This window comes from Pontibacter sp. 13R65, assembly GCF_047525655.1.
GTDB lineage: Bacteria > Bacteroidota > Bacteroidia > Cytophagales > Hymenobacteraceae > Pontibacter.
This window is the reverse complement of the sequence record NZ_JBLIQL010000027.1, coordinates 1-54882: the sequence shown is the minus strand read 5'-3', so window position 1 is coordinate 54882 and position 54882 is coordinate 1. Positions and strand designations below refer to the sequence as shown.

The window sequence follows — 54882 nt, the reverse complement described above, 5'->3', positions numbered from 1 at the left end:
AAGAGAAAATAAGGCTACGCGTACAGAATGCCCGTGACAGAATTATGATGGTCGCTTGTGGTTTACACAACCTGCGAACCTCCTTTAGGAAAATCAATAACAATTAATCAGAATACACTTTAATGAAAACAAAAAAGAGTCTGCTCCTATTGGCAGCGTTTCTGTTCTGCCATTTTGGTTACGGGCAGTTTATCAAAGAAGTAAGGGCAGGCTTAAGTTATGCCACGGTCAGGTTTCAGGATGCCACACTTCAGGATGCTACCTCGGAAAGACTTGGATACTTTGCTGGCATTGTGGCACAGCAGGAACTGAACAATAAGTGGTTTGTAAGGCAAGAACTTGCTTATGCCGTTAAAGGCCACAAACAATACTTCTCATCGTCGAGTCCGGCCCTTGTTAGTTACCATTACCTTACACTGCCACTACTCGTGGGATACAAAGCGGCAAACAAACTGAACTTTTACCTGGGACCTGAATTGGCATTGGTTGGCCCCGTTATGTACAGAAGCGGTGGACATGGCAGCAACCTGCATCAAATTGAAAGGGTAAATGTATTTGATGTAGGTGCAATGGCAGGCCTAAGCTACCAGCTTCTTCCGCGGACTGCAATTGATATACGCTATAGCTACGGCTTGATAAATAGTAGAAATGTGCAGTTTTACAACAGCACTGGTTTGTACGAACAGACAAAAGCGGACGGGAAGCATCGGGTACTGCAACTGGGTCTGAACTACTCGATCAGGAAGAACGGATAGTTTATACCACTTGCTGCTTAAGCACTTATAGGGTGGTCACTTACGCATTCAATAAGTTGGTATAATCGTACATCAGACGGCAGGATAAATCGGTAAGATTGTATACTAAACGATTCTCCTGCCGCTCATATGTTTGTTTATTGAGTTTGGGTAGTTATGGCTTCTGCTTTTTCTGCTTATCCATTTCAAGTAGTTGCGCGAACGGCACTACATTGGCATGCTTGGCCCAGGCATCGTACAGCTGCGAAAGCTCTTTTACCTTCTCGGGGTGTTTGCTGCTTAGGTCGTTTAGTTCGGAGCGGTCGTTGGCGAGGTTGTAGAGCGCCCAGGTATCCTCCGGAAATACCGACACAATTTTCCAATCGCCTTGCCTTACCGCCCTGTTGCCCTCGTGCTCAAAGAAAATCTCTTTGTGGCCCGCCCATTTCTGCCCCTTCAGCAAAGGCACTAAGCTCGTACCTTCCATAGGTTTAATTTTATTGCCTTTGTACGTATCTGGGTAACTAACACCTGCCAGGTCAAGGCTGGTCGTCATAAGGTCGATGACGTGGGCGGGCTGGTGATTTACTTTGCCGCCTTTTATCATAGCCGGATAATAAGCAATAAACGGAGTGGCAATGCCACCTTCATGTTCCCAACGCTTAAACTTACGGAAAGGTGTATTGCTCACATTTGCACCTTCGAACTCATAGGCTGTAAAAGAGGTAGGGTCGCTGGCCAGTTTTTTGTTTGCCTCCCGAATCTCCTGCGTAAAGCCAGCCTCGTTTATATTTTCGTAACTGCCTCCGTTATCAGACAAAAACATGATGATCGTGTTCTTATCGGCTCCCATCTCCTTCAGCTTCGCACGCAGCTTGCCTATGTTCTGGTCCATGCGGTCTACCATGGCGGCGTACACGGCCATCTTATCATCCCATCTTACCTTCTCTTCCTCCGTTAGTGATTCCCAGTCAGGAATTTCTTCGTCGCGCGGCGAGAGCTGTTCTTTTTTGCTGATAACGCCAAGTGCCTGCATGCGTTTAAATCGTTCTTCCCGCAATTTATCCCACCCTTTCATGTACTTGCCTTTGTACCTGGCTATGTCTTCCTGCATGGCGTGCAGAGGCCAGTGCGGAGCTGTGTACGCCAGGTACAGGAAAAAAGGCTTGTCTTTGGTTTTGTTCTCCTCTATAAACCGAATGGCGTAATCGGTGTAGGCATCGGTGGCATAGAAACCTTCCTGCGGTGTGTACTCGGCATTATCGAGGGCATAGGTCAGCTTCTGGTTGGGGCGGTAAGGCCGATTACCAAAATAACTGTTGGCTCCATCGAGCAGACCAAAATAGCGGTCGAAGCCACGCTTCACCGGCCATTGCTCCGGCCGCGCATTCAGATGCCACTTGCCTGTCATAAAGGTGCTGTAGCCATTTTCCTGCAGTACTTCGGCAATGGTTACACACTCTTCGCTCAGCATGCCACGGTACGAAGGGTGCTCCCGCTCGTTTACCATGTGCCCCACCCCTGCCTGCTGCGGATATAACCCGGTGAGTAACGAGGCCCTGGTTGGGCAGCACCGGGAGGTGTTGTAAAAGTTAGTCATTTTAAGGCCACCCTTTGCCATAGCATCGAGGTTAGGCGTGTTTATTTCGGAGCCAAAGCTGCCCAGGTCGGAAAAACCCATGTCATCGGCCAGAATAATGATGATATTCGGTTTTTTGCTGACAGGAGTCTGGCTTAGCAGGAGCCCTGTCACAAAAATCAGCGACAAATTGAGGAGGCGTTTCCGTATCATAGAGGTCAGGTTTGTTTCTGGTTGGGAATATAAGCTTCTGTTTCCAGTATTTTATCCTGTGCTGTCCTGCCGCTTTTGTAGTTCGGGCTACATCTCTCTATTCTGTATTCAATCACCCTAGGGCAGTAATCAGCTTATCAGCCTCCGGAAGGGCATTTTCATTAGAATAATTCCCGCTTCTTTGCATTCATTGGCATACCCGACACTACAGGATAATAGGGTCAGGAGGCTGCTTTAACTTAGGTACACATTGCTGGCATTGTACCTCAGGTGCCACCAAGCACTATAACATTTTCGACCATTAATCATGTTAAGCATGCTCCAGCTACGCGCCCTGTACCCTTTCGGTTTTAAAGTGATGCGGCATCAGACTACCCTCTCCGGCTGCCTTTTAAACCTGCTCCTGCTGCTCATATCACCTACTGTTATTGCCCAGGCACAAACTAGTACAACCCCTGCTCCCGGCATTGATTTTTCGTATGCAGGTTACGGCGGCGGTGGCACGGCTTTACCCACTGTGCCAACCATACTAACGGTAAAGCCCACTGGTAGCGACGATACTCGCCTGCTTCAGGCAGCTTTAAACCATTTAGCCACCCTGCCAGCAGGCAAGAATGGAATGCGCGGTGCTCTGCTGTTAGCGCCGGGCCGTTTTTTAGTGCAGGGGCAATTGCACGTACAAGGTAGTGGCATTGTGCTGAGAGGCAGCAAAGACAATAGCACCACTCTGGTTGCTACAGGCCAATCCAGACGCACCCTTTTAGAGGTTGGCTCCCCCCAAGTGGCAACAGGCGAAGCTTCTATACAAGTAACCGACAAGTTCGTACCGGCCGGTAGCAGGCACCTGACGCTTGCGCATACCAACGATCTTAAAGTAGGAGACAAAATTACCGTTACCCGCCCCAGCACCCGGGAATGGATATCGGCATTGGGCATGGATACCCTTAAAGGAACCTTTGCAGACCTCCGCTTCCACTGGACTCCAGGCTCCCGTAACCTGATCTGGGACCGCACCATTACAGCCATCAATCAAAACCAGGTCACGCTCGATGCTCCCATTACCACAGCATTGGAGCAGCGCTATGGCGGCGGCACCATCACTAAACTTACACAGCACCTGCCCCTGCAACAAATTGGTATAGAGCATCTGGTTATTGAAAGCGAATTCAACAAGGCAAACCCTAAAGACGAGGAGCACGCCTGGTACGGCATCCTGTTAGATAATGTAGAAGACGCCTGGGTACAGCAGGTAACAACACGCCACCTGGTAAGTTCTGCCGTACGCGTGGGGCCACGAGCCAGGCGGGTAACCGTAGAGAACTGCCGTAACGAACGCCCCGTGTCGGAAGAAGGAGGTTACCGCCGCCAGAGCTTTCTGGTAGAAGGGCAACAGGTACTGGTGCAAAACTGCACCGCCGACTCTGGTTTAAACGATTTTGCCATCGGATTTACCGCTGCAGGACCCAACGTGTTCCGCAACTGCACCGCCACCAATGCCCTCGGGGCCAGCGGCTCTTACGAAAGCTGGGCATCGGGGGTACTTTACGATAATGTTAAAATAGAAGGAGCCGCCCTCCGCCTGACCTACGATGCTAACAGAGCACAGGCAGGAGGATGGACAGCAGCCAATGCCATAATCTGGAACTGCACCGCCACAGACATAGCAGCAAAAGGCCCCGCTGATGCTCCGAACCAGGTGGTGCAGGCAAAAGGATCGCTTTTTCAGCAACAGCTCCAACAAAGACTGGGGCCTGAAACTAACCTGCCCGGCACATCACCTGCCGCTCCTGCGCCTGTCCGGGAGTTTACCCTGAAAGATTTACCCGCCTCCCCGCCTGTTGCTACTCCTGCAACAGCACCACTCCAACTGATAAACGGGCGCTTTGTGATCGGGAATAAAACGTTATGGGGTGGCGCCGTGAACGACGCGTGGTGGTTAGGGCAGACCTCTCCGGCCAGTGCCTTAGATGCCGGCATCAGCATTACACGGTTTGTTCCTGGCAAAACAGGTGCTGGTTTAACAGAAAACTTACCCGAACTGGCAGCAAAAGTAACAGCACAGGGCACACCTTTTTACCAAAGCGGCCCCGCTATCTGGTACGACCGTCGCCGCGATGACCACTCCATTACAGAGCGGCCCGATGCCAACGTGTGGGCAGCCTTTTATGAGCTGCCATGGGCCCGAAGCGGCACTGGCCGCGCCTGGGATGGTCTTAGCCGCTACGACCTCACCCAATACAACCCTTGGTACTTCGAGCGTACCCGTGCCTTTGCTGCCTTGGCCGATCAGGAAGGTTTTGTGCTGTACCACCACCTCTACAACAACCACAACCTACTCGAAACAGCCTCGCACTGGATCGATTTTCCGTGGCGCCCCGAAAACAACATAAACGAAACCGGCATGCAGGTGCCGCCGCTGGAACCTAAAGACCGCATTCATGTGGCCAACCAGTTTTACGACGCTGATAATCCACAGCTGCGTGCGCTGCACCGCCAGTATATTTTTCATGTGCTGGACCAGCTAGGCGAATTCAACAACATTATTTTCGGGTTGAGCTTTCAGTACTCCGGCCCGGCCTCCTTTCAGAAGTTTTTTCAGCAAACGGTGGCGGAATGGGAAAAACAGCACAACCGGCAGGTGCGCCTGGTGCTGGACACGAGCAAAGATGTAACCGATGCCATACTTTCTGCACCGGAACTGGCCAGGCAAGTGGCCGTTATTGACATGCGTTACTGGCATTACCTCCCCGATGGCTCGTTATGGGCACCGGCAGGTGGTCGAAACCTGGCTTTCCGGGAGATGCACCCGAAAGAATTCGGTGACCCTACCACACCTGAAATGGTTTACAAGCAGGTGCGGGAGTACCGGGCACAGTACCCTAACAAAGCCATTGTGGCCTGGCATGCCGGTGCAGGTGCTGTTCCCACCCTAATGGCTGGAGGTGCGCAGGTACTCATGCGCAACCCCACCGCCGGCCACGGCCAAGGCCGTTCCATAGACCGCACTCCACTGGATGTGTTTGTGCAGGAACAGCTGGCAACCCGCCTGATGCACCTGCACCCAACAAATGGTTTGCTTCAAAATGAAACGCAGAACTGGGCTTTAGCTGATAACCAGCAGGAAACGGTGCTGCTATATTCGTTAAGCGGTGAGGTTATAGAGCTGGCTCAAAAGCTGAAAAACAAGCACTATACCGGCACCTGGTTTGATCCCGAGACAGGCAATACCATAACTGCGCAACTACCCAAATTACTAAAAAAAGGAACGGCTGTCGTAAAGCCAGATGTAAAGCCCTGGCTGCTGCTGCTCCGGAAATGATCCGTTCTTTACCGAACTGCTTTGTAGCCGCCTAACACACCTTTTTTTGAGAGCACGAGCTGCCAGAGCTGGTTATTGCGCGCCCTGAAGGAGCCGGCGCTGGAGAGCAGGTAATACTTCCACATGCGGTAGAAACGGTCGCCGTACTCCGCCTGCAGCTCAGGCCAGTGCTGGTCGAAGTTCCTGAACCAGGCCATTAAGGTGTGGTCGTAATCGGGGCCGAAATTATGCAGGTCCTCCACCACAAACACGTGCTCCATGGCGGCTCCGAGCTGTTTCAGAGAAGGCAGCAGGCTATTCGGAAAAATATAAGTGTTGGTAAAAGGATCGGCTGATGTACGGGAAAAGGCATGGCCGATAGTGTGCAGCAGAAACAGGCCATCGTCTTTGAGGCAACGCGCCGCCGTTTGCATATAGGTGCGGTAGTTGCGGTAGCCCACATGCTCTGCCATGCCGATAGATACCACATGGTCGAACTGCTCCTGCACGTCGCGGTAGTCCTGCAGCCGAAGCTCCACGGGGAGCCCCTTGCACAGTTCACGTCCCAGCTCCAATTGCCGTTTAGACACTGTTACGCCTACCACCTCTGCTCCGTAACGTTCTGCCGCAAACCTGGCAAAGCTTCCCCAGCCACAGCCAATATCGAGCACCCGCTGCCCCGGCTTCAGTCCTATTTTGCGGCACACCAGGTCGAGTTTGTGTTCCTGCGCCTCGTCCAGGGAGGTGGCTTCTTTCCAATAACCGCAGCTGTAGACCATGCGCTTGTCGAGCATGTGCTGGTAAAGGTTGTTGCCGATGTCATAATGCCGCTGCGCGTTTCGCGAAGCCTTGCCTTTGGCCTGCATGTTGAGCAGCAGGGCCAGCAGCATGCTAATTTTGGTTTTCCAGCCAAACTGCACGCGTTTGTAAAGGTCGGCCCGCAGCACCCGGAATGCAAACTCGTCTATACGTGCGCAATCCCACCAGCCATCCATGTACGATTCGCCCAGTCCCAGCGTACCCTGTCGCAGTACCCGCCCGTAAAACCGGTCGTCGTGCACCTGCAGGTCCCAGGGGTCGGGGCCGTTCATTTTTACATCGGCGCTTGCTAAAATAGAACTGACGTTTTGCCGGAGTTGCTGGGTTTTCATGAGCTTCTAAACATAAAGCGGGTGAAAAAAACAGTTTCGCCTTATCGGACTTAATTCAAAACCAAAACAGTCTGCTGCAGATACAGGCATTAGAAATAGTCAAACTTAAAACTGGAAATGATGCGCAGCGGCTTATAGTTTGGTTTTTTCGCTGTGCCTAAAATTCAGAAATCAAATTATTTGTGCACTTAGTTTTCTCCAATTTGATTTATAAAATAACTTTTTGCCTGACAACCTGCAAGGAAAGCAAAGCACAGACCTCACTCTAACTCAAAACTTTGTAGCAAAGGCACTTGCCTTATTTTGAGTACGCAAATTTTTTATAGAAGATAACCTATCATTATATATTGGCATGAAAGTACAGGCAAGCGTGGAGCAGGTGATTGCTAAACCAGTGGCGGCCATTTGAGGCAGTGGTAAAGTCGGGCTTCTTTATTACGTCTGGCAGCGGCAGCTTACAGGCTGGCAAGAGCATTACCTGAACGTTTGCCGATGTTGGTGCCATACTTCTCATACAGGTAGAAAGCCTGCAACACAACAAGGAGATTGTTTTTACCTGGTCTGCCACCGGAAAAGAAACAACTGTGACCATGCAGTTCGAATCGCTATCAGGTTCGTCGGGTGTAATGCGGATTACAGAAAATGAGTGGGAACCAGACGAAGCTGGTATAGCGGCGGCACTACAACAAACCCAGGGCTGGACCGACATGCTGCTCTGCCTGAAGGCTTACCTTATGTTCGGCATCAACCTCAGAACTGCCTGAGCTAATGCTTCAGCGGCTTTGTTGCCAACGTATGGTTATCGGCAATTCTGCTAATAAAAATGCCCTTCCGGAGGCTTTTAATAGATTTTAGATACTAGACTTTAGGTGTTAGATTTTTTCTAAAAATGGTTCTTGCTCTTTCTTCTGCTTTGCCCAGACACTCATAAGAGCTCCCCACGCTGCGAGGTCTTCCTGCTCCTTCTTCTGTTAACCATTCAGCAATTTAACAATTTAACAATTCTACTTATTATTCGAATGAAAATGGCCTTCTGGAGGTATTCTTCACCTTAATGAGTCAAGGGTTCCGGAGTTATTTTTAGATTGATACAGGACCTTGTTTCCTTGAAAATGCAGGAATTGGCATTATCTGAAAATTATTTCTAGTTTAGCGGCTCTACCATACCATAACCTCCCACTCCTCCCCTATGACTGAGATTCAACTGGAGCAACTGAAATACCCTGTAGGAAAATGGCAGAAACCGGAGACCATTACTCTGGAACAACTGAAGCAATACATTGCCACCATCGCCCTCTTCCCCGATAAACTGCGCAAGCAGGTGGCACTGCTCAACCAGGGGCAACTCGACACACCTTACCGCCCCGGTGGCTGGTCTGTACGGCAAGTGGTGCACCATTGCGCCGACAGTCACCTCAATAGCTTTATTCGGTTTAAGCTGGCCCTCACCGAAGATAAACCTACCGTAAAGCCTTATGATGAAGAAAGATGGGCGGAGCTGCCAGATGCCAAAACAATGCCGGTAGAGCCTTCGCTCCTGCTGCTCGATGGCTTACACGCCCGGTGGACTCACCTGCTCACTAACCTCCAGCCCGAACAATTTGCCTACAGCTTTGTGCATCCGCAGCAGCAACGCAACATGCGCCTCGACGAAATCCTTTGCCTCTACGACTGGCATTGCCGCCATCACCTGGCTCATATCACTACCTTAAAACTGAGTCAGGACTGGGCGTAAGTAGGTGCAGCAAAAAGTTATGAGGCTCTTCCACCTTGACCAGAATGGAATCGTGGATTGTACGTAGCGGCACCTGCACAACCAAATTCTGCTAATAAAAAGGCCCTTCCGGAGCTATTTTTAGGGTAGTAGCACTCAGGGGCAAATTGTATTAGAGAACAAATACTACAGCCACAAGTAAAGGCACAATCCTTCCCTCTGGTTACCAGTGCAATTGCTTTATTACTCCAGAAAAAAGTGTAGTTGCTACATACCTAACTCAAAGCCTGTTTTCCGTATACCTTTTCTGTAATCATAGTTTACAGCTAACCAAAGAAGCTGCTTTTACTAAAAGGAATTATGAAGAGAAGGCGTTTAAACAGAACTTTTGCTTTGGTAGGAGCGCTCGTGTTGCTGCTCCTGGTGGTTAGGCTAGCGCTGCCTGGCATCGTAAAGCGATACATAAACAGAACACTCAACGAGCTGCCAGGCTACAATGGCTACGTAGAAGACATAGACCTGCACCTGTACCGGGGAGCTTATACCATAGACGGCCTGCACCTGGTCGAAGAAAAGGGTAACCCAAAGTATCCTTTCCTTCAAATAAAAAGAACCGATTTATCAGTGGAGTGGCGATCGCTGTTCAAAGGCAAAGTGGTGAGTGAAATCGTTATGTTTCAGCCGGAGCTCAACTTTGTAGAGGCACCAGCCGACACAGCCAACGAACCGACCCGTCAGCACTGGACGGAGGTAGTGAAAGACCTGATGCCCATTACCATTAACCGGCTGGAAGTAAACCAGGGCCGAATTGCCTACCTCGATTTTGGCGCCAGCCCCGATATAAACCTGTTTATGGAAGAACTGCAACTGGTGGCTCTGAACCTGGCTAATGTAGAGGCAGCGGGACAGGAGCTTCCTTCCGATATCCGGTTCTCAGGTCGCTCTATTGGCGGAGGCCGGTTAAATGGCCAGATGAAAGCTAATGCGTTAAAAGAAATACCAGACTTCGACCTGAAAATGGAGCTCACGAAAGTAGACCTCCCGGCTGTGAACAGCTTTATTGAGGCCTATGGTAAGTTTGATGTGGAACGCGGCACCCTCGACATGTACAGCGAACTAAAGCTTACCGACGGACAGCTGGATGGTTATATGAAGCCATTTCTTGAAAATGTAAAGGTGCTGGACTGGAAAAAAGACAAAGAAGAAGGAGGCATTTTCAGGGCTGCCTGGGAAGCCATAGCTGGCCTTTTCGCCGAAGCAGCAGAAAACCAGCCACGCGACCAGATCGCCACTAAAGTACCGATCAAAGGCGATATTTCTAAAATGGATACTGACTTATCGTCTACCATATTCAACGTTTTGCGCCATGCCTTTATCAGAGCGTTTAACAAAGGCCTGGAAGGATCTGCCCCTGCCGAAGAATAAGTAGCAGCGCAAACACGATGAGTTTTGTTTGAACAGGCAAAAGACTTTCGAGCCGCGGCCTCCACTGCTAGAATCAGGAGCTATTTTTTTGTTACTTTGCCCGACCAGAGAGCCTATAGGCCCTGCAGGCATACTCTACAACATTACCTGAAAAACAGAAAAACAAAGGCGTACCCGATGGAAGAGCAAAAAAATAACCCTTTACACGGCATCACATTAGAACAGATACTGGTGCAGCTGGTAGATTACTATGGATGGGATGAGTTGGGTTATAAAATCAACATCAACAGCTTTAAAAACAACCCCAGCATAAAATCGAGCCTTACGTTTTTGCGCAAAACGCCCTGGGCGCGCCAGAAAGTAGAAGAACTTTACATTAAAACTATCGCCAGAAAAAAATAGCCTGCACAAACGGGCCAGATTCCATCCGCATGAAAGACTACAAAAAATATTACATTCTGCCAGCCTCTCCCGAAGAGGTTTACACTGCCTTAACTAACCCAATAACCATACAACTCTGGACAGGCGATAAAGCTGAGATGTCGACAGAACCCGGCTCGGAATTTTCGTTGTTCGATGGCGACATAGTGGGCAAGAACCTGGAGTTCGAAGAAAACAAGAAGCTGGTGCAGGAGTGGTACTTCGGGGAGCAATCAGAGCCTTCTATTGTTACCATTAAGCTGCACCCGCACAAGTCTGGCACGTCTGCCGAACTCCGGCACACCAACATTCCGGACGAAGCTTTTGACGACATAACGGAAGGCTGGGACAACAGCTATTTTGCCGCTCTCATAGAATTTTACGAGGACTAGCTTCCAATTCTACAGTTCGTCTTATTGTCCTGGTTTTCCGGCTAGAATTCTAACCTTTTCTTAATTTAGAGGAATGAAACCAACGTTTTTATTCCTCTTTATTTTCTTTTTGGCTGCCTCACTCCCGCTCCACGCACAGCCCGATACTATCGCCAAGGCAGACTCAGCCAAAAGCACTGTTTTTGGTAGTTACCTGATCTTGCCACTTGAGTTTCCGGTTATCAGCAATGGCTCCATGAACGCTGAATTGGGCAGGTTGGGCTACCCTGGTTTTAAGTACCCGGTGGCTGCTGTGGGTTTTGGCCTGCAGCTCTACACCAACCGCGTTATTACCACTTTCTCTTACAACAAAACCACCCGCAAAGACGACAACGACTTTTTCCGGCACGAGGTAGAGTACAGAGCCACTTCCTTCAGTTTCGGGTACGACCTGCTGCGGCACTACCAGTTTTCGTTGTACCCCTATGTTGGCTACAAAGGCACTGGGCTCAATTACCTGTACCAGGAGAAACCGCAGGAAGTGTGGTCGTTTGAAGACTACCTGAAAGCCAACACAAACTCAAAAGAAATCACGAACTCCCAGGCAAATTTAGATCTGGGACTAGGCTGGTCGTTTCAGACGTTTTATCTGCTCAACCTGAAAGCCGGTTACCTGGTGCCCCTCGAAAAGCAAACCTGGAAAATAAACAACAATAAGGACCTGCTGCGCCACTCCCCCCAAGTAAATTACAAATTCTATTTCACGGTTTCTATAGGCCTCGGCAACATTACCCAGGAGAAGCAGAAAAAAACCCGCTCAGTTATACAAGAGCAAGAAAACGAAACCCTGCTACAACAGATATAAGTTGGCTTGACTACGCCTAATTAAAAATTAGAAATTAAAAATAATAGTTGGCTTGCAATGGAACCCTATATCAGTTTTACCCTGTGTCTTGTGTTCTTGAAACAGCTTCCGGAAGGCCTTTTTCATTAGAAGAATTTGAGCGGTGTAAAAGCTGCCTCATCATTTAAAATGGTAGTGCGGCAGTGAGCTACAGGAAAAATACCTTTGCCAGGTGCACCCGTTGACAATTTTTTGTTTGAGCGTTCAGCGAGTGGGGGTGCAGGGGCCCCCTTTGGACAAAATTGTCTTGATTTTTTTTGTTCTTTTTGTATCAAGACAAAAAGAACAAAGACACCAGCAATAAAACAGCTTCACGCCGCTGTCACAGCAGGAAAAGCCACAATGCGAANGAGTGGGGGTGCAGGGGCCCCCTTTGGACAAAATTGTCTTGATTTTTTTTGTTCTTTTTGTATCAAGACAAAAAGAACAAAGACACCAGCAATAAAACAGCTTCACGCCGCTGTCACAGCAGGAAAAGCCACAATGCGAACTTAGACCAAACCACCTTTAGCCGCTGCTGAAGAATCTCGCCCACAAGATCTTTACAAGATGACAAAGAAGAGGAGTTGCATCTCGCCTACAAGATCCTTTCAGAATGACAAAAAGGCCAGCTCCTGCACCTGTAATTTCTCTCTATCTTTGTGCAGCAGTTCCAGCTGCATAACAAAAAACTAACAACGTATGCCAGTTACCACCCCCGCTCCAGTGCTTGCCTTAAATAACATTACAGTCCGTTACCTGAACCACACGCTTTTCAGCAACCTGACTTTCCGGATAAACAAAGGAGAACATTGGGCGCTGGTAGGCGAAAGCGGCTCCGGCAAAACCAGCCTGTTGCAGACTATTGCCGGCAAATACAATGTAGTAAGCGGCAGTGTGCAACATGTGTACTATGAAGAGTACCTGCAGCAGTTTCCGCAACATGGCAAAGTGTTTACGCACCACAACCTGGTGGCAGAGGTGGCACAGAAACACAACTTCAAAAACTTATCGTCTAACATTACTGAGTTTTATTACCAGCAACGGTACCATGCCGCCGACTCAGAAGATGCTCCTACCGTAGCCACCTACCTGGCAGGCATAGAAGCACCGGCAGAGGCCGAAAGCAGCTGGACAGTCGAAACAGTTATCAGCACTTTTAAGCTGGAGATGCTCCTGGACAAGCAACTGATAAAGCTCTCGAACGGCGAAACAAAACGGCTGTTGCTGTCGGCTGCCCTGCTCCGGCACCCCCGCCTCCTGCTGCTGGATAACCCGCTCACCGGGCTCGACGTGCAGACGCGGGCAGACTTTAACGAGCTTATCCGGCAGATAACTGCATCGGGCATTACAGTGATAATGGCTACCTCTCCTACCGAAGTTCCGGAGGCCCTTACGCATGTCGCCATACTTGAGAAGGGTGCCATCATAAAACAAGTGCCTCTTGTAGATTTCGAACCGGCACAAGTACATCTTGCTCCTGCCTTTGCTCCAAACCTGGAAGAACTGCAGGCGCTCCTCTCACACAAAGAAGCTACCCCTTACGACACCATTGTTAAAATGGACCACGTTTCTATTTCGTATGGGCAGAAGGCAGTGCTGAACAACATTAACTGGCATGTGCGCCAGGGAGAGCGCTGGGCGCTGCTGGGCCATAACGGAGCCGGTAAAACTACTTTGTTGAGCCTCATAAACGGAGATAACCCGCAGTCGTATGCGCAAAAACTGGTGCTCTTCGACCGCAAACGCGGAAGTGGAGAATCGATCTGGGACATCCGGAAAAAAATAGGCTTTGTGTCGCCGGAGATGTACCAGTATTTCCCGAACCACAACACCTGCCTGGAGGTAGTAGAATCCGGCTACTACGATACATTAGGGCTTTTCAGGGCTAGTGAGGCGCCTCATGCATCCATTGCTTTGCGCTGGATGCAGCTCCTCGAAATTGAGCAGGAGGCCAACCAGCTGCTAAAAGACGTATCGGCCAGTACACAGCGCCTTTGCCTGCTGGCCCGGGCACTGATCAAAAACCCACCCCTGCTGATACTGGATGAGCCCTGCCAGGGCCTGGACCAACACCAGCAGGAGCAGTTCAAGCAGCTCCTCGATGCCATTTGTCAGCAAAGTAGCACCACCCTTATTTATGTAACGCATTACCAACAGGAAATTCCGGAAAGTGTAAACCAGGTACTACACCTGCAAAACGGTGTGGTCGTTAGCTGACTTGAGTAAGGAAATAATTTTATCAGCCATATCTTTTGAAGATTGCATCTTTCGTGACTGCTGCAGCTGTGCTGATCTGCTTGTTCTTACTCCTGATTTTTTTCTAAAGTTTAACTTTGCTTATCAAAGATCAGCCTTTATATTAGGCTATAGACAGGTCCCGCTCCCGAAAAAGGCTGGACTTTAACCTCAATTTTGTTTATAATTGTACTGGCTTTAGGGGTGTTCCTTTTATGGAACTGAGAAAATACCCTTTGTACCTGATCCGGATTATACCGGCGTAGGGAAAAGCAGGCATGGCACTAATAGCCATCTTTCCTTTTCATTTCTCCCAACCCCGGAGACACTCCTTAGCCACTTGTTTTACTTAACAACTACACGCTATGAAGGACAGGCTCTGGAATACCATACAAGCTGTGCGGGAAAATGCGCCGCTGGTACACAATATCACGAACTATGTGGTAATGAACAATACGGCCAATGCTTTGCTGGCTGCAGGCGCTTCGCCGGTAATGGCTCATGCCCACTCCGAAATAGAAGCCATGACAGGCATAGCAGGTGCTCTGGTGGTGAACATCGGCACCCTGGATGAATATTGGGTAGAGAGCATGAGGCGTGCCGTAAAACAGGCAGAAAGCCTGCACAAGCCCTGGGTACTCGACCCTGTGGGAGCTGGCGCTACTCCTTACCGCAATAGGGTGCTGGAGGAGCTACTTCAATATAAACCAACCGTTATCCGTGGAAACGCCTCCGAAATTCTGGCACTGGCCAGCATGGGCACCGGTACAAAAGGCGTAGACAGTACAAACCAGAGTTCCGAAGCATTGGAGGCTGCCCTGGCTCTTAGTCAGCGTATAGGTGCGGTGGTTTGCGTTTCGGGTGCGGAGGACCTGGTAGTGCAACAGGAGCAGCACCTCTTGCTAGCTAATGGGCACCCACTCATGGCCCGGATTACCGGCATGGGTTGCACCGCCACCGCCCTTATTGCCGCCTGCTGCGCCGTAACTCCTGACCAAGCCTTACAAGCCACAGCCGCCGCCATGGCCCTCATGGGAGTGGCAGGCGAAATGGCAGCAGAAAAAGCGGCTGGCCCCGGCACACTGCAACTGCACTTTCTCGACATGCTGCACACTATATCAGAAAACGATTTTATGCAGCGACTAAAGCTGGAACAACGACATGAAGCCCTTTAACTACAGGCTGTACCTAGTAACTGATGAAGCCGCCTGCCTGGGTCGCGACCTGGTAGAGGTAGTGGAAGCAGCTGTACAGGGAGGCGTAGACCTGGTGCAGCTTCGTGAAAAGCACCTTTCTGATGCAGCGTATCTGGCCAAAGGCTTGCGGCTGAGAGAAATGCTCGACCGCTACAACGTGCCCCTGATTATTAATGATAACCTGAAAGTAGCCGTGCAATGTGGCGCAGCCGGCATTCATGTGGGCAACTCCGATATTCCCCCAACCGACATCCTGAAGCGCTGGACCGATTGCGGCACGCTTGGCTACTCCCTAGAACTTGAGGAACACCTGCAAAGCCCAAGCGCCAAACTTGCCGATTACCTGGCACTGAGCCCTGTGTTCTCCACTCCCACCAAAACCAACACCGTTACTGAATGGGGGCTGGAAGGAATCAGCAGAATCAGGAGCCTTACCAGTAAACCACTGGTTGCCATAGGGCGGGTGAGCGCTGCCAATGCCGGCGATATGGTTAAAGCTGGAGCCGATTGCCTGGCCGTGATATCGGCCATATGCTCCGCTCCCCACCCTGCTCATGCTGCCGAAGAGTTAAGAAACGAAATAGAGAAATACAGTACCTCCTATGGAAAGATATAAATATCCGGCCGTGCTTACCATTGCCGGATCCGATAGCGGTGGTGGAGCCGGCATTCAAGCCGACTTAAAAACCTTTTCGGCCCTCGGCTGCTTTGGCACCTCTGCTATTACGGCTATTACAGTGCAAAATACCCAGGGGGTAACCGGTATCCACAGTGTGCCGCCAGAGGTAGTGCAGGCGCAGATAAAAGTGGTAATGGACGACATTAAGCCTACAGCCATTAAAATTGGCATGGTGCACAGTCTGGAGCTGGTTCAGGTCATTGCGGCTACTTTACAAGCGTACCCCAACGTGCCTATAATATTAGACCCTGTGATGGTAGCTACCAGCGGCGACAAACTTATTCGTGACGAAACCATTGAGGTGTTAAAGCAGCAGCTTTTCCCCTTGGCAGAGGTTGTAACTCCTAACCTGGATGAAGCTGCTATTCTAGCACAAATGGAAATTAATCATCTGGACCAGATGAAAGAGGCAGCAGAAAAAATACTCCAAACAGGATGTCAGTCGGTGCTGCTGAAGGGGGGGCACCTAAAAGGGCCGCAGTTGTACGATGTTTTTCTGCAAAAGCACAGGCAGGCACAAATCTTTCCATCAGATCACATACACACGCACAACACACACGGCACAGGCTGCACACTTTCTTCGGCCATTGCGGCTTTCAGGGCGCAGGGCGTGCCTGTAACAGAAGCTATCGGCAAGGCTAAAGCATATGTGCACCAAGCCATTCTGCAGGGCAAAGATGTAAAAACCGGAGAAGGACACGGACCATTAAATCATTTTTTTGAACCTCTGAAACTACATAAACATGAGCTGGAGTAATACAGCCTGGCAAGCAGGCGAAAACACCTATTCTCACATTATCTCGATGCCTTTTATCAAGGAACTGATTGCCGGTACGCTCCCGCAGGAAAAGTTCGCTTTTTACCTGGGCCAGGACTCGCTGTACCTTACGCAGTTTGGAAAAGCCCTTTCCCTGATTTCCGGAAGGGCTTACCAGGCAGAACATGTGCTGGAGTTCGCCCGCTTTGCCGAGGGAGCCATTGTAGTGGAACGTGCTTTACATGCCGGATACTTTCAGAAATATGGCTTAACTGAGGCACCTGCTATGTCGCCGACCTGCCAGCACTATACCAGCTACTTGCTCAGCTGCGCCTCGTTGGCACAGGTAGAGGTAGCTATGGCCGCGGTACTCCCCTGCTTCTGGATTTATAAAGCCGTGGGCGATTACATCTATAGCCAGCCACAGGTAGACGACAACCCTTACCAGGATTGGATAAATACTTACGCTGGCGAAGAGTTCGGGGCCATTGTACAACGCGCCATCAACATCTGCAACCAAGTGGCGACCACCTGTGCCACTGCTCAACAGCAAGCTATGACGGAGGCCTATGCCACAGCCTCTAAACTAGAATGGATGTTCTGGGATAGCGCCTGGCGACTGGAAAAGTGGCCGGTGTAGCCTTCTTGCATTTTACCTGGTGCCAGTAATTGTGCTGTGCTGCTAAAAATGCATGGCAGCTGGAAAATACAAATCAATCACCTCTGACCGGCCGGTCATCCTGAGCTTGTCGAAAGACCTTTCAAGGATCAGCATGAGAATAGCCAATGCTACTCTCAAACTTGCTGTACAAGATAGTTTCCTCGGCAAGCTCGGAATAACGCAACTTTACACTCTTGACCTGACGGCTTTCGTACTAAGACAAAAAGAACTAAGACTTCAGTACTACAATAGCTTCACGCCACTGTCACAGCTTTAGCAGAAAATTCCAAACTTAAACCAAAAGCTATCATTGCTTCTGCGTCTTTCCCACAAAATCCATTAAGGATGGCAATAAACCAAAACGGGCAAACACCTCCAACAGCAAAACCACACAGACTAAATTCTGCTAATAAAATTGGCCTTCCGGAGGCTAAAATCGCCACAAGCCTTACAGGCTTAAGGTTTATTAGACTCTCTACAGAAGGATTATTTAACAATGTCCCTAAAGGTCTGACAGCTAAAAATGCATCCGGAAGGCCGTTTTCATTAGAAAAATTCAGGAAAGGCTTCGGAGCAGCAAACAAATAACCTTCCGTTTAAATTGAATCTGTAACTAAAGTTGTATTACAAAACAAATAGAGCCGCAACACAATCTTATTCCAAAAACAGCATAAGACCATTTCTGCTTCTCCTACTAAAAAAAAGCTTGCTGCCACTGCTCTTCTCCAGCTTTCTCCCTGAAAACATTATAGCTGTTTTACGTTAGATAACTCATCAAACGAGATTGATATACACTATATGAGCTATACCTACAGGCAACTTTGCCTTTTTGTACTTCTTTCAGTTACCGGATTTGGCTGTGCCAAGAAGAACTTTTTTTCTGAATCTCCGATCGTGGGCGAATCGCAGCTGCAGCGTTTAAAAACGGCAACACCAGGCACCGTTGATAGTGTTACGCTGCAAGCCGGCAGCCACTATAAGCGTGGCGGCTTCCATACCTTTTTCTGGGGAAAGCACTACCGCGATGCCTGGACTGCACCGGTGCAGGTAAAGGTATTTAATATGCATGAAACCAAAGGCGGCCTCGAAATCGAAAAACTGGGTGGCGGTATGCAAACCACCAGCCTGACCCTGGTGGACCAGGATGGCTTTTCGTATGCGCTTCGTTCCCTTGATAAAGACCCGCTGGAGGTACTGCCAAAATTCTGGCAAAAAACGTTTGTAGCCAATGTCATCCGCAATCAAACTTCTGCCCTTAACCCCTATGGGGCGCTTGTACTGCCTGGCATGGCCGAGGCTGCAGGCATACCTCACTCAAATCCTGAGCTTGTGTATGTGCTTCCAACCGACACCACCTTTGGCGAGTACAACGATCAGTTTCAGGACAGGCTTTTTATGATTGAAGAGAAATACACCGATGACAACTCCATTACCGATGACCTGGCAGATGCCGAAGATATTGTCTCTTCTAAAAAAATGCTGAAGAAACGCTTTGGCAAAGATTCTCATTTTATAGATCAGCGGGCCTTTGCCAAAGCGCGCCTCTTCGACCTGCTGATAAACGACTGGGACAGGCACGAAGGGCAGTGGAACTGGGCCCAATACAAAGAAGACGGGGAAACTGTTTATCGTCCTATTCCAAAAGACCGCGACAATGCTTTCTACCAGTTCGACGACGGAGTAATTACCTGGCTTTTCAGCAGGAAATGGGCCATAAGAAAATTTGAGTCTTTTGATGCTACTTACAAAGACGTATATGCCCTTACAATAAATTCACAATTTATAGATCAGCGGGCGCTTGCAGCGCTTACCTCCAACGATTTTGCCGAACTGGCCAAAGAGTTGCAAGCGGCTATTACCGACCAGGTAATTGAGAAGGCTGTGCGACAGTTCCCGGATTCTGTTTATAAATTATTGGGCGAAAGCACCATCAGTAAGCTAAAAAGCAGACGCGATAAACTACCGGAAGCAGCACAGGAGTTTTATCGTATTTTGGCCCGAGAACCTCTGATTGTGGGTACCGATGAAGAAGATATCTTTGAAGTAAAACGGCTCAACAACGAAGAAACATCCGTTAAAGTTTTGCGCGGCTCCGATAAAAAGCAGGTGTACCACCGCGTGTTTAACCGAAAGGAAACAGACCAAATTACCATTTATGGTCTGGCCGAAGATGATAAATTTAAAGTAAGCGGTGAAGTAAACAAAGGCATAAAAGTAGTGATAGTAGGCGGCCGTGGCGAAGATGAAATGAAAGACACGTCGCAAGTGAAAAGTTGGGGCCGCAAAACCGTAATTTACGATACCAAAAGAGGCACTGAACTAGAGGCTGGTCCTGAAACAAAAGATAAAAGAACGAAGGATGTACGGGTCCACGCTTTCGACCGCGAAGGTTTCTGAGCCAAGGCTGCCATCATATAAACAAACCTAATGGGGTAGCTGGCTATTAACTGCTTACCCTGATTCACTTTACAAGACACCCACTTGAACAGAATTTACCCTTACCGCTTCTTACTGCTGTTACTATTATTCTCTTGCAGTGAACGTTTCAGCCACTCGGTGCAGCAAGTACCATTACCCACTGATCAGTCTGATGCCACTGCGCCACCCACATACAGCGACAGCACCCTCGTATTGGCAGCAGGCAAGCATTACCAGCGTAGTCGCCTGCACACATTTTTCTATGGCAGCCACTACCGCAAAGCCTGGACGACTCCGGTTACCATACCCGTGCTCGACATAGGCACCGCCAAAGGAGGCCTTACCCCGGTAAAGCAGGGAGGCAGCCGGCAAACCCTAAACCTCCGCTTACAAGACTCGCTCGGCACCGAGTATGTGCTCAGGTCTGTGGACAAAGAGCCGGCCAGTGCTTTACCAGAAAAATGGCAGAAAAGCTATGTAGCCAATATTATTCGCGATGCAACCTCGGCCACACACCCCTATGCTGCTTTAACGTTGCCTCCCATGGCAGCGGCAGTTGGCATTTATCATGTGGTGCCTGAGCTGGTATATGTGCCCCACGACCCCATGTTGGGTGAACATCTGCCAAATATTGGCGGCATGGTGGCCATGCTCGAAAAACGCCCTGCCGGTAACCAAAAGCACGACCCGCTAATGGGTAACGCCAAGAAGGTAAAAAGCACGCGTTCCATGCTCGAAGACCGCCTGCTGGATAACGACACGCAAGTAGATGCGCGTTACTTTTTGCGCGCCCGCCTCTTCGATATGCTTATCGGAGACTGGAGCAGGCACGAAGATAACTGGCGCTGGGCACGGTTTAAAACAGAGGAGGGGAATCTTTACAAGGCAGTTCCGCGCGACCGTGACAATGTGTACTATAAGCTAAACGATGCCGTTATTCCCTGGCTGTTTATGCGGCTTGGGGTAAAGCAGCACTTCCAGACGTACCGCAAAAACCTTCGGAAAGTGGAAGACCTGAACCGAAGCGGACGCAACCTGGACGAGATTTTGCTGGCAGGCCTATCGTATAAGGATTGGCAAGAGGTAGCAGACAGCGTGCAGCAGGCCCTGACAGACGAGGTAATTGACCAGGCGTTCCGGCAAATGCCTGACACAATTTACCAGCTAACCGCATCGCGCATCATAGATAAACTTAAGTCCAGGCGAGATCAGCTACCACAAATTGCAAAAGATTACTTCGAAGAAGTTTCTGATAATGCTTTTGTTGTGGGGACCGACAAAAAAGAACTTTTTGAAGTAGAGGTTCTTTCCAGAGAGGAGGTGCGGGTGCGTATGTATAAAATCAGAAAAAAAGATAAAGGCAACCTGCTGCTCTTCGACCGAACCTTTCACTCCGATGTTACAAAAGAGATACAGCTCTTCGGTCTCGACGGTGATGATGAGTTTAAAATTACCGGTAACTTAAAGCCCCGCATCAACATAAAAGTATATGGCGGTGCAGGTGCCGATAGCTACACTGTAGCGGCAGCAGACAGTAAGTTAGGCAAAAAGGTTTACATAGAAGATTCAAAATACCGGAACACGTACCATATCGATAAGAAAACTAAAGTAGTTGTAAATGATACACCTCCGGCCACTATGTTTGATGGCAAAGGCTGGCTCCTGCGCTACTACCTCAACTAACTGCGCATGTTGCGATAAACTCTGAAGCAAGAATCAAGCATAGCAAGAGGGTGTACCAGCTATCAAGACAAGCTATCATGCACCGGCCTTTGCAATCTAAAAACAGCTCCGGAAGGCCATTTTCATTAGAGGAATTTTATTATTGGAGCATCTTGATTTTCTTGTTCTTGTTGTATTAAAATAATAGGAACAAGAAAGCAGGCAATGAAAGCTTCATGCGGCTGTCACAGCAAAAACAGCAGCTATGCAAACTTAAACGACCAAACCAGTAACCATTGCATTTACCGCTCGCCCACAGGATCCTTTCAGGAGGACAAAATGGAAAAAAGGTAGGGAGAAGGCAGCCATAAGTGACTTCAAGGTGCAAAAATGAGTTAAATGATTTCAAAAGAAAAGCTTCTTCTATCGGCCTTGTGGGAACAGAAGAAGAAGCTTACATGAAGGAGGTACAGCAGGTGTACCTTTTACAAAAATGCAGTTATTTTCTATTGGCAATAGTAGCTGTGGCCTGGGCTCCTGCTAAAATAGTAACCTCCGAAAGGTTCACGTGCGCAGGACGCGACACCATAAATGCAATTACCTCGGCAATATCGTCTGCCACCAAAGGGTCTATGCCTTTGTAAACATTGGCTGCCCGCTCTTTGTCGCCTTTAAAGCGCACTTCCGAAAACTCTGTTTGCACCAGCCCCGGGTTCACCTCCGACACCTTAACCCCTTCGTGAATCAGGTCGATGCGCATTGCCTTAGAGAGTGCATCTACTGCATGCTTGGAGGCACAATATACATTGCCGTTGGCATATACTTCTTTGCCAGCAATGGAGCCAATGTTTACGATGTGGCCCTTTTTGCGCTGCACCATCTGTGGTAGCACTTCATGCGTTACGTAGAGTAGTCCTTTCACATTAATGTCGAGCATCGCATCCCAATCCTCAAGAGAACCTTCTTGAATAGGCGATAACCCATGTGCATTGCCAGCATTATTTACCAGCACATCAATCTGCTTCCACTCTTCCGGCAAAGAGGCAATTGCCTCCTTTACCGCCTTTTTCTCACGTACATCAAAGGCCAGGGTAAATACTGGAACAGTTGTAATTTCCTCCTTCAGCTCCTCCAGCCGTTCGGTTCGGCGGCCGGTGGCAATTATTTGGTAACCTAATTTGGCCAGCTGCAGCGCTGTAGCCCTTCCTATGCCAGATGTGGCTCCTGTTACCAGTGCAATTTTACTCATAGGTTATTCAAAGAAAAGAATCAGCGAAACATTATGATTGGTTAGGCGCTGTATGCTGCGGCTATATACATTATTATCGCGTATGTGCTGGTTTAAGAGACCGTGCGAAAAGCGCAATTCGGGAGCAAACTTAAAGTACGGATAAAAAATATCCAGCCCAACTCCGTACTCCAGCGCCAGGTCAAACTTCTCTGTGCGTAAGCCATCGCCGGAGGCATTGTCTTTATCGCTGTTCAGGTCTATGCCCGGTTTAACTCCACCTACAAAGTACATACGGTAGTTGGTTCTTCTTTTAGACTTGTATTGCAGCAGCACCGGTAATTCTACCATGGTGGAGCTGATGGTAACATCGGTTGTGCCTCTGGTGCCATCGTCCTGCGACATGTTTGCGTACTCAATGGTGCGGCCGTAGAAACCAACGCCAGGCGTAAATCTGAAATCGAGGTATTCTGCCAGTCCTACGTTTAAAACCAGCCCGGTGTAGAAGCCGGGTGAGGTACGGGTATTTACCGTCATAGGAGAGCTGGCATCGAGTTGATTCACATACTCCTGTGAGTGCTCCAGGTTAAACTTAGTTAGCGGAACAGCAAGATAAAAGCCATAATGCACCCGCTTCTCATCGTAATTTGGCTTATTTTCCTGCGATATTTTTTTCTGAGCCGATGCCATACCACCACTTAGCAGCATGGCAGAAAACGCTGCAAAAACTATTTTTTTCCTGTGTAAATGGAGCTTATTCCAAAAGTAAGAGAATGCCATTGTGTTGATTTAAATCCAACTTGCTGATAAATACTGATAAATTCCTGACCATCAGGGAATGCCTGCACCGACTCTGGCAGATAGGTGTAAGCAGCCCGGTCCTTTGAAACGAACTTACCTACTACCGGTAGTATATTTTTAAAATAAAATTGATAGAGCTGTTTCATCGGGAATGCTTTCGGCTTAGAGAACTCAAGCACCACAGCCGTTCCTCCAGGCTTCAGCACGCGGTGCATTTCTGAGAGGCCCTTAGCCAGGTTCTCGAAATTCCGCACACCAAAAGCCACTGTTATGGCATCAAAGGTATTATCCTCGAAAGGAAGTGCTTCGGAATCGCCGTAGAGCAATTCTATTTTATGCTGCAGCCCCTTCCGCTTAATCTTTTCTCTACCTACAGCCATCATTCCTTCTGATATGTCAACCCCAATGATATTATCTGGTTGCAGGCTAAGCGCCTCCAGAGCAAAATCGCCGGTACCAGTGGCAATATCGAGTATCAGTTTAGGTTTGGAGGGAGCCAACAGTTTTACTGCCTTTTTCCGCCAGATGATGTCTATACCAGCACTGAGAAAATGATTTAGAAAATCGTATTTGCCGGCAATGTTGTTAAACATTTGGGCTACCTGCGACTTTTTATTTTCGTTCTGGTCTTTGTAAGGAACTACCGCCATTTAACTATATAAAAATAAAACTCAGGCAAAAATACTGTTCCTTTACCTATAATTCATGTATTATTTGGGAAAATATAAAAAAAACAGGCCGGGCGATTGCCCGGCCTGTTTTGCCTCCTGCTCCATGTGAAGCAGCACGAAAAGTTATATATCGCTTATAAATCAGGATTGGTGTTTTCCTGCTGTCTTGGTATCACTTTGAACTCAGTTCTTCTGTTCAGCTGCATGTTTTCGGCAGATGTGTTAGGCACTGAAGGACGACGCTCGCCATAGCTCACTGTTACCATACGACGAGGCGAAATGCCTTTCTTCACAAGGTAGTCGTAGGCAGCTTTGGCGCGGTTATCTCCTAAGGTCATGTTATAGGAATCGCTGGCGCGTGAATCGGTGTGGCCGTCTATGCTCAGGTTAATGGTTGGGTTTGCTTTCATTACCTCAGCTATGTTATCTAACTCACGCACAGACTCAGAACGAAGGTCGTACTTGTCGGTATCATAGTAGATATTCTTCATGGCGAAGCGGCTGGCATCTACATCTGCTGCAATCGGTACGTAGAAGTTTTTAATAAATGCGGTTGTGTCATTTAGCACAACTGGCATCTCAACTTCTTCTGTTGCAATTGACTTTCCGTCTTTCAGCACTTCTACTTGGTAAGTACGGCCAGAGAGTACAGAAACTTCGTAGTTGCCGGAGTCTGGTTTGGAAATGTCGCGGTAGCTGATTGCTCTTCTGTCTGCCTGCACACTGTTAAACACAAGCTCTACGCCTGGTATGGCAGAAGTACTGTCGGAGGCAGCAAATACCTGGCCTTGTACACGCAGGTTTCTGATGTAGTTAATGGTATAAATATCTTTTTCACCCACACCACCGATACGGTAAGATGAAAGAAAAGCATAGCTCCCGTCTGGGCTCAGGCGGTAGTATGTGTCATCGTCCGGAGTATTTACAGGGGCACCCAAGTTCACAGGCTTGCTCCATCTTCTGGCAATAGAGTCATACTTAGAAGCGAAGATATCGTAGCCGCCCATGGTGTTATGGCCTCTGGAGCTAAAGTACAAAGTCCCATCGCTGGCTAAGTACGGGCTATCGTCGTCAAACTTAGTGTTAATAGTGTTGCCAATGCTTCTTGGCTTACCCCACTGTCCGTTGCGCTGACGCTGCGCCACATAAATATCGAGGTCCCCGTCTTCAGAGTAGTTGCTGGTAGAAAAATACAGGGTGTTGCCATCTGCCGTAATAAAAGCATCAGACTCAAAACCACGAGTATTAATTGTTGGGCCAATGCTGGTAGGTGTTCCCCAGTTGCCGTCGGCTCCACGCTCAGACACCATAATATCGCCATTGTTCTGCTGGCGGTATAGCAGCATTTTAGTATCGTTGTCGAAAAGCTGGATAGAAGCATCGTGGCCTGTGCTACTAAGAGCACCAGCCAATGATTTTGGTGCGCTCCACTCGCCATTCTCGTCTCTTCTTGACTCGAAAATATCTTCGTAGTACTCACCATCGGCTGCTGACTTGCCACCTGAAGCAGCCGCACTACGCGATGTAAAGAGCAGGTAGTTGTCGTCTGAAGATATTACAGGGCTATGTTCTGAGTAAGAAGTGTTTACTACAGAACCGAGGTTCCGCACAAATACATCTTTCTGATTCGCTACCTCATGTTTGGCATTTTTGCTATGCTGAATGAGCCTTGCCACCTCTTGGCGACGAGCCTGGTCGCGCTTGGAAATTTTAGGAACATAATTCTGATAATGCTGAATAGCCTCGTCGAAGCGGTAGTTAATGTGGTTTACACGCCCCAGCCAATACTCCATTTCACGGTCCAGGTTAGGCCGCAGGCTTTGAGCTTTGTAGATATAGTCAACAGCCTTCTCCTTATCAAAAGTCATGTAACTGATACCAGCACTATAAAGAGCCCGTGCATTATCAGGATCCTTTGCTAGTACTTGCTCATAAAATGGTACGGCTGCTCTATAATTCTCCTTGTCGAAGAATTTATTTCCATTCCGTATAAGTTTTCTGTTGCTTTGGGCATCGGCTGAGTTACCAAAAAGGCAGACCAACGCGAGGAGCAACGAAAACCGTGAGAATGTAGTGGCTAACTTGTTCATGCTGTAAAAGGTTTGTTATAGTTCGGTGGTTTAAAGTGCTTACTACTACTGTGCGTGGTTTTTATTCAACACGCTTCTATACGATAAGTAAAAAGTTATGTATATGAATATCTAGATAAGTTCGTGAAAAATAAAGCTCCTAAACAAGCGACAAATTATTGCCAGATATCATATATATTCATTTATGTCCAATATATAGGTAAAGATATATAGATATTACCAAAAAAAAAATGTTAGAGTCAATCTGATAAAAGACTGGCTCCTGTTTATGACCTGCCTATTTACTTAAAAATCCCTGTATACCAATTATTTAATAAATATTTCTAAACAAAAACCATATTGTATTCAATTTTTTATTTTAAAAGTATAAGATAAATATCTTTCCTGCCATAACCTCCGGGCCTGTCGGACGAGAAGTAGGCCTTGCTGCGGTCGTTTGTTAGAGAGAAATAGATATCGTCGGAGGGTGAGTTTACGGGTACTCCCAGATTTTCTGCCTGGCTCCAAACAGAACCTTTTATTTGAGATTTGAAAATATCGAAGCCTCCCATAGAATCGTGGCCTTTAGAGCTAAAATACAAGGTATTGGTTTCTACATCTACAAAAGGAGCGTCTTCGTCGTAGGCAGTGTTGATTGCTGGGCCAAGGTTTAAGGCATCGCTCCAACCTCCTTCAGGCAGCTTGTAGCAGATGTAAAGATCAAGACCTCCATACCCACCAGGCCTGTCGCTGGAAAAAAAGGCAAATTTTCCGTCGTCGGTAACATGCATAGAGGTTTCCACAGCTCCTTCATTAAAAGGACTGCCAAGCCGCTCAGGTGCTCCCCACCCTGCTCCAGTTCTCTCCGAAACGTAAAGGCCTCTCTCTTTTCCTCCGAAATAAGTGTAGAGTTCGTTACCGTGTGGCGCGATGGAAACAACCGAATGGTCGGGCAATGCATGCCCTGGCTTCAGAAAAAGCTCCGGCTGTTGCCAGATGCCGTGCCGTAACTGTGAGGCATGAATCTGCTCAACCACACCGAACTTACCTCGTGCGGTAGTTACAGGGCGACGCGTGGTATAAAGCAACATGGTATCGCCAGGGAGCAGCACCGGCACATAATCTGAGTATGGAGAGTTAATGGCAGCGCCCAGGTTGGTGATGGAAACATCAGCAGGTGCAGCAGATAACAATACCCCCGATTCACACTCCCGTAGCCGTTTCTGCAGGTATTGCTTGTTCCAGAGCTCCGTTCTGGAGAGGGAGGAGAGCTCGGCGCGGAAAAAATCGGAGGCCTGGTCAAAATCACCTAAAAGTTGATGCGCCTCACCAAGCAGCACCAGAATCTCTTCTGATACATGCGGATCTTTCTGGTAGGCCAACTGCAGGTGCTGCAAGGCTTTTTCCGGCTTTACAAGGTCCAGGTAGCAGATGCCTACCTTCAGGTTCGCCAACAGGTGCTCCGGCTGCTGCTGCAGCACCTTTGTGTAATGTTCTATGGCAAGTTCGTATTGCAGCGTGGCATAAGCCTTTTCAGCCTTTTTTAGGTTGCTGTTAACTTCGCGGAGGCCGGTTTGCGCTCCTGCACCTACGCAGCAGATGGCCAGAAACCCGAGCAGAGCCAGAGCCATCCAAAACTTCTTTGTCATAAAGGGTTAAATGTATTCAGATACAAAGCTTCTGTATCAGCATTAAAGTTCCTGAAAATCCAAGGCACTACTTGTGTTAAAAAATATATGGTAACTTTGTACCGGCTCAGGCTTATATGACCCGTTTAAACGGGCAGCATTTTTTTCCGAAAAAATATTACTGGAAAATGCTCCGTTAAACTTGCTACAAGATTTTGAGATTTACAAATAAATGCACTCTGACTAAATAACTTAATCAGAAGCTTACCTCATAACGATTAAATTATGGTGATTAAGGATGCAAAATTCCTGATGAGCAATACCCGGATAGAACTTTGCCCGGCTCCAGACAAACCTGAATACGCCTTTATAGGGCGATCAAATGTGGGCAAGTCCTCGCTCATTAATATGCTTACAAACCAGAGCAAACTGGCTAAAACCTCTGCATCTCCTGGTAAAACGCAGCTCATCAACCATTTTCTGATCAACGATGAGTGGTATCTGGTCGATTTGCCGGGCTACGGCTATGCCAAAGTAAGCAAAACATCGAGGGAGGCCTGGCGAAAAATGATTAACTACTATTTTCAGCAGCGGGAGAATCTTACTTGTGTGTTTGTTTTGATAGACTCCCGGCACGAACCGCTTAAACCTGACCTGGAATTTATAAACCAACTTGGCACGATTGGTGTACCGTTTGTTCTGGTTTTTACGAAAACAGATAAGCAGTCTAATACCAAAACCGACGTTAACATTGCGGCCTTTATGCGGAAGCTGAAAGAGACGTGGGAAGAGCTGCCTCAGATATTCAGGACATCATCTACAGCCAAAACCGGTCGCGACGAAATCCTGAATTTCATAGAGGAGGTAAATTTGCAGCTGAAGCAAAACAAATAGCCTGTACTGTGACGTAAGATCATGTTTAAAATTTGTTTCCGGTATTGAAACGCATGTTCTAAGTCTCATTAAAAAAACAATTCTAATTATTTTTTAGCATGAATCGTAAAATTTCGTTTTTAGTTTGCTTACTTGCCTTTGCTGCCCTGGGTGCATCAGCCCAGAGTACTACACCAAAGGCAGCTGCTACACCAGAGGTGAAAGTCTGGACACCAGAGAAAACGCCTCCGGTTGCCGAGCATTACGAAGGTGGTGCAGAAGCAATGTATCAGTTTATTTACAAAGAGCTCAAATACCCGCCGCTGGCAAAGCGTAACCGAGTTCAGGGCGATTGCATTATAGGATTCACGTTAAATGAAGACGGATCTGTTTCTGGCCTAAAAATCATCAAAGAGGTTGGAGCAGGCACCGGCGAAGAAGCCCTGCGGGTAGCAAGACAGTTAAAATTTAATGCCCCGGGTTACAGCATGCTAGCCAGCATCCCAATCAAGTTCAAGTTATAAACAAAGTTTAAACCTTATTATGCCGATTGACTTAAGACAAATTGCTGCCGTTTCTGGCATGAACGGACTTTACCGTGTGGTAAAGCCAACAAGAACGGGTGTAATTATTGAGAGCCTGGCTGACAAGCCAAACAGACTGGTGGCCCAGGCACGCCACCGCATGTCGTTGCTGGAAGAAATTTCTATTTACACCACAGACGAGGAAACAACTGTACCTCTAGCCGATGTATTTGATCGTATTCATGAGAAGTATGGCGATGAACTGCCACTTAGCAGCAAGCCAAACGATGACGAGTACCGTTCTTTTATGGAAGAGATTCTGCCAGACTACGACCAGGACCGGGTATATATCTCAGACATGAAGAAACTGGCTACTTGGTATAAAATCGTAAACAAGCACCTGCAGTTTACAAAAGCCACTCCGGAAGCTGCTCCCGAAGAAACTGAAACAGCGGCTGCCGAAAAAGAAACCACCACTAAAAAAGACGATTCTTCTAAAAAAGAAGCATAGCCAGTACCTGCGGCGAGACTTTCTAAAAGCCTAGCAAGTCTCGCCGCAGCTATTCCTTGAATTAATTATTTGCTTATCAGATGGATTTTTCGCGCGCGATACTTTCTGGCATCAGAAGTCTGCTGAACAAACATTTCAGCACTACCGACTTTGAGGCCAGCACCATGGATGGTTTGCACAGGCAAACTGCCGCTGCGGTAAACCACCTGCTACGCCACAATTTTAGCCAACTGCTACAGATACTTTACCGCATAGACGTAGATGAGCAAAAGGTAAAGCAAGTAATGACTTGCCCTTCTACAGACGAAGTAGCGGACAGCATGGCCCATTTAATCATAAAGCGGGAACTGCAAAAAGTGCAGACCCGCTTTATGTATAATCGTCAGAACTAAGTACGGCGAATTTTTCTTAGAGCGTATTAGACTGTACTTCTACCTCTTTCTCCAGCATCTCCTGTACTTTTATCACCATTTCTGTAGAGCCAATTATAAGCGGGCAACGCTGGTGCAACTCAGTAGGTTCGATTTCCATAATTCGGCGGGTTCCGTCTATAGCTCTTCCTCCGGCCTGTTCAATAATAAATGCCAGCGCGTTGCACTCATACATCAGGCGCAGTTTACCCTTCGGAGTTTTAACTGTTTGCGGGTAAATGTAAATACCGCCTTTGAGTAAATTTCTATGAAAATCGGCTACAAGTGAACCAATGTAACGTGCCGAATAGCCTTCGTTTTTACAATAATCGAGGTAGCTCTTGATTCCGTCAGGGAAACTATTCAAGCCGCCCTCATTGCAGGAATAAATAGTACCTGTTTTTGGAGTAATAATGTTCGGGTTAGAAAGGAAGAACTCACCCAGCGTATTATCATATGTGAAGCCATTTACACCGTGGCCTGTGGTGTACACCAACATCGTAGAAGAGCCATACACAATATAGCCTGCAGCTACCTGGCAAGTACCTTTCTGAAGGCAATCGGCTGGTGTACCATCGTGGTTGGCATCGCTAATTCTCCTGTAAATAGAGAAAATGGTACCAATAGATACGTTTACATCAATGTTAGAGGAGCCATCCAGTGGATCGATGGCAACAATGTACTTGCCGTTGTTGTTCCCGGTTAAGATAATCTCATCCTCTTCCTCAGAAAGAATAGCACAAACTTCGCCTCCGTTGCGTAGCGCCCGGATAAAACGGATATTGGCAATTACATCCAGTTTCTGCTGCTCTTCTCCCTGCACGTTCTGATTTCCGAATGCCCCAGTCACGCCAATCAATCCGGCACGATTAATCTCGCGGTTTACAATCTTAGCGGCCAAAGCGATGTCGCGCAGCAACTGCGAAAGTTCTCCACTGGCATACGGAAATTCCTCCTGTTTCCTCATTATAAACCTGTCGAGCGTGGTGCCTACAGGCAGAGCAAGTTTGTCATTCATAAATAGTAAAGTTTTTAACTATAGTTTGATTTTTATATTTAACACTTTTTCAGCATTCTAACCTGGTGAATGACAGCAATTCGGAGTATCAGCAGCACTCTTTGGATTTGATCAAAGCACCTGCAACTAATTTAACTTCTGTTTAACGTGTACAAGGTTCGAATTCAAAAACAACCACTCCTAAACTACCTGCAAACGTTTGCATAAACATATAAAAAAATATTCCCCAGTGCTAGAAACAAGGACAAATTGTATCTCTAGCTTTAAAAATTACTTGAATGGAAAAACTTTTCGGAAAGATAGAATAATTTATTATAAAATGTTAATTTATTCTGTAAAAATTATCATCTAATATTTAAAGATTCCCCCCACCACCTTATCTATCCTGCACAAAGCTGAATATTGGTTTATATAGATGCCCTTAACGTATAAAGCGGATAGAACGTTCCACCCCTGGTCCATTTTGTTGCGCTGACTATCTTACCTTTCTCAGCATCAAGATGAAAAAATGAGTACAAACTATGTGTTTAGCTGTCTAAGCTCTCCGAGCAGGTAAAAGACATGAAAATGAATATCCTGTGTTACAACACTTAAAAAATGGAAAGTATCTATAGCAGCTCCTAAGACTTTCACTTTTATCGCAGGCATAGAAAAAATAATAAAAAAAGACAAACAGACCTGTTACAGAGCCCTCAGCAATATTCCTTCTAATACACAGGCTCTATAGCATATTAGGTAAGCATTTTGGGGACACAGGTATTTAAAAAATACGGTTTTATTTCTATTTTGGCAATTCTTAACAATAATTTATTCTATAATGGTAAAGAAGAAGGAAGAATTTCAAAAGAATTACCTTAACTTTGTGGCTCGATCCAAGACTCAAATACATTTACCTATGCAAACACCTGATAAATTAACTCGTCCGTTTATTTTCAAACTGTTGCTTTTATTCGCACTGCTACTTTCAGGAGCTATGCTCAAGGTACCTAAAACAGAGAAGTCTTTTAACAACAACTCTCAGAGCAAGATCTCTGATTCTGAACTTCTGAAAGATGACCAGCCAGCTGTGCAGGTTACCTATGGTTTATTAAACTAAAGCTCCTCTATAAAAAAACTTTACGCTCCCTCTTATTTATTTTAGTAACAACTCCTCCAGGGTTGTATTGGTACTGCTTTAAGTGTATCTTAATTCACCGTTAGCACCCATTCGCCATGGATTTTATACTTGTAAAACCACACTTCCACCCCCATGTTGCCCTAATTCAGCTGAACCGCCCCAAGGAGCTGAATGCACTAAACCTCCAACTAATGGCCCAACTACGAGATGCCTTAAGGCAACTTGATGCGGAGGAAGTGGTGCGCACAATTATAATTACAGGAAACGACCGTGCCTTTGCTGCCGGTGCAGATATAAAGGAAATGGCAGGCAAATCGGCGGTAGATATGCTTATAACAGACCAGTTTGCCACTTGGGATCAGATCAGAAAAACCAAAAAACCTGTTATAGCCGCTGTATCTGGTTTTGCACTTGGCGGTGGCTGCGAACTAGCCATGACCTGCGACATGATTGTTGCCTCCGAAACTGCTGTTTTTGGCCAGCCCGAAATTAAATTAGGTATTATGCCAGGAGCAGGCGGTACCCAACGCCTTACGCGCGCCATCGGCAAAGCTAAAGCCATGGAAATGGTACTGACTGGCAAAACCCTTTCTGCGCACGACGCAGAGCGCTTTGGCCTGGTAAACCGCGTAGTGCCCGTAGATCTTTACCTGGATGAAGCCGTGCGGCTGGCCTCTGAAATTGCCAGCATGTCGCCTGTGGCAGTGCGGCTGGCGAAGGAATCGGTGAACCGGGCACACGAAACATCCCTGGACGAAGGCCTGCACTTTGAGCGAAAAAATTTCTATTTGTGTTTCGCCTCCGAAGATCAGAAGGAAGGCATGCAAGCCTTTGTAGAGAAGCGCCCCGCCAATTTTAAAGGCAAATAAACCCTAGCTCCTAAAAACCTGCTTTTACCTCTGGAAGGCCCATTTCATTAGCAGAATTTGGCTGCTGGTTGTTGATTACTAAATTGTTAAATGGCTGAATGGTTATATTGTTGTCAGAGAAAAGGGCTGCAAGACTTTTCAGCGTACGCAACTCCTGCAAGTGGATGGCTGAAGCAGATAAAAGATTTAAACCTGCTTCAGTAGATCTTACATCTAGAACCTAAAATCTAGTCAAAGCCTCTGGAAGGGCATTTTCATTAGAATAATTCAAGTTGACCATTACCTTGATACTTATGAAAGTAGATACTCTGCCAGCCAATTGAGTCTGACGGCACCTTGCACCGTCTAACAGTTTCTTCTATCTTTGCAGCAATTCTTCTTAACTAAGAAAAATTCTTAACTAGATAAATGCAGCAACTAAACCGGCAGGAGGTGCGACAGAGGCTTGTGGCGTATAGCTTAAAAGCCACCCACCAGCGCATTGTCGTGTACGAGGCCTTGCTGGAGCTGCATGGCCAGCATCCGGCCGCAGAAGAAGTGTTCAGGCTCCTGAAGCCTGCCAACCCCAGCATCTCGCTCGGCACGGTTTATAAAACCCTCGATGTATTTGCAGAAAGTGGCCTGGTACAACGGGTATCGTCGGAGCAAGGCTGCAAGCGCTACGACGCCAATACACTGGCACACAACCACATCTACTGCAGCAACACCCGCGAAATTATCGATTTTGAGGACCCGGAGCTGGAAGAGCTGCTGCAAAGCTATTTCCAACGCCGGCACATGCACAATTTCCAGATGCAAGGCTTTGCCATTCAGCTCACTGGAAATAAAATTGATCCCGGCAATCGTATTACTATCACTAAACTATAAATCAAATTTTAACTTAAATCAACTATTCAAACATGGCAGTATTAGTAGGTAAAAAAGCCCCTTCTTTTAAAGCAACAGCCGTAGCAGAAGGTGAATTTGTAGAGGATTTCTCTTTAGATCAGTACCTGGGTAAAAAACACGTTCTGTTTTATTTCTACCCAATGGACTTCACATTTGTTTGTCCTACAGAAATTATTGCCTTCCAGGACCGCATGAAAGAGTTTGAGCGTAAAAACGTGGCCGTGGTAGGTTGCTCTACCGATACGCATTTCTCTCACTTTGCCTGGTTAAACACACCACGCGACCAAGGTGGCATTGCAGACGTTACTTACCCGCTTGTAGCCGACGCTTCTAAAACAATTGCCCAAAACTACGATGTATTGGCAGGACATTATGAGTACAACGAAGAAGGCGAAGTTACTTTTGTAGGCGAGCCAGTTGCTTACAGAGGCTTGTTCCTGATCGACAAAGAAGGTATTGTACGCCATCAGGTAGTAAACGACCTGCCACTTGGCCGTAGCATAGACGAGGCACTGCGCATGGTAGACGCGCTGCAGTACTTCGAAGAAAAAGGCGAAGTTTGCCCAGCTGACTGGGAAGAAGGAAAAGAAGCCATGCAGGCAACTAAAGAAGGTGTATCTAACTACCTGGCCAACCGCTAATTCTTTTTTTGTAACCGAATAAACAGAAAAGCCTCTGCCAGTGCAGAGGCTTTTCTTATTTTTGCAGGTAATTAATGCATTAGCCCTCCATATAAACGATAAAAGGTGAAGCTACTCTACGATATTGGCCTGAAGGCTTATAAAACAGCCATTGCGCTGGCGGCTCCTTTTCATCCTAAAGCCAGCCTGATGCAGCAGGGGCGTGTGCAGCAGTTTGAGCGACTACAGGAGGCCTTACAAGGTAATACAGCACCGATTGCGTGGTTCCATTGTGCTTCCCTAGGCGAGTTTGAACAGGGGCGTCCGGTTATAGAGGCATTCAGAAGCCAGTATCAAGGTTATAAAATCCTGCTAACCTTCTTCTCCCCTTCCGGCTACGAAGTACGAAAAAACTACGCCGGGGCAGATTATATCTTTTACCTGCCCCTCGACAGCCCGGCCGCTGCGCAACGCTTTGTCGCGCTGGCAAAACCCAGGCTGGCCGTATTTGTAAAATATGAGTTCTGGCACTATTATCTGCAGGTGCTACAACAGCAAGGCATTCCTGTTATTTCTATTTCTGCTATTTTCCGGCCCGACCAGATCTTTTTCAAACTCTACGGTGGCTTTTACCGGAACATTTTGCGGCGCTTTACCCATATTTATACCCAAAATCAGATTTCGGCCGAGTTACTACAGCAGTTGGCAATATTTCAGGTGAGCGTAGCAGGCGACACACGCTTCGACAGGGTGCTGCAAACAGCAGCCGGGGTAAAGAAGCTCCCGCTGGTAGAGGCCTTTACACAACAGAAGGACGTGTTTATGATTGGCAGTTCCTGGCCTGCCGATATAGAAGTCCTTCTGCCGCTGATAGAAAAATATAAAGACTCCATCAAATTTATAATTGCCCCACACGAAGTAAATCCTAAGAGCATTACAGCTCTTATGGCCACACTGGGCGCTGGAGCCGTTCGTTTTTCGGAAACTTCGGAGGCAACTGCGTCAGCGCATGCGGTGCTGGTTATTGATAACGTGGGTATGCTGTCTTCACTTTACAGCTACGGCACCTATGCCTACATTGGCGGGGCATTTGGAGCAGGTTTGCACAATACCCTCGAAGCCGCTGTTTTCGGACTTCCACTCTTCTTTGGGCCACGGTACGAGAAGTTTCAGGAGGCACAGGACTTGGTAAGACTTGGTTGCGCCTTTCCGGTAAAAACCTCAGGTGAGCTACTAACTGCCTTTGAACAGGTGCACACACAGCCTGAACATCGCCAAAATATATCCGAAACAGAAAAACAATACGTACAAAAACAGGCAGGCGCCACCTCTATAATTATGACTGATATACAGCAATTGCTAAATCCCACTGCATGAAAGGAATCGTGATAAAATCTACTGGTTCGTGGTACCTGGTTCGGGCCGAAAACGGTTCTATTTACCGGGCCCGCCTCCGTGGCAAATTCAAGCTTAAGGGCATGAAGATGAGCAATCCGTTGGCAGTAGGCGACAGAGTAGAATTTAACCTGGAAGAAGTAGATGAGGAGACAGCCGTGATTCACAAAATAGAAGACCGGGAGAACTATATCATCAGGCAGTCTACCCATAAATCCGGTTACTCCCACATAATTGCAGCCAACCTGGACCAGGCTTTGCTCATTGCCACTTTAGTATCGCCACGTACGTCGTTTGGTTTTATCGATCGCTTTCTGGTTACAGCAGAGGCATACGACATTCCGGTTACCCTGGTGTACAACAAATCAGATATGTATGATCAGGAGATGGAGGATTACCAGCGCCAGATCAGCTACCTGTATAGCCAGGCTGGTTATAACAGCTTATCAGTATCGGCGTTTGACAAAACGGGCATAGACGAAATAGAGAAGCTTATACAAGGAAAAACAACACTTTTCTCGGGGCACTCCGGAGTAGGCAAATCGTCTTTAATAAACCAGTTAGTGCCCGACCTGGCCCTTAAAACTTCTGAAATCTCGGCCTTCTCCGATAAGGGCGTACACACCACCACCTTCGCTGAAATGTTTGAGGTAGAAGCGGGCACTTATATTATAGATACCCCCGGCATTAAAGAGTTAGGCGTTATAGACATTCCAAAAAACGAGCTTAGCCACTTCTTCCCCGAAATGCGGGAACTGCTAAACCAGTGCCGGTTCAATAACTGCACCCACTTTAACGAACCTGGCTGTGCTGTGGTAGATGCTGTAAGGCATAATCAGATTGCCCTTACCCGCTACCAAAGTTACCTGAGCATTATGCAGGGCGACGATAACAGGAAATAAAAGAAAATAAAACATGATCCTGATAGCAAAAAAACACTGTCAGGATCATGTTTATATCACTTTAATATTTATCAGGAACCTGGTGCCAGGACTTTGTTCACCACGTGTATTACACCATTGCGGCTTTCCTGATCGGCTTGTTCTACAGTGGCACCATTTACCATTACCTGCCCGTTTTGATTTGTTACAGATAACTGCTGGCCACCTGCCGTTTTGAGCTTGCTCCCGTTCTGCAAATCGGCAGATGTTACTTTACCGGTTACAATATGGCTTTGGACCAATTGTTTCAGCCGCTCCTTATTTTCTGGCTTCATAAGGTCACCTAACGACATACCGCCACTCATAGCCTCAAATGCTTCGTCAGTTGGGGCAAAAATGGTAAAAGGGCCGCTCCCATTCAAGGTTTTAATCATATCGGCTTGAGTCAGAGCAGAAGAAAATTTGGTAAGGTCTTCTCCTCGTGTTACATTTTCGACGACACTCTGTGAAGGAGTCATAACTGTACCTCCAATATTGGAGCTGCTCAAGGGACTTTCCGGGCCATCTTTCTGGTCTACATGGGAACCAGGATTAATATTTTCCTGATCGGTTCTATGCGTTTCCGCTTCATTTAAATCAACTCCTCCTGCATCAGTGCCGCCTGTGCCACAGCCAAAGAGCATTACGCCCGAGATGAGGGCCATACATGTACCGGTTATTATTCTTTTTTTCATAGCTTTTTTAGATTAGTAGCCTGCAAGCTTTTATTATTCCTGTTTATGTAATCCAACACGAACATTATGGCAGACTAAGATTGATAAATATTTGATTTTTAAATGAAAGCTCTATTAGGGAACATCTACAAATACCTACGTCCCAGATTATATCGGCAATTAGCTTGTGGAAAATCCGACAAATTGTTTTGTTACTTAAGAAGCAGGTAGTGGCACGAGCACTTTAGTTACGACATGCACTACGCCATTGCTGCAGCCTTCGTCTGTTGCTTGTAAAGCGGCATCGTTTATAAAAATCTGCCCATTCTGCTTGGTCACTACAAGCTGCTGACTGCCATTGGTATTGAGTGTAGTGCCATCCTGCAGATCGGTTAAGGCTATTTTACCAACCACCAAATGGTTGTTCAGCAACCTCTTCAGGTGCTCCCTGTTCTCAGGTAAACGCAAGTCGCTTAGGGTGGTGTCGGCCATAAGAGCAGAAAAGGCTGTATCGGGAGTTGCAAATATGGTGTAGGGGCCGGTGCCGCCCAAGTCTTTATCAAGGTCTGTTTCTTTGACTGCAGCAGCAAACAAGCTCAGGTTAGGTTCGGCATCCAGGTGCTCCAGCACACTAGGCTGAGGAGGGGCAACAGCAGCTTCGGAGGTCATGCTGGGTGGTACTGACTCAGACCATAAATTCTCTGCATATAGGCCCGGACTCATGTGGCTTGCCATCTTACTTTCTATAACCTCCTCGCCTGTTTCCTGCGACGACTGCGCCTCGTTGCAAGCTGAAAGCATGGCACCAGCTAACAATCCTATCCCTACCGCTTTCACAAAGTCGATTCTCATAGCCAAAATTTAGATTTACAACTGTTCTCCCAGCTGGCACGTGGTGCCATTCCTGTAAATATTTTACGGTATAATTTTTCTAAGGGCTATGCTTTTTGCTTACAAAGTGCTGGTAGTACTGCAAATAAGCGGGAGCTAAACTATATTTTGCTTACTTTTGTGTCAGTTATTTAATTTTAGAATTAATTCGAAAAACATGAGAACTGCTGAAATCCATACCGCCAAAGGAGTTATGAAAGTGGAGTTCTACGAGAACGATGCACCTAAAACAGTGCAAAATTTTGTGGATCTTGCTAATAAAGGCTTTTACGATGGCCTTACTTTTCACCGCGTTATTCCTGATTTTGTTATTCAGGGAGGTTGCCCTAACTCTCGTGAGGGTGCCAAAGGCATAGCAGGCACTGGCGGGCCAGGCTATAAAATAGACTGCGAACTTACCGGCGAAAATCAATACCATGATCGGGGCGTTCTTTCTATGGCGCACGCTGGCCGCAACACCGGTGGTTCCCAATTCTTTATTGTACACAGCCGCAAAAACACCGCTCACCTGGATCGCAACCACACCTGCTTCGGCAAAGTGGTAGAAGGCCTGGATGTAATTGACCAGATCAAAGCCAACGACAAAATCGAAAAGATTGTAGTAAACGAGGAATAAGCCCCTCCTTTTATTTGACTTACCAGCAAGCGCCGCTCCTACAGCGGCGTTTGCTTTTTCTACCAAGGCTACCTGCCTCACAAAGCATATAAAGCAATTTTACCTTGAATTTTCACTAATCTTCCGTGTAGCTAAAGATTTATGCTTAGCTTTATAGTAGCTAACCGAATCCTGACTCATCAGACTTGCATCTCCTGAACAGGCTACCACGGTCTTTGCTTTAGCACCTTTAACACTACTATGCACTGGCAACCGGCCAGGCGGAAAAAACACCACCCTACTGTATGAAAAGATTAGCTTTACACTGGCAGATCCTCATAGGCATGACCCTAGGTATAATTTGGGGTATTTTTGCAAGTGCCATGGGCCTATCAGACCTGACGATTGACTGGATTAAACCCTTCGGCACTATTTTTATAAACCTGCTCAAACTTATTGCGGTGCCGCTGGTACTGGTATCTTTAATTACAGGCGTGGCAGGCCTTAGCGACATCAGCAAGCTCTCTCGAATCGGCACTAAAACTATTGGTATTTACCTTGGCACCACTGTTGTTGCCGTTGTGCTAGGTTTACTACTGGTCAACGTCACCTCTCCCGGCAAAGCGTTCTCACAGGAGAAACGCGAAGAATTTAAAGAACAGTTTGCTGCCACTACTTCCTCTAAGTCGGCAGATGCCGCACAACTGCAAAGCGCTACTCCCCTGCAGCCGCTTGTAGACATAGTACCGGACAATATTTTTGCGTCTCTTACCAATAACGGCAACATGCTGCAGGTTATCTTTTTTGCGCTTCTGTTCGGTGTAGCCTTAATACTCATTCCTCCGGATAAGGCCGCTCCTGTATTTGCCTTTTTTGATGGTGTGAACCTGGTCGTTCTCAAAATTGTGGATATCATTATGCTGGCAGCCCCCTACGGTGTGTTTGCGCTGCTGGCTGGCTTAGTTGTGGAATTTGCCGGCGACGATCCCGCCGCTGCTTTAGAACTGCTGCTGGTGCTGGGTTACTATTGCCTGGTAGTACTGGTGGGGCTGGCTATTTTGCTGTTCGGCGTTTACCCGCTGCTGGCGACCACAATTGGAAAAATGAAATATGGCTCGTTTTTGAGAGGCTTGTTCCCGGCCCAGATGCTGGCCTTCTCCACGTCCTCAAGTGCAGCCACACTTCCTGTTACCATGGAGTGTTGTGAACGAAACCTGGGGCTTTCGAAAGAAATTAGCAGCTTTGTGCTGCCTCTTGGTGCTACCATTAACATGGATGGCACGAGCCTTTACCAGGCAGTGGCCGCTGTATTTATTGCCCAGGCCTTTGGCATGGACCTGAGCCTGAGCGCCCAGCTCGGCATTGTGCTAACAGCCACACTAGCCTCTATCGGCTCTGCCGCTGTACCCGGTGCCGGGGTGGTAATGCTGGTAATTGTACTACAGCAGGCCAACATTCCGATAGAAGGCATAGCCCTGATATTGGCTCCGGACCGCCTACTGGATATGTGCCGCACGGTAGTGAACATCACTGGCGACGCTACCGTTACCTCGGTGGTTGCCCGGACCGAAGGCGAAATTCCAAACCCGGATCCTCTTTATTAACTATTTGTAGTGTTTTAATTAAGGGCTAAGCCACTCCAGTAAACTTATCGTACACTTAAGCAAGCATACTGGCTATGAAACTATATACTGTTCTATCACTCAGATAAGAATCCTCTAGTACGCCCCTCTTAAAGGAGCCATATAAGTATGCCTACCCTAACCATGAGAACAGCCTTTTTGCCTCAGGAAGGGCAATTTTATTAGAATAATTTGGCAAAGGGGCTACCTCTTAATAAAAAAATTAGGGAATATTAGGATTGGGGAATTTTAATTGAGTAGAAGTATGATGGATAATTTGAAGCTTAAAAGTCTTGTGTCATACCTCCTGTGCCTTGCACCTATGGAAAGGCCTCTGGAAGGGCATTTTTATTAGAATAATTTTAGCACCCTCAGCAATGTAAAACCAGACCGCCTCTAGGCAATCTAACGCTATGGAAGAAATTAATTCAGCAAATGTATTTCCTTCTTCTTTTCAGCTGTTTCCGCTGGGAGACGCTGCCATTGTAGTACAGTTCGGCGATACTATTTCGGAAGAGGTGCATGCAACAGTGCGGGCTTTCTCTCTTTTGTTGGAAGCACAGCCTTTTCCGGGATTTATAGAGCTGGTTCCGGCCTTTACCACTGTCACTATTTATTATAACCCCTGGCTCATAAGTCAGAAAGGACGCTACGACCCTTACCAAAGCGTAGTCGACCTGCTCCTGCCATTGCTTACGCAAACTTATCAGGAGCCGCATGAGCTGCCTTCCCGCCTCATCGAGATTCCTGTTTGCTATGGCGGCAAGTATGGCCCAGACCTTGAATTTGTGGCTATCCATAACGGTTTGTCTTCCGAAATGGTAGTTTCCCTCCACAGCGCCACCGAGTACATGGTATACATGATCGGCTTTGCTCCCGGCTTTCCTTATTTGGGCGGCATGAACAGCCTCATTGCTACCCCTCGCCGCGACTCTCCCCGACCCGCCATTCCGCCAGGCTCTGTTGGTATAGCAGGCGACCAAACGGGTATATATCCTTTGCAAACACCCGGCGGCTGGCAGCTGATTGGCCGAACACCCCTCACACTTTTTCAACCCTTCCGCCAGAGCCCCAGCCTGCTTAAGGCTGGCGATAAAGTTCGTTTTGTTCCTATCTCTGAAAAGGAATTTCTGAACAGAAAGGAGTTGGCGCATGAGTCTTAAAATCGAGAAGCCAGGCTTACTTACTACTATACAGGACCTCGGCAGGTTTGGTCATCAGCAGGAAGGAATTATTGTGAGTGGCGCCATGGATTGTGTGGCCTTGCGCCTGGCGAACCTGCTGGTAGGCAACCCCGAAAGAGCGGCTGTGATTGAGGCCGTGGTACAGGGCCCCCACATCCGGTTTCAGAAAGACATGCTGCTGGCCATTACTGGCGCCGATCTATCGCCTACCATAGCCGGAGAGCCGGTAAGCATGTACCGGCCGGTGCTGGTACGGAAAGGCAGTCTGCTAACGTTTGGCGCTCCACGCGCCGGCTGCTACAGCTATGTGGCCGTGGCAGGAAGTTTTGAGTTGTCGCCTGTATTGGGCAGTTACTCCACCTACCTTAAGGCCGGAATCGGAGGCGTTCAGGGTCGTGCCCTGCGGGCAGGCGATGTATTTAACTGTGGCAAAGTTAAAGCTGGCAAGGTATTTAGTGCCAGCTCTTTCCCTGCTTCAGCAAATGGTCATACCGCCTTTGTACCAGCACATTGGTATCCGGACCCAAGCCTCTTTCCGGTGTATCAGGAGCAGCCTACTTTACGGGTGGTAAGAGGCCCTGAGTACGACCTGCTCTCAGAAAACAGTAAGCAGTATCTTTGGACGGGAAAATACCAGATCTCGTTACGATCCGACCGGATGGGCTACCATCTGCAGGGGGCACCGCTGGTAATGGCCACTCCCAAAGAACTAATTTCGAGCGCTGTAACCTTTGGAACGATACAGGTACCAAACCGCGGAAATCCCATTATTCTCATGGCAGACCACCAGACGACAGGCGGCTACCCCCGTATTGGACAGGTTATTACCGCCGACCTCCCCTTGCTTGCACAAGCCGGTCCGGGCCGAATTATCCAATTTACCGAAGTAACCCTGCAAGAAGCCCATCAGCATTACCTGCAACTAGAGCAAAACCTCGACACAATTAAAAGAGGTATACAACTGAAGCGCCTATCTCTATGACTTTGTTTACAGTAGACCTTAATTGCGACCTTGGCGAGAGCTTTGGCCATTATTCGCTCGGTAACGATGCCGCTATGACACCCTTTGTAAGCTCTGTAAACATTGCCTGCGGTTTTCATGCCGGTGACCCTGCGGTTATGCGCCATACAGTGGCGCTGGCGCTGGAGCAACAGGTAGCCATTGGTGCTCACCCTGGTCTACCAGATTTGATTGGCTTTGGTCGCAGAAATATGGCAGTTACCCCTTCCGAAGTATTTGAAATGGTAGTATACCAGATTGGTGCCTTGTTGGCATTTACAAAAGCAGCAGGTGGAGTCTTGCATCATGTTAAACCACACGGAGCGCTCTACAACATGGCTGCCACCAGCAGCAGCCTCTCCGAAGCCATAGCAGAGGCAGTTTACAAAATTCACCCGGAAGCTATTTTATACGGGCTGGCAGGCAGCCAGCTTATTGAAGCAGGCCAAAAAATTGGCCTGAAGACTGCCAGCGAAGTATTTGCAGACCGAACCTACCAGCAGGATGGCACCCTGAGCCCCAGAAGCTCTCCTGGTGCCCTGATAGAGTCGGAAGAGCAGGCAGTGCAGCAAGTACTCCGAATGATAAAAGAAGGCAAGGTTCTGTCGCAACAGGGGCAGGATGTTAGCATACAGGCTGACACCGTTTGTATTCATGGGGACGGGCCACACGCGCTTTCGTTTGCGAGGCATATTAAAAGTGTGCTTCAGCAGGAAGGTATTACCATAAAGGCACCATGCCCATGAGCAAAGGCCGGAACCGGAGTACTTTGCTAGGAGCCGCCTTTTTAATGGCAACTTCTGCCGTTGGCCCGGGCTTTCTGACACAGACTACTGTTTTTACGCAATCGCTGGCAGCCAGCTTTGGGTTTGTTATTCTGATATCCGTTATATTGGATATTGGGGTGCAGTTAAACGTATGGCGCATTATTGCGGCATCGGAGAAGCGGGCACAGGATATAGCCAACCTGGTACTGCCAGGGCTAGGTGTGTTTATTTCTGCTCTGGTTGTGCTGGGCGGACTGGCCTTTAATATTGGCAACGTAGGTGGTGCAGGCTTAGGCTTTAATGTTTTGTTCGGAATTTGGCCAGAGGCAGGTGGCCTTGTAGCGGCGCTGGTTGCCGGCGCTATTTTCCTGGTAAAAGAAGCGGGCAAGGCAATGGATCGGTTTGCACAAAGTATGGGGCTGCTCATGATTCTGCTGATCGTGTTTGTAGCCATCACCTCCTCCCCACCTATTGGCGAAGCAGTGGTTAAAACGGTTGGGCCCGATAAGGTAGATTTGATCGCTATTATTACCTTAGTTGGTGGCACTGTGGGAGGCTACATCACTTTTGCGGGCGGGCACCGCTTGCTAGATGCCGGCATTACAGGAAAAGCAGCCATCCCGCAGGTTACTAAAAGCGCTGTGTCAGGAATTACAGTTGCTTCTGTTATCCGGGTTTTTCTGTTCCTGGCGGCACTGGGTGTAGTTAGTAAGGGCCTGTTATTGGACGAAAGCAATCCTCCGGCATCTGTTTTCAAGTTGGCTGCTGGCAATGCCGGGTACAAACTCTTTGGCTTGGTAATGGTTTCAGCGGCTATTACCTCAATCATAGGATCTGCCTACACTTCCGTTTCTTTTCTAAAATCGTTTCATGGAAGCATCGCCCGCCATCAGAACTGGGTGATTATTGGTTTTATAGCTGTTTCTACTCTTGTTTTTGTGACAATTGGCAAACCGGTACAACTGCTTATTTTGGCAGGAGCCCTTAACGGACTCATTCTGCCACTTACACTTGGCACTATGCTGCTGGCAGCCTACCAACAAAAAATTACAGGGCTTTATAAACATCCGTTGTGGCTTGCTATATTTGGGTGGCTGGTTGTGGTGGTGATGGCTTGGCTCGGAGGTTACACGCTACTACAGCAATTGTTTTTTTATAAGTAGAGGTCGGTGGTACCTGTTTGGTAAGATGAATTAACAACAAGAGCTAGTCTCCTTTTACTTCATTTTTTTGATTGTGCAGAAGTTAAATTGCCAACAGCAGAACAGCATAGGCGACGGTGCCCAACATAAATGCCCAGTAGCGGCTTTCGCGTTCTTCTGGCAATTCTTCTTTTAGCACGTTTAAAATAACTCCTCCTCCCACAAATGCCATGACCAGCACTACAACACTATCTGGCACCTGTACCAAAAAGCCAGTAATCCATCCGACTAGCAGTGCCACTACCAATACCCAACGTCCCATTCGCCGGTACACGTGTTGGTGATGATCTTGCAGGCCATAATCGTTCACGATAAAATGAAGCGCCATAGCGATAGCGAAGAGCAGTAGCTCCCTTGCCGGCCCCTCTTCTCTCTGAAACAGTATATAGCCGATTAACGCGTTATAAAGTGCAAAAGAAGCTATATGAACCCAAAAGATCCCGGTAGTTGGCTGATCGTCTTTGTTGTTCTTGGGTTTAACTTTGCGGGAAGCTACCACCGACCGTTCCAGCCCATAGAAAACGGCAAGGCCTAGCAAAGCCATCAGATAGACATGATGATTCAGAAAGTCCAGCGCCGGCACAACTTTCTCCACATGCTCTTGCCCCTGGTTTAGTTCCGGGAACAGGTGCAGAAAGACGTAGGCTACCGAGACCCCTCCTGCCCCTGAAAGCCAGATACTCCGAGGCACACCACCCAGAAATCGGAGCCGCATGCCATAGAAATGAATAAGGGCCAGTGCGAGCACCGGCCAAATAGAAATCGGATGCTCCATGTAACACTGCTACTGCTATAGCAGGCCCTGGGTTACCGCTGTGGGTAATATACAAAAGCAAAAAGGCAGATAGCCAATGCTGACTTCTGCCTTTTTACGCTTTTATCAAGGTTTAAATATTAGAAGGAATCATCTTCCTCCTCTTCGCCAAAAGTCGGCATCGTAAACATACCGCTGAGCAAGTCTTTAAATTGTAGGCCGGTGCTAAGCCTGTTTTTGCTGATCTGGCTGTGCTCCGCTAAACCATGTAAGGCAAACTCCATTAGAAAAAGCTTTTCTTTTGTGTCTTTCTTAGGCTGGTGCTTTTCTACCAGTTCTGCCAAGCCAGGCACACTTTGCATAGCTTTGGTATAGTCTGCATTCGAGGCATCGTTCAAAACATCAAGTTTATGACCGTCGCCAAACCATTCCACAATTTTCTTGTAGGGGTTGGTCCCGTTTTTTGCCTTTTTAGCTTTATCGGGGTCGGGGAAGTATTTAAGGAACTGCGACCGGATGGCCTTGCCCATTAGTACCTGCGCCACATGTCCTGCTCCCTCCTGCTCTCCTTCGTACACTAATTCTACCTTACCTGTTACGGCTGGTATCGTATTCATAAAATCAGATACCCGAATGTAAGTAGAGGTTTCGCCATTGAGCAGCGCACGGCGTTCGGCAGCACTCAGCAGGTTTTCGAAAGCAGAAATAGTGAGGCGGGCAGATACGCCACTCTTGGCATCTACGTACTCACTTTCGCGTGCCTCAAAAGCTACCTGCTCAATCAGATCGCTGATAAGGTCGTTGAGCTGCACCAGCTGCTCCTGCTCGGTTTTGATGTGCGCTTCCTGGCGGGTTATTTTCTTGCCCACTTCAATAGACTTTGGATAGTGCGTAATTATCTGACTATCGATACGGTCTTTGAGTGGCGTTACAATAGAGCCCCTGTTAGTATAATCTTCTGGGTTTGCAGTAAACACAAACTGAATATCGAGCGGAAGCCTCACTTTAAAGCCCCGGATTTGGATGTCGCCTTCTTGCAAAATATTGAATAAGGCCACTTGTATGCGCGCCTGCAGATCCGGAATTTCATTGATCACGAAAATGCCCCGGTGCGAACGCGGAATCAGGCCAAAGTGAATCACGCGCTCATCCGAATAAGGCAGTTTCATGGTGGCAGCTTTAATTGGGTCGGCATCGCCTATGAGGTCTGCTACAGACACATCGGGAGTAGCCAGCTTTTCAGTATAGCGCTCATCGCGGTGCAACCAGGCAATGGGCGTGTCGTCGGCGTGCTCCTGCACCTGGTCTTTGGCAAACCGCGAGAGGGGTTGCAGCGGATCATCGTTAAGTTCAGAGCCTTTTACTACAGGTATGTACTCATCCAGCAGTTCCACCATCATGCGGGCTATACGGGTTTTTGCCTGCCCCCGCAAACCCAGCAGATTGATGTGGTGCATCGACAGGATTGCCCGCTGCATATCCGGAATAACGGTTTCCTCATAACCCCATATGCCTGGGAACACCTCTTGTTTGCGCTTTAAACGCCCAATGAGGTTGTTTCGCAGCTCCTGCTTTACAGACTGTGGCTCGTATCCGGCAGCTTTTAGCTGGCCCAGTGTTTTTATTTTAAGTAAGTTCTCAGAAGAAATCTCTCTATAGTACATTTAATCTTATTGTTGTATTGGTAACCAGACACTTTTTAAATTAAACCTGCTACACACTTGCCAGCAGGAGATTTTGCTTTCAGCATAAATGCTTTCCCACAATTATTTCGAATACCTTTTAGTTTAAAATGTTCTTTTTCGGTTCTGGCGATAATCTTTAAATACCAGATGTCCTAAGCCCTTCAGGCTGCTGTAGTAAGCCTGGCCATTGTTCACTTTGGTAAACTCATCAACGAACTGCTGCAGGTACGGGTCTGTGGCAATCATAAAGGTGGTAATCGGAATTTTTAGTTTCCGGCATTGCGCTGCCAGGTTAATGGTTTTGTTCACCACCTTCCTATCCAGACCAAAGCTGTTTTTGTAGTAGCGCAAACCTTCTTTCAGGCAGGTTGGCTTCCCGTCGGTAATCATAAAAATCTGCTTATTGGGAGTTTTACGCTTTCGCAGAATATCCATAGCCAATTCCAGGCCGGCAACGGTATTGGTGTGGTATGGCCCCACCTCCAGGTATGGCAGATCCTTTATTTCTATCTGCCAGGCGTCGTTGCCAAACACAATCACGTCTAAGGTATCTTTAGGGTATTTCTGCTTTACGAGCTCTGCCAGCGCCATAGCCACTTTTTTGGCTGGCGTAATGCGATCTTCGCCATACAGAATCATGGAATGCGAAATATCTATCATGAGTACTGTGGAGGCTTGTGTTTTATGTTCCGTTTCAGTTACCTCCAGGTCTTGCTCTGTCAGCATAAAGTCGGAGAGGCCGTGGTTTATTTGCGCGTTCCGCAAAGAGTCGGTCATGGAAATCTGCTCTACGGCATCGCCGAAACGATACTCACGCTGGTCTGTGCTGGCCTCGTCTCCTACTCCGGTGTGTGGAGTGGCATGTGTTCCTTTGCCGCCCTTTTTCAGCTTCCCGAAAATTTCTTCGAGGGCACTCTTACGGATTTGCTGCTCACTTTTGGCCGTAATTTTAAAAGTGCCCTGGCGCTGTGGATCTTCATCGAGATAGCCCTTCATTTTTAGGTCTTCGATAAAATCGCCCATGCCGTATTGGTCGGAAGTAAGCTGGTATTGCTTGTCCAGCGAGTTAAGCCAGGCTAGCGCCTCGGCCACATCGCCAGAGGTAATGGTAATAAGCTGCAGAAACAGCTTCAGCAGCGATTCGAACCCATTGTTCTCCTCAGGGGCCGGTATATATTCTGAAAATCTAAATCCTAAACTCATAAAAAATCCTTTCAACAAATTAGACTCAGCAACTAAACGATAGTTTAAACAGGTGCGTATGGCTGCTCCTTTTCTTGCTGTACAACAAGGTTTATAGGGTACTTGTTTCAACAGGGCACCATCTTTCGGCGCCGGCCGATTTGTAGTATACGAAGGTTGCTATCCTGATAACTAAAACAACCTTTGGTTAGCGCAATAGTAAATACTAAGCAATAAAACCGACAAATAAAAATTTACTACCTAAAACTATGAAAGCAATTTGGAATAATGTTGTAGTCGCTGAGAGTGATGATACAATAAAACTAGAAGGAAATCATTATTTCCCTGAAAATGAAGTAAATCGGGAATACCTCGAAAAAAGTGATACACATACGCACTGCCCCTGGAAAGGAGAAGCCTCCTACTATCATGTAAAGGTTAACGGAGAAGTAAACACAGATGCTGCCTGGTATTACCCAAACCCCAAAGAAAAGGCTTCTGAGATAAAGCACCATATTGCATTTTGGAAAGGCATCATTATCAAAGACTAGTGAGGGAAACACAGCATCTGCTTAAGATTGTGTTCGTTTATAAAACAGGAAAGCCTGCTACCTAGGTAGCAGGCTTTCCTGTTTTATAAACGGGTTTGTCGGACTAGTCTATCCAGCGGAATTTATATTCTAAGCTTGGTGCCTTCATACGCTCTGCTACTCGTTTCAGTCTGTTAGGCAGGGCCATAACATAGTCGCGGGCACGCTCACCTGCTTCGTTAAGGCCAGTAACAGTGTCTATTCTCCACTCTACGAGCAGGTCTTCCAGAATATCAGTATAATCGTGGGCAGTGTATACGCCAATTCGCTGCGCTGCATCTGTAAAGTGGCCAAAGGTTTTACCGATTTCCACCCCTAGCTCCCGCATGTAATGGGCCGGCATTACTATCTTTTTGCGCATCATGTCTTCAAAAGCCAGCATCATTTCGTTTGGATCGGCTTCAAAAATTTTTCCTACAAACGACTTGTATGCTTTGGCATGGCGTGCCTCATCGGCCGCCACATGGCCACAAAGCTTGGCCAGCATCAGGTCGCCTTGTTTTTTGGCAATTTGGGCAACCCTGCGGTGCGAAATGTTGGTAGCTGTTTCTTGGTAGCTGGTGTATACAAAGCTACGGTACGGGTCGTTGTCTGTTTGGAGGTCGAACCCATCGGCAATAAGATATTGCGTAGAGGCTTCCATTTCGCGCATGTTAATGCGGCCAGATAGGAAAAGATAACGGTTCAGGGCATCCCCATGACGGTTTTCTTCAGCTGTCCAGCTTCGGTTCCAGCGCATCCAGGGGCTGTCAGGCTCCTGCGAAAGGCCATCGATTTTCATAAGCCAGCTTTCGTAAGTTGGCAACGCTTCTTCTGTAATGGTATCTCCTACTAGCACTGCCAGTAAGTCATACGATAAGTCTCTTGCACGCTCCCGTAAGTTCTTTACTTCCTCGAAAAAAGTTTCAAAACGGGAATCAGGCAAAAGGTCAGCAGGTTGCCAGCTATCTTCTACCGACTTTATCAACTCGTTGTACTTTTCAGCAACGAAGTCTTCCATCCATTTCATTACTTCTACACGGGAGGAAATAGTTGTGATCATCTTACCAGGTGTTATTTTAAAAAAATCAAATATACATATAATATCCCAAATTAACTTTAGCCGCTTTTTAAAACTGCTAGACTCTAGTAGGACTCTTATAAATACTATTTACGTAAAGTTTCAAAAGTGTTTCCCTAAATTGTTTTTTTAGATGATATATACTACAAAACAAGGGGTTAATCTAATTTTTGGCAATAATAAAGAAATTGGTTTAGAATTTAAGTTTGGCAGGCGTAGAAAGTTTTTACACAAGGCTGCCTTTAATTTTCTGGTATTGGTACAATGTTTCAACATCTTTTAAAAAACTCAGATAGTTCATCTTTAGAACAGCAGCCATAACTAACGTGCGGTACAGATAAAGAAATGTCCATCAAAATTTTGCGGTAGTGTGTAGCAGTAAAACGTTTTCCCCTGTCTTCTTGATAAATGCTTCTTGGCTTTTGTAATTTGGCACAGGCATCTAATTCTCCTAATCAAAATGGCCTTCCGGAGGCAGCATACATAATTTTGGGCCTAGGGTAAGGTTCAGACATTTCCTATAGCCAGGGCTAAAAATTCCACAAAGTATCTTGTGTTGCCGTTAAGCAAACATATAAATACCCACAGGTTAACGAGGCGTAATAAAAACCAACAAGTGTAACAAAGCAGCAGGTGCTGCTGCTTTTTGCTGTACAGAAAGCGACAGCACCTGCTGCTCTTAAAATATTTTATTTTATCTAAAGTCTAGTAGTCGTGCACCATATATATTACAAGGAGTTGCGTCTGATCAGGGTAAACGGATTGTGGATTTTTTCTCTCAGTTTATGCTTAATTAAACAGGCTGCTGTTTCACCCATTTTTTCATGATCTGTGGAGATGACCGTGATACCATTATCCAGAATTTTCTTAAGTGGGGTGTCGTTATACGAAATCAGGCCAATGTCTTTGCCCAGCACCATGCCGCGCGCCCTGCTTTGGGTTATCAGGTCGGCCAGGTCAGATTCTTCCAGCACAATATAAGCTGTTTTGGCTTCCAGGGGCTCTTCTTTTATGCTGCTTACAATGGCGTGTTCAAAAGAAGCTTCCCGGCAGAAGTGCCTGAATCCTTTTACGATCTCAATCGGGTAAGAGACTTCTTTGGGGTAAACCAGCACCAGTTTTCGGTACTTGGCAAGCAGGTCGTTGCCTGAATGAAGGGCCGCTCTGATATCGCGTTCAAAATCCTGGTAAATGGCGGCGCAATCGCCGGCAAACGACTCTATGTTTTTGTCGAGAAGCAACAGCTTTTCGGGTGGAATCATTTCGATTGTTTGCATAGCCACCTCTACATTGGCGTAGAAGTGCGGCATAATAACGTAGTACTGGTATTTGCCGAGGCTCTCTTTAATAAAGTTTTCACAAATCTTGCCGTCGTAATGGTGAACCTGCAGATCAACTACGGCATCTTCTCCGAGGCTCTTAAGCAAGGAGTAGTACACAGTCTTTTTGTAGGCGCTCAACTTGTTAAACAGCAGCAGCACCCTAATCTTATCTGAGGCGAAGGAGTGGCTAATGTAACAGCCTTTACCTTTTACTGAGCTTATTACTCCACGCTTGCGCAGCACCTTGTATGCTTTCTCTATAGTGTCGCGCGAAAGGTAATACATTTCACTGGTCTCATTGATAGAGGGAATACGATGACCACGTTTCAAGACCCCTGCCTCAATGTCTGCGATAATTGCATTTACAACCTGTAAATACTTTGGAGTTGCTGATGCCTCCTCAATCCGGTCCAATAGTTCCATGGGAAAAGAATACCGTTAAATAAAACACACTAAAAACAGCTGAATTGCAGCAGACGCCAACAACCTGACACATTACAAGACTTCGTCATGAAAAGATTGATGAGCCAAAAGAATCATCATCAAACGCCTTTTGCGCAATCGATTACATATTAATTATTTTTTATCAATTAACAAACGATTGTTCTTTATTATTTTAAAAATTAGGGATAAATAACGTTTCAAGGTAATATTGAATATAGTAGATATGGCATACTAACGGGAAAGCTGAAAGGAAGTTACCTATGGTAGACGTGCCAAATTAACACACGCCATAAGTACTTGTAAATAAGGAATGAGCAATCGATTACATTGATAAAAGAGTTTTTTAACCTATGTTTAAACCTTAACTTAACGTAGGATAAATTACACAAAACAGGGCTTAGAAAATTATAAACAGAGACTGCTTTTATAATGAATTGGGTAACTGAGCTAATAAAGATACAAACCCAAACTAACTAATGTTAGAACAAAGATTTGTTTAGCAAATATAATTATTTAAATATAAACAACTTGTTCACATAAAAATAATTTACCGGCTGCTAATTGTAATGTTGCTTAGACCCTGAAACCATTACCCACTGCTTTTGCCTCCTGCCTACAAGATAAATGAATGTTTGAAGCACAGTTGACACATCGTGGTGATATGATGGGCAGACCCAGGTAGAACCTGGAGGCTTACCACACTTTTTAGCCTCCTGAAGGCCATTTTTATTAGAAGAATTAACTGTGGCGTGTTTTGCAGCAGATGGCTGCAAAAGCTTACCGATTAACGATGATGCCCAGCATATCGGCAATTTGGTTCTCGAAGGTCTTTAGGGAACGGATGGTGGTGAGTTGCCTTATCTGCTCATCAGGGTCAGTAACCAGCCGCAGCTTCTCCATTTCAGTTTTGATCAGGAGCTGCACGTTGCGCCACTTCAGGCGAAGCACGGCCCGTTCGGCACCATAGGGCAGCAGATCCGACTCGTGGGGCACAAAAATTTGGTGGGTAGCCCAATTGTGGCTCAGCTCGTGCTGCTCCGAAAGCAAACTAATGGCCTCAGCCCTGATCTCCTGGTCTGGGTAATTAATAAAGTCTTCGGCTGTTGGCAGTTTTTCTTCGCATAGTTTCTCCTTTACCAGCTGCATCAGGCGGCCATACAAGGGAGTACGAAACTCTACATCCTCCAGCTGCTCCAGCATGTATTGGCAAGTAGTAATGCCTTCTTCCAGCACGCGATCGGGGTAGTTGAGCAGCATGCGCACAATTTCCCGCTCATACCGTTTTAAAATATCGGTATCAGAAGGCTCCTCCTCAGGCTCCGGCTCAGTTGGCATGGGTGGTTCTAACCCAAACGAGCTGCCTGTTTTGGGCGGCTGCGGCTGCTGCCGGTCCTGTAGCTGCATTTTATTGTACTCCGACACGAGCACCTGCTCATCTATGTCGAAGATGAGGCTACAGCTCCTGAAAAAAACTGATCGCTTGATCGAGTCCGGAATTTTAGCAATGGAGGCTACAATTTCACGGATAGCTTCTGCTTTTTTAACCGGATTATCTTTGGTATCGGCAGCATAAAGGCTGGCTTTAAAAGATATAAAGTCCTGCGCCTGTTTCTGTACATAGGCTTTAAAAGCAGTGTCGCCAACCTTGTGGATGTAAGAATCCGGGTCCTCCCCTTCCGGAAAAGTCACTACGTTTACGTTGAGCCCATTTTCCAGAATCAGGTCGATGCCCCGGAGCGAGGCTTTTATACCGGCCGCATCGCCATCGTACAACACGGTAATATGCTGGGTGTACCGCCCGATAAGCTTAATCTGGCCATCAGTGAGGGAGGTACCTGAAGAAGCCACCACATTATCGATGCCACCCTGGTGCAGCGAGAGCACATCGAGGTAGCCTTCTACCAGGTAGCACATATCCTGCATGCGCATGGCCTGCCGGGCCTGGTACAGCCCGTACAGCACATTGCTCTTATGATAGATTTCCGACTCAGGCGAGTTCAGGTATTTCGGGCTCTTTTTGTCGTTCGATTTCAGCGTTCGGGCACCGAAACCAACCACCCGTCCCGACACATTATGGATCGGGAACATAACGCGTCCCCTGAACCGGTCGTAGCGCTTATCGTCCTTTACAATAGTAAGGCCGGTAGCTTCGAGGTACTGTTGCTGAAAACCTGCTTTCAGGGCTGCATCGGTCAGGTCGGACCAGGCATCCAGGCTGTAGCCGAGTTCAAACTTTTTGATAACAGCAGCCGAGAGACCGCGTTCTTTTAGGTAGGCTTGCCCAATGCTACCCTGCTCGTGCTTGTGCAGGTTCTCCTGAAAGTGCTTGTTGGCAAAATCAGTGATGATGAACTGGCTGTCGCGCTCGTTCTGCTCGCGGTTGCTTTCCGGTGAGGCGGTTTCTTCCGGAATTTCGATGCTGTACTTTTTAGCCAGGTATTTGAGCGCCTCCGGAAAACTGGTGCCTTCCACATCCATGATAAACTGCACCGGGTTCCCGGCCTTGCCACAGCCAAAGCACTTATAAATACCCTTTGCAGGCGAAACAGAGAAAGAAGGAGACTTTTCGTGGTGAAACGGGCAGCACGCCCACATGTTCTGCCCCTTTTTCTTAAGCGACACAAAATCGCCCACCACCTCTACAATGTCGGCGCGGGCCATAATCTGGTCAACTGTTTCTTTTGGGATCAGGGACATGTTTTTCTCCTTTGAAGGACTACAAAGATAACAGATACCGCCTTTGCCCTACCAGTTGCATGCAAATAAATTTAAAAGGCTAGGGTGCAGAAGAAATATAGGGCCAGTTAAATTCCTCTAATAAAAAGGCCCTTCGGGAGGCTTTTTAGATCATGTTTAAATTTTAAAGAATGGGTAAAAAGAGCGAGTCAGTCCGTAAGCAAAAGTGACCAAACTTTAAGGCTTATGGAATCTCAATACAAGAGACTAACTGACTCGCAATGGGAAGTGGT

The 54882-nt window shown here is 47.3% G+C and carries 50 protein-coding genes and 1 riboswitch; of the genes, 32 read left to right on the top strand and 18 right to left on the bottom strand.

Annotated elements, in window-relative coordinates:
* Positions 1-122 precede the first annotated feature (122 nt).
* Entirely contained in the window at positions 123-755 is a 633-nt protein-coding gene (locus tag ACMA1I_RS21000; RefSeq protein ID WP_337070443.1) for a porin family protein, read from the top strand.
* 154 nt (positions 756-909) lie between these two features.
* On the opposite strand, the gene ACMA1I_RS20995 is transcribed toward ACMA1I_RS21000, so the two are convergent.
* Complete coding sequence (locus ACMA1I_RS20995) at positions 910-2526, bottom strand: arylsulfatase (RefSeq protein ID WP_337070442.1); 1617 nt, start codon at positions 2524-2526, stop codon at positions 910-912.
* Positions 2527-2842: 316 nt separating this feature from the next.
* Here ACMA1I_RS20995 and ACMA1I_RS20990 point away from each other — a divergent pair, with 316 nt between their 5' ends.
* Positions 2843-5845 (top strand): DUF6298 domain-containing protein, encoded by a 3003-nt coding sequence (locus tag ACMA1I_RS20990; RefSeq protein WP_337070441.1) that lies wholly within the window; start codon positions 2843-2845, stop codon positions 5843-5845.
* Positions 5846-5853: 8 nt separating this feature from the next.
* On the opposite strand, the gene cfa is transcribed toward ACMA1I_RS20990, so the two are convergent.
* Together cfa and ACMA1I_RS20980 are read right to left on the bottom strand one after the other, a co-directional pair.
* Positions 5854-6975 (bottom strand): cyclopropane fatty acyl phospholipid synthase, encoded by a 1122-nt coding sequence (cfa, locus tag ACMA1I_RS20985; protein WP_337070440.1) that lies wholly within the window; start codon positions 6973-6975, stop codon positions 5854-5856.
* Positions 6976-7315: 340 nt separating this feature from the next.
* Positions 7316-7480 carry a hypothetical protein gene (locus ACMA1I_RS20980; protein WP_337070439.1) on the bottom strand — a complete coding sequence of 55 codons (165 nt, stop codon included), beginning with the start codon at positions 7478-7480 and terminating at the stop codon, positions 7316-7318.
* Here ACMA1I_RS20980 and ACMA1I_RS20975 point away from each other — a divergent pair.
* From ACMA1I_RS20975 to tenA, 11 genes are all read left to right on the top strand, one after another.
* Positions 7479-7739 (top strand): SRPBCC domain-containing protein, encoded by a 261-nt coding sequence (locus ACMA1I_RS20975; protein WP_337070444.1) that lies wholly within the window; start codon positions 7479-7481, stop codon positions 7737-7739. The two genes, ACMA1I_RS20980 and ACMA1I_RS20975, sit on opposite strands and share 2 nt — an antisense overlap.
* Positions 7740-8164: 425 nt before the next feature.
* Positions 8165-8710 (top strand): YfiT family bacillithiol transferase, encoded by a 546-nt coding sequence (locus ACMA1I_RS20970; protein ID WP_337070438.1) that lies wholly within the window; start codon positions 8165-8167, stop codon positions 8708-8710.
* 339 nt (positions 8711-9049) lie between these two features.
* Positions 9050-10114, top strand: coding sequence for a DUF748 domain-containing protein (locus tag ACMA1I_RS20965; protein WP_337070437.1), 1065 nt, complete (start codon positions 9050-9052; stop codon positions 10112-10114).
* 177 nt (positions 10115-10291) lie between these two features.
* Positions 10292-10516, top strand: a complete 225-nt coding sequence (locus ACMA1I_RS20960) for a VF530 family protein (RefSeq protein ID WP_337070436.1) — start codon at positions 10292-10294, stop codon at positions 10514-10516.
* A gap of 29 nt (positions 10517-10545) precedes the next feature.
* Positions 10546-10926, top strand: a complete 381-nt coding sequence (locus ACMA1I_RS20955; RefSeq protein ID WP_337070435.1) for an SRPBCC domain-containing protein — start codon at positions 10546-10548, stop codon at positions 10924-10926.
* A gap of 73 nt (positions 10927-10999) precedes the next feature.
* Complete coding sequence (locus ACMA1I_RS20950; RefSeq protein ID WP_337070434.1) at positions 11000-11770, top strand: hypothetical protein; 771 nt, start codon at positions 11000-11002, stop codon at positions 11768-11770.
* Positions 11771-12490: 720 nt separating this feature from the next.
* On the top strand, positions 12491-14008 hold the full coding sequence (locus tag ACMA1I_RS20945) for an ATP-binding cassette domain-containing protein (protein ID WP_337070432.1): 1518 nt from the start codon (positions 12491-12493) through the stop codon (positions 14006-14008).
* A 208-nt stretch (positions 14009-14216) separates the two neighbouring features.
* Positions 14217-14312: riboswitch (TPP riboswitch) on the top strand.
* Between the two features lie 79 nt (positions 14313-14391).
* Positions 14392-15201 (top strand): hydroxyethylthiazole kinase, encoded by an 810-nt coding sequence (thiM, locus tag ACMA1I_RS20940; RefSeq protein WP_337070431.1) that lies wholly within the window; start codon positions 14392-14394, stop codon positions 15199-15201.
* Complete coding sequence (thiE, locus tag ACMA1I_RS20935; protein ID WP_337070430.1) at positions 15188-15838, top strand: thiamine phosphate synthase; 651 nt, start codon at positions 15188-15190, stop codon at positions 15836-15838. Before thiM ends, thiE begins: the two co-directional genes overlap by 14 nt.
* Positions 15825-16658: a bifunctional hydroxymethylpyrimidine kinase/phosphomethylpyrimidine kinase gene (thiD, locus tag ACMA1I_RS20930; protein ID WP_337070429.1), complete on the top strand. Its 834-nt coding sequence runs from the start codon at positions 15825-15827 to the stop codon at positions 16656-16658. Before thiE ends, thiD begins: the two co-directional genes overlap by 14 nt.
* Entirely contained in the window at positions 16645-17298 is a 654-nt protein-coding gene (gene tenA, locus ACMA1I_RS20925; RefSeq protein ID WP_337070428.1) for a thiaminase II, read from the top strand. The genes thiD and tenA overlap by 14 nt, the downstream gene beginning before the upstream one ends.
* A gap of 275 nt (positions 17299-17573) precedes the next feature.
* Here tenA and ACMA1I_RS20920 read toward each other — a convergent pair whose 3' ends face one another.
* Complete coding sequence (locus tag ACMA1I_RS20920) at positions 17574-17903, bottom strand: hypothetical protein (protein WP_337070427.1); 330 nt, start codon at positions 17901-17903, stop codon at positions 17574-17576.
* Positions 17904-18117: 214 nt separating this feature from the next.
* Here ACMA1I_RS20920 and ACMA1I_RS20915 point away from each other — a divergent pair, with 214 nt between their 5' ends.
* Both ACMA1I_RS20915 and ACMA1I_RS20910 read left to right on the top strand, forming a co-directional pair.
* Positions 18118-19716: a hypothetical protein gene (locus ACMA1I_RS20915; RefSeq protein WP_337070426.1), complete on the top strand. Its 1599-nt coding sequence runs from the start codon at positions 18118-18120 to the stop codon at positions 19714-19716.
* An 84-nt stretch (positions 19717-19800) separates the two neighbouring features.
* Positions 19801-21420: a hypothetical protein gene (locus ACMA1I_RS20910; RefSeq protein ID WP_337070425.1), complete on the top strand. Its 1620-nt coding sequence runs from the start codon at positions 19801-19803 to the stop codon at positions 21418-21420.
* Positions 21421-21898: 478 nt separating this feature from the next.
* Here the strand turns inward: ACMA1I_RS20910 and ACMA1I_RS20905 are convergent, their stop codons facing one another.
* The 5 genes from ACMA1I_RS20905 to ACMA1I_RS20885 form a co-directional block, all read right to left on the bottom strand.
* Entirely contained in the window at positions 21899-22648 is a 750-nt protein-coding gene (locus ACMA1I_RS20905) for an SDR family NAD(P)-dependent oxidoreductase (RefSeq protein WP_337070424.1), read from the bottom strand.
* Positions 22649-22651: 3 nt separating this feature from the next.
* A complete protein-coding gene (locus ACMA1I_RS20900) occupies positions 22652-23335 on the bottom strand; it encodes a porin family protein (RefSeq protein ID WP_337070423.1) in 684 nt (227 codons plus the stop codon).
* 20 nt (positions 23336-23355) lie between these two features.
* Positions 23356-24078 (bottom strand): bifunctional demethylmenaquinone methyltransferase/2-methoxy-6-polyprenyl-1,4-benzoquinol methylase UbiE, encoded by a 723-nt coding sequence (ubiE, locus tag ACMA1I_RS20895; protein WP_337070422.1) that lies wholly within the window; start codon positions 24076-24078, stop codon positions 23356-23358.
* A gap of 155 nt (positions 24079-24233) precedes the next feature.
* Positions 24234-26189, bottom strand: a complete 1956-nt coding sequence (locus ACMA1I_RS20890) for an OmpA family protein (protein ID WP_337070421.1) — start codon at positions 26187-26189, stop codon at positions 24234-24236.
* A 353-nt stretch (positions 26190-26542) separates the two neighbouring features.
* The gene (locus tag ACMA1I_RS20885) at positions 26543-27817 is read right to left on the bottom strand and encodes a hypothetical protein (RefSeq protein WP_337070420.1); all 1275 of its coding nucleotides are present in this window, start codon (positions 27815-27817) and stop codon (positions 26543-26545) included.
* Positions 27818-28081: 264 nt separating this feature from the next.
* On the opposite strand from ACMA1I_RS20885, the gene yihA reads away from it, so the two are divergent.
* The 4 genes from yihA to ACMA1I_RS20865 all read left to right on the top strand — a co-directional run bounded on the left by yihA (position 28082) and on the right by ACMA1I_RS20865 (position 30096).
* Positions 28082-28690, top strand: a complete 609-nt coding sequence (gene yihA / locus ACMA1I_RS20880; protein ID WP_337070419.1) for a ribosome biogenesis GTP-binding protein YihA/YsxC — start codon at positions 28082-28084, stop codon at positions 28688-28690.
* Between the two features lie 98 nt (positions 28691-28788).
* Positions 28789-29193: an energy transducer TonB gene (locus ACMA1I_RS20875; RefSeq protein WP_337070418.1), complete on the top strand. Its 405-nt coding sequence runs from the start codon at positions 28789-28791 to the stop codon at positions 29191-29193.
* A gap of 19 nt (positions 29194-29212) precedes the next feature.
* Positions 29213-29704: a DUF5606 domain-containing protein gene (locus ACMA1I_RS20870; protein ID WP_337070417.1), complete on the top strand. Its 492-nt coding sequence runs from the start codon at positions 29213-29215 to the stop codon at positions 29702-29704.
* A gap of 80 nt (positions 29705-29784) precedes the next feature.
* Positions 29785-30096: a hypothetical protein gene (locus ACMA1I_RS20865; RefSeq protein ID WP_337070416.1), complete on the top strand. Its 312-nt coding sequence runs from the start codon at positions 29785-29787 to the stop codon at positions 30094-30096.
* A gap of 16 nt (positions 30097-30112) precedes the next feature.
* Here ACMA1I_RS20865 and fbp read toward each other — a convergent pair whose 3' ends face one another.
* The gene (fbp, locus tag ACMA1I_RS20860) at positions 30113-31132 is read right to left on the bottom strand and encodes a class 1 fructose-bisphosphatase (RefSeq protein ID WP_337070415.1); all 1020 of its coding nucleotides are present in this window, start codon (positions 31130-31132) and stop codon (positions 30113-30115) included.
* A gap of 895 nt (positions 31133-32027) precedes the next feature.
* Between fbp and ACMA1I_RS20855 the strand changes: the two genes are divergently transcribed.
* The 6 genes from ACMA1I_RS20855 to rsgA all read left to right on the top strand — a co-directional run bounded on the left by ACMA1I_RS20855 (position 32028) and on the right by rsgA (position 36923).
* Entirely contained in the window at positions 32028-32228 is a 201-nt protein-coding gene (locus tag ACMA1I_RS20855) for a hypothetical protein (protein ID WP_337070414.1), read from the top strand.
* Between the two features lie 116 nt (positions 32229-32344).
* Entirely contained in the window at positions 32345-33118 is a 774-nt protein-coding gene (locus ACMA1I_RS20850; RefSeq protein ID WP_337070413.1) for an enoyl-CoA hydratase-related protein, read from the top strand.
* Positions 33119-33526: 408 nt separating this feature from the next.
* On the top strand, positions 33527-33985 hold the full coding sequence (locus tag ACMA1I_RS20845; RefSeq protein ID WP_337070412.1) for a transcriptional repressor: 459 nt from the start codon (positions 33527-33529) through the stop codon (positions 33983-33985).
* A 32-nt stretch (positions 33986-34017) separates the two neighbouring features.
* Positions 34018-34647, top strand: a complete 630-nt coding sequence (locus ACMA1I_RS20840; RefSeq protein WP_337070411.1) for a peroxiredoxin — start codon at positions 34018-34020, stop codon at positions 34645-34647.
* A 105-nt stretch (positions 34648-34752) separates the two neighbouring features.
* Positions 34753-36003, top strand: a complete 1251-nt coding sequence (locus tag ACMA1I_RS20835) for a 3-deoxy-D-manno-octulosonic acid transferase (protein ID WP_337070410.1) — start codon at positions 34753-34755, stop codon at positions 36001-36003.
* Positions 36000-36923 carry a ribosome small subunit-dependent GTPase A gene (rsgA, locus tag ACMA1I_RS20830; protein ID WP_337070409.1) on the top strand — a complete coding sequence of 308 codons (924 nt, stop codon included), beginning with the start codon at positions 36000-36002 and terminating at the stop codon, positions 36921-36923. Before ACMA1I_RS20835 ends, rsgA begins: the two co-directional genes overlap by 4 nt.
* Positions 36924-36994: 71 nt before the next feature.
* Here rsgA and ACMA1I_RS20825 read toward each other — a convergent pair whose 3' ends face one another.
* Positions 36995-37636 (bottom strand): fasciclin domain-containing protein, encoded by a 642-nt coding sequence (locus ACMA1I_RS20825; protein ID WP_337070408.1) that lies wholly within the window; start codon positions 37634-37636, stop codon positions 36995-36997.
* A 195-nt stretch (positions 37637-37831) separates the two neighbouring features.
* On the bottom strand, positions 37832-38467 hold the full coding sequence (locus ACMA1I_RS20820) for a fasciclin domain-containing protein (RefSeq protein WP_337070407.1): 636 nt from the start codon (positions 38465-38467) through the stop codon (positions 37832-37834).
* Positions 38468-38663: 196 nt separating this feature from the next.
* Between ACMA1I_RS20820 and ACMA1I_RS20815 the strand changes: the two genes are divergently transcribed.
* The 6 genes from ACMA1I_RS20815 (at position 38664) to ACMA1I_RS20790 (ending at position 44837) form a co-directional block, all read left to right on the top strand.
* Positions 38664-39122 (top strand): peptidylprolyl isomerase, encoded by a 459-nt coding sequence (locus ACMA1I_RS20815; protein WP_337070406.1) that lies wholly within the window; start codon positions 38664-38666, stop codon positions 39120-39122.
* Between the two features lie 284 nt (positions 39123-39406).
* Positions 39407-40705 (top strand): dicarboxylate/amino acid:cation symporter, encoded by a 1299-nt coding sequence (locus ACMA1I_RS20810; protein WP_337070405.1) that lies wholly within the window; start codon positions 39407-39409, stop codon positions 40703-40705.
* 431 nt (positions 40706-41136) lie between these two features.
* Positions 41137-41886 (top strand): 5-oxoprolinase subunit PxpB, encoded by a 750-nt coding sequence (gene pxpB, locus ACMA1I_RS20805; protein WP_337070404.1) that lies wholly within the window; start codon positions 41137-41139, stop codon positions 41884-41886.
* Positions 41876-42889 carry a biotin-dependent carboxyltransferase family protein gene (locus ACMA1I_RS20800; RefSeq protein WP_337070403.1) on the top strand — a complete coding sequence of 338 codons (1014 nt, stop codon included), beginning with the start codon at positions 41876-41878 and terminating at the stop codon, positions 42887-42889. The genes pxpB and ACMA1I_RS20800 overlap by 11 nt, the downstream gene beginning before the upstream one ends.
* Positions 42886-43653 (top strand): 5-oxoprolinase subunit PxpA, encoded by a 768-nt coding sequence (locus tag ACMA1I_RS20795; RefSeq protein ID WP_337070402.1) that lies wholly within the window; start codon positions 42886-42888, stop codon positions 43651-43653. The genes ACMA1I_RS20800 and ACMA1I_RS20795 overlap by 4 nt, the downstream gene beginning before the upstream one ends.
* The gene (locus ACMA1I_RS20790) at positions 43644-44837 is read left to right on the top strand and encodes an NRAMP family divalent metal transporter (RefSeq protein ID WP_414703958.1); all 1194 of its coding nucleotides are present in this window, start codon (positions 43644-43646) and stop codon (positions 44835-44837) included. The genes ACMA1I_RS20795 and ACMA1I_RS20790 overlap by 10 nt, the downstream gene beginning before the upstream one ends.
* A gap of 82 nt (positions 44838-44919) precedes the next feature.
* On the opposite strand, the gene ACMA1I_RS20785 is transcribed toward ACMA1I_RS20790, so the two are convergent.
* From ACMA1I_RS20785 to ACMA1I_RS20775, 3 genes are all read right to left on the bottom strand, one after another.
* Positions 44920-45651 (bottom strand): hypothetical protein, encoded by a 732-nt coding sequence (locus ACMA1I_RS20785; protein ID WP_337070401.1) that lies wholly within the window; start codon positions 45649-45651, stop codon positions 44920-44922.
* 119 nt (positions 45652-45770) lie between these two features.
* A complete protein-coding gene (locus ACMA1I_RS20780; protein ID WP_337070400.1) occupies positions 45771-47294 on the bottom strand; it encodes a sigma 54-interacting transcriptional regulator in 1524 nt (507 codons plus the stop codon).
* A 123-nt stretch (positions 47295-47417) separates the two neighbouring features.
* Complete coding sequence (locus ACMA1I_RS20775; RefSeq protein ID WP_337070399.1) at positions 47418-48518, bottom strand: vWA domain-containing protein; 1101 nt, start codon at positions 48516-48518, stop codon at positions 47418-47420.
* Positions 48519-48766: 248 nt separating this feature from the next.
* Between ACMA1I_RS20775 and ACMA1I_RS20770 the strand changes: the two genes are divergently transcribed.
* Positions 48767-49048, top strand: a complete 282-nt coding sequence (locus ACMA1I_RS20770) for a DUF427 domain-containing protein (RefSeq protein WP_337070398.1) — start codon at positions 48767-48769, stop codon at positions 49046-49048.
* A 103-nt stretch (positions 49049-49151) separates the two neighbouring features.
* Here ACMA1I_RS20770 and ACMA1I_RS20765 read toward each other — a convergent pair whose 3' ends face one another.
* The 3 genes from ACMA1I_RS20765 to dnaG all read right to left on the bottom strand — a co-directional run bounded on the left by ACMA1I_RS20765 (position 49152) and on the right by dnaG (position 54610).
* Positions 49152-50129 (bottom strand): acyl-ACP desaturase, encoded by a 978-nt coding sequence (locus ACMA1I_RS20765; RefSeq protein ID WP_337070397.1) that lies wholly within the window; start codon positions 50127-50129, stop codon positions 49152-49154.
* A 746-nt stretch (positions 50130-50875) separates the two neighbouring features.
* The gene (locus ACMA1I_RS20760; RefSeq protein ID WP_337070396.1) at positions 50876-51892 is read right to left on the bottom strand and encodes a substrate-binding domain-containing protein; all 1017 of its coding nucleotides are present in this window, start codon (positions 51890-51892) and stop codon (positions 50876-50878) included.
* 798 nt (positions 51893-52690) lie between these two features.
* Positions 52691-54610, bottom strand: coding sequence for a DNA primase (dnaG, locus tag ACMA1I_RS20755; RefSeq protein WP_337070395.1), 1920 nt, complete (start codon positions 54608-54610; stop codon positions 52691-52693).
* Between the last annotated feature and the right edge of the window lie 272 nt (positions 54611-54882).

Bases quoted from the DNA above. Each gene is read 5' to 3' on its own strand.
- fbp (WP_337070415.1), bottom strand. From the start codon at position 31,132: ATGAATGACAAACTTGCTCTGCCTGTAGGCACCACGCTCGACAGGTTT.
- cfa (WP_337070440.1), bottom strand. From the start codon at position 6,975: ATGAAAACCCAGCAACTCCGGCAAAACGTCAGTTCTATTTTAGCAAGC.
- ACMA1I_RS20900 (WP_337070423.1), bottom strand. From the start codon at position 23,335: ATGCTGCTAAGTGGTGGTATGGCATCGGCTCAGAAAAAAATATCGCAG.
- ACMA1I_RS20945 (WP_337070432.1), top strand. From the start codon at position 12,491: ATGCCAGTTACCACCCCCGCTCCAGTGCTTGCCTTAAATAACATTACA.
- ACMA1I_RS20790 (WP_414703958.1), top strand. From the start codon at position 43,644: ATGCCCATGAGCAAAGGCCGGAACCGGAGTACTTTGCTAGGAGCCGCC.
- ACMA1I_RS20840 (WP_337070411.1), top strand. From the start codon at position 34,018: ATGGCAGTATTAGTAGGTAAAAAAGCCCCTTCTTTTAAAGCAACAGCC.
- ACMA1I_RS20795 (WP_337070402.1), top strand. From the start codon at position 42,886: ATGACTTTGTTTACAGTAGACCTTAATTGCGACCTTGGCGAGAGCTTT.
- ACMA1I_RS20915 (WP_337070426.1), top strand. From the start codon at position 18,118: ATGAGCTATACCTACAGGCAACTTTGCCTTTTTGTACTTCTTTCAGTT.
- thiE (WP_337070430.1), top strand. From the start codon at position 15,188: ATGAAGCCCTTTAACTACAGGCTGTACCTAGTAACTGATGAAGCCGCC.
- ACMA1I_RS20760 (WP_337070396.1), bottom strand. From the start codon at position 51,892: ATGGAACTATTGGACCGGATTGAGGAGGCATCAGCAACTCCAAAGTAT.
- ACMA1I_RS20850 (WP_337070413.1), top strand. From the start codon at position 32,345: ATGGATTTTATACTTGTAAAACCACACTTCCACCCCCATGTTGCCCTA.
- dnaG (WP_337070395.1), bottom strand. From the start codon at position 54,610: ATGTCCCTGATCCCAAAAGAAACAGTTGACCAGATTATGGCCCGCGCC.
- pxpB (WP_337070404.1), top strand. From the start codon at position 41,137: ATGGAAGAAATTAATTCAGCAAATGTATTTCCTTCTTCTTTTCAGCTG.
- ACMA1I_RS20955 (WP_337070435.1), top strand. From the start codon at position 10,546: ATGAAAGACTACAAAAAATATTACATTCTGCCAGCCTCTCCCGAAGAG.
- ACMA1I_RS20875 (WP_337070418.1), top strand. From the start codon at position 28,789: ATGAATCGTAAAATTTCGTTTTTAGTTTGCTTACTTGCCTTTGCTGCC.
- ACMA1I_RS20775 (WP_337070399.1), bottom strand. From the start codon at position 48,518: ATGAGTTTAGGATTTAGATTTTCAGAATATATACCGGCCCCTGAGGAG.
- thiD (WP_337070429.1), top strand. From the start codon at position 15,825: ATGGAAAGATATAAATATCCGGCCGTGCTTACCATTGCCGGATCCGAT.
- ACMA1I_RS20950 (WP_337070434.1), top strand. From the start codon at position 11,000: ATGAAACCAACGTTTTTATTCCTCTTTATTTTCTTTTTGGCTGCCTCA.
- ACMA1I_RS20765 (WP_337070397.1), bottom strand. From the start codon at position 50,129: ATGATCACAACTATTTCCTCCCGTGTAGAAGTAATGAAATGGATGGAA.
- ACMA1I_RS20815 (WP_337070406.1), top strand. From the start codon at position 38,664: ATGAGAACTGCTGAAATCCATACCGCCAAAGGAGTTATGAAAGTGGAG.
- ACMA1I_RS20990 (WP_337070441.1), top strand. From the start codon at position 2,843: ATGCTCCAGCTACGCGCCCTGTACCCTTTCGGTTTTAAAGTGATGCGG.
- ACMA1I_RS20800 (WP_337070403.1), top strand. From the start codon at position 41,876: ATGAGTCTTAAAATCGAGAAGCCAGGCTTACTTACTACTATACAGGAC.
- ACMA1I_RS20810 (WP_337070405.1), top strand. From the start codon at position 39,407: ATGAAAAGATTAGCTTTACACTGGCAGATCCTCATAGGCATGACCCTA.
- ACMA1I_RS20965 (WP_337070437.1), top strand. From the start codon at position 9,050: ATGAAGAGAAGGCGTTTAAACAGAACTTTTGCTTTGGTAGGAGCGCTC.
- ACMA1I_RS20780 (WP_337070400.1), bottom strand. From the start codon at position 47,294: ATGTACTATAGAGAGATTTCTTCTGAGAACTTACTTAAAATAAAAACA.
- ACMA1I_RS20770 (WP_337070398.1), top strand. From the start codon at position 48,767: ATGAAAGCAATTTGGAATAATGTTGTAGTCGCTGAGAGTGATGATACA.
- ACMA1I_RS20905 (WP_337070424.1), bottom strand. From the start codon at position 22,648: ATGAGTAAAATTGCACTGGTAACAGGAGCCACATCTGGCATAGGAAGG.
- ACMA1I_RS20970 (WP_337070438.1), top strand. From the start codon at position 8,165: ATGACTGAGATTCAACTGGAGCAACTGAAATACCCTGTAGGAAAATGG.
- ACMA1I_RS20890 (WP_337070421.1), bottom strand. From the start codon at position 26,189: ATGAACAAGTTAGCCACTACATTCTCACGGTTTTCGTTGCTCCTCGCG.
- ACMA1I_RS20825 (WP_337070408.1), bottom strand. From the start codon at position 37,636: ATGAAAAAAAGAATAATAACCGGTACATGTATGGCCCTCATCTCGGGC.
- ACMA1I_RS20855 (WP_337070414.1), top strand. From the start codon at position 32,028: ATGCAAACACCTGATAAATTAACTCGTCCGTTTATTTTCAAACTGTTG.
- ACMA1I_RS21000 (WP_337070443.1), top strand. From the start codon at position 123: ATGAAAACAAAAAAGAGTCTGCTCCTATTGGCAGCGTTTCTGTTCTGC.
- tenA (WP_337070428.1), top strand. From the start codon at position 16,645: ATGAGCTGGAGTAATACAGCCTGGCAAGCAGGCGAAAACACCTATTCT.
- ACMA1I_RS20820 (WP_337070407.1), bottom strand. From the start codon at position 38,467: ATGAGAATCGACTTTGTGAAAGCGGTAGGGATAGGATTGTTAGCTGGT.
- ACMA1I_RS20980 (WP_337070439.1), bottom strand. From the start codon at position 7,480: ATGGCACCAACATCGGCAAACGTTCAGGTAATGCTCTTGCCAGCCTGT.
- ACMA1I_RS20885 (WP_337070420.1), bottom strand. From the start codon at position 27,817: ATGACAAAGAAGTTTTGGATGGCTCTGGCTCTGCTCGGGTTTCTGGCC.
- ACMA1I_RS20865 (WP_337070416.1), top strand. From the start codon at position 29,785: ATGGATTTTTCGCGCGCGATACTTTCTGGCATCAGAAGTCTGCTGAAC.
- thiM (WP_337070431.1), top strand. From the start codon at position 14,392: ATGAAGGACAGGCTCTGGAATACCATACAAGCTGTGCGGGAAAATGCG.
- ACMA1I_RS20995 (WP_337070442.1), bottom strand. From the start codon at position 2,526: ATGATACGGAAACGCCTCCTCAATTTGTCGCTGATTTTTGTGACAGGG.
- ACMA1I_RS20845 (WP_337070412.1), top strand. From the start codon at position 33,527: ATGCAGCAACTAAACCGGCAGGAGGTGCGACAGAGGCTTGTGGCGTAT.
- ACMA1I_RS20960 (WP_337070436.1), top strand. From the start codon at position 10,292: ATGGAAGAGCAAAAAAATAACCCTTTACACGGCATCACATTAGAACAG.
- ACMA1I_RS20785 (WP_337070401.1), bottom strand. From the start codon at position 45,651: ATGGAGCATCCGATTTCTATTTGGCCGGTGCTCGCACTGGCCCTTATT.
- yihA (WP_337070419.1), top strand. From the start codon at position 28,082: ATGGTGATTAAGGATGCAAAATTCCTGATGAGCAATACCCGGATAGAA.
- ACMA1I_RS20870 (WP_337070417.1), top strand. From the start codon at position 29,213: ATGCCGATTGACTTAAGACAAATTGCTGCCGTTTCTGGCATGAACGGA.
- ubiE (WP_337070422.1), bottom strand. From the start codon at position 24,078: ATGGCGGTAGTTCCTTACAAAGACCAGAACGAAAATAAAAAGTCGCAG.
- rsgA (WP_337070409.1), top strand. From the start codon at position 36,000: ATGAAAGGAATCGTGATAAAATCTACTGGTTCGTGGTACCTGGTTCGG.